The organism is Pseudomonas sp., assembly GCF_040514055.1.
Classification (GTDB): Bacteria; Pseudomonadota; Gammaproteobacteria; order Pseudomonadales; family Pseudomonadaceae; genus Aquipseudomonas.
In genome coordinates, this window is record NZ_JBEVDL010000059.1 from 1 (window position 1) to 55,180 (window position 55,180).

The following is a 55,180-nucleotide window of genomic DNA, read 5'->3' on the forward strand; positions in this document are numbered from 1 at the left end:
CTCCACTTCTGCAAGATTTAAAGCATGATCGAAGCTATTTGCTTCGAAAAGCACCACTCTTTCTTCTATGCGGTCTGTGACGCCGTCCGCCTTCATATACCAGCGGAAAAGCCCTTTGACTGAATACCACTCCTTGGCCATTTGCGGTACCTAACGTTTGGTTAAGGGGCGGGTTTTAGCCCGTCCCAATGAACGGAGCTAACGGTTTAACCACTGGTTAGGTTGCACCGAAAACTCTCGTTTTCTAACAAACAGCCAGACCCAGACCGCCAGAAACAAAGGTATTGCGGCCATCATTGTGCGCAGGGAGTACCCTTGAGCTAAAAGGTCGCGCATGCCTGACGGCGCTGCCGGATGCACTATAAACCAAGCCAGTTGAACAAAGAACGCAATGGCAATAAGAGTGGGCCCACTGAGCAACAAAAGACGCTGGGTGTGAGTGGCGTTATAGCGGAGCACAGTGACGCCGAACAACATATATAGCGCCCCTAGCCCGGCCATTTTTAAAATAATCGAACGAATTTGTGGGACGTCAAAAAACGCGTGGACTAGTTCGTGCGCTCCGACATACCTAAGCATCACAAAGAGAATACCAAAGTACATCATAGACCAAACTAACATAGCAGCAGCTAATAAATACTTACGTATCTTGCATGAACTTCCATTGCAACCTAACGCCTGAATTAAGCCGCGCCGAAGGCGTCGGCTTGAATGATTAGTTAGGCGGCGGACCGCCTGAAGTGGTGGAGCCCGGCGCTTTCCACAAGAGGAGCCAGCGCGTCGACTGCCGCCTGGTCTTTGTACCACAAGATGTACGTAAAATCCCAATCTTCCGCCAGGACGCAGCCCAGCGCAGGAATGACCAACCGAACAAACTGAGAGGCATCTTTTGCCATAGAAGCGTCAAATGACTGCGTGATCTCATCTGGGTTAGAGATCAGTGTGACTTGGCTCCGCTCAGGATCGGCACGCAGAACGTCGTAGCGCTCTACGACCAGTTTCAGTAGGGCGTTAAAGCGCTGCCACTGGGGCTCTGCCACCTGATCAAGCTCGTGGATGTGTCCGGGACCGAGCCAACCCTCCCAAAGGGAAATGAACTCTGGTTGGAACTCTGGCCGAACTTCCCAGCCCTGAAAGTATTGGTCGAACATGGCGTATCCAGTAGCCGCCTAACGTTTGGTTAAGGGGCGGGCTTTAGCCCGTCCCGAGTCAGCGTAGCGAGAGATTTTAGCCGTTTGTTAGGCCGCCGCCGCAAGTTTTTTGAGAGAGCTGTTCTGTCGTAACATGCTTGCCCGTACGATCAGAGATTCTAAGCTCAACATTAACACTTTCTTCAAGAAAAACAGAAAACGCTGGAGAGGTACAAAATTTTTCTTTTAGTGGGGATATTAACTGGGAACTAACGAACTCAGAGGTTTCAGCAGATGTATCAAGCGCAAGTAATTTATATGAAAAAATTAGCTGTAAATCTGAGTTAATACTTGTTTTTTCTGTCATTATTCCAGGGATAAGCTCAGCTGGTAGTTGGTCATTTATTTGTGCTGAAACTTTCTGCAGCCATTCTTCTTTATGAGCTTTTTTTCTTTCGGACAAAAAAGCGCTAACCCCTGCAGCGAGCACAACTGACAAAAAGATTAAGCGACCATATTTAGATTTCATGAAGTCCCCATTTGCCTAAAGTTTGGTTAAGAGGCCGGCTTCAGCCGGTCCCGAGTGAGCGAAGCGAGCGGCTTGAACCAATTGTTATGAGTGATTTAGGGTGAATATGAACCAAATGGGCCATAAACCACCCCTCCAGATTCCATATGTTTCTCAAATTTAGTTTGGGTAGGTAGATTTCCAACATGGTCCCGCCACTGCTCATTTATATGGGCTGTCCAATCAGAAATCGGCATTTCATGTATGGGTTGAAGAAGTTCTTCTGGATGTAAACCGTCATTAGCCAATTTTTCCAAAGCTTTCTCGGTCGCTTCCAGATAGCTTGCGCCCGACGTATAGCAACTTACATATGCTCCGCCAAAATCAGGGGGCATAATCGATTTCTCAAGAGCCTTCACATGGAAGGGCATAATAAATATTTTCTCTTGAGCTCTGTTCTTGCTGAATAATTTCCTAAACATGCTGGCGTCCGGCTCTATGACTCATAATGATTAGCCGGTCCCAGTGAGCGAAGCGAACGATTTAAGCGCATTGTTAGGTACCGGCACTGTGGGATTTTGGATAGGCAGCGGGCTTTGATCCGGACGCCGCTAATGCATAGACGTCATATGCACCACAGCGCGAATGCTACGTTAACGGCATGGCGCCCGCCCGCAATCAGCTCAAGGCATTTTTGACAATAACACATATCTTTGTAGTTTTCGAGATTAGTGATCGACGACTGGCAAACAGTGCAGACTTTATCTTGCCAGTCAGTGACGTAGTTGTTTAATGATGGAGTCGCAGCAAGCTCGGCAATCTGCAAATGTAACAAATCAATTGCTTCCAATTTGCCTTGTCTCTTACCCCATCCTGCAATACAAATTTGACGCATCTTCGAGGTTGCTTCGTGCGCGCGAGGAAGAAGCAATTTTTTTGCGGCAGTATCTACGAGTGTCATGCGTTTTGCTATCGACAAAATTGCATCGTCTTGGCCTGAGATAGCAAATGTGTATTTCGTCTCTGGATGGTTCAGATCAAGCATGGCTCTACCGCCTAACGTTTGGTTAAGGGGCGAGCTTTAGCCCGTCCCAGTGAGCGAAGGGAACGGTTTGAACCAGCAGTTGTTAGGTGCCGACCACGTGTCTGGCCCAAAGCCACTCAAATTCATGGTGACTAATTTCTATACCCTGAAATTGCGCATCTGAATTTATCTCTTTTAGGTGTGGCACGGCCATTAAACCTAAATCAGTGCCGGGAGTTGATTCAGTGATCGAGGCGTAACCAACCTCACCATTACGGAAAACTCCATCTTACGTGTCTCAAATCGCTGAGCATCAAGCTCCGATACCAAACGTACTGGCTCAGATTCTGACTCGTGCTTCCAAGCTACATTGATGTATTCCATGACACCAAACGCCTGAATTAAGCCGACCCGCGAAGCGGGTTCGGCTTGAATGAATTGTTAGGCCTCTGCGACCAGAATCCTGTCAGCAACTGACTCCGACGCGAGGATGTTACTGCCAATTGGTAAAGACTCTTTGGGCAGCTCCCGGAACGTGATAAGTAGTTTGAATCCGCCTGGGCTGAAATGGCTCAGGAAAAAATCCGCCTGTGCTTGAAATGGAGCGGAGTCGGGAGGCTCGACCGTAACCATGTCGGTGAAGTTTGCAAATCGGGGTGGGATTGGGATGTCAGGTACAACGACAAGTCCCTGGCCGGTTACCTGAAATGCGTCTTGAACCTGCAAGAAATGTTTCATAGCTGAGGCCTAACGCCGAGTTCAGCGGCAGTTTTTAAGTTGTGGTTTTATGGAATACTTTTGCGCAGCAAAACCATAAAATTGCGACTTAAAAACTGTCCGATGCAACGACTTGTTAGCAATTTTATTCCCGCCAAGAAACTGGGATAGTTCGGATTTCATTTTTGTTCCAGACTGTAACGATACCGGAGACAGTAGTGCCGCTACTGCTCTTAGAAATATTTAAAGAGGTTACATGGGCCTTGTAGCCAGAGCCAGCCTCTTTAAGTGCAATAGCAGAAGCTTTACCTGCCGATTCACCACTCATGAGAACATGAATACATACAGCGAGCAACATAACAAGCAAAATACCACAGCCAATGGCAAATTTAATGCTTCTTATTTTTCCACCTTCTGTTTTTATTGCTTGTAAAACTTCATCCCTGCCCAACTCATGTACCAGCCAATATAAAACAGCTGATACAAAAAGCATAAAGACACAAGCAACAAAAATCTTACCAGGATTCAATTCTACTTGCGTAATTGTTAAATTAACTGGCTGGAAAAATGGGAAAACCACCAAAAGAGTTGCAAAGCCACCTAGAAGAAATGCAGCAAACCACCTAACGAAAGATGCAGCTTTTAGACTGCCTTTAAAAAGAAACATACCAGCGATAACTGAAAATATATTAAAGCTTGAGGAATAAGAAATTTTATTTGCAATACAATAAATCATGTATGCAATATCTAGTGCGCCGATAATTACTAGAATAATGCCAACGCGCTTTAAAATTTTGGGATGCATCGGACTTCCTTCTGATTTGCTAACGTCTGGTTAAGGGGCCGGCTTTTGTCGGTCCCGAACGAGCAAAGCGAGTGACTTGAACCACTAGTTAGGTATGTAGCCACTCTGTACATATGACGCCTCCGCTGTTCACTACCAAAAATTGCGCAGCTTCGCGGACAAGTGAAGCAGAAGTAGAGCAAATTATGAGTACCAATGGGCTTTCTGACACTAGATCTATGTCGAGACGCTCGCGATTTGTGGGGCGAATTATAATCGTAAGCTCCGTCCACTGATTGTCGTTAGCGTGGCTACTATTACCATCAGAATCAAAATCCGCTTCTCCCCAAATATGGTTAGCTACAGATGAAAATGGCGGTCGTGGACCGGGCTCTACAAGGTACAGCGAAAATATTTCTTCCATATACCTAACGATTAAGCTAAGGGGCCGGCTTCGCCGGTCCCAGCGAACGGAGTGAGCGCTTTGAGCGCATTGTTATGTGCACTAGCAGCACTGCATTTCCGAAAATTTTTTTATAGTAACTCATACATACGAATACGTAAATCATCCCGGAGTCTCCAAACTCAAAATAATTATTGAAGCCGTCTATTTGAGCATAGAACGTCATGGGCTTGCCGCAGCACTCGGGCTCGAACGGGTCTTGTATCCAGTCTGGTTCACCACCATATTTTGTGCTGCCCCAGAATTTCTCGTTTGGCTCAAAGCCTAAGACATGCTTTGCTTCTGCGGTTTCAGCTCGAGGGATGAGCTTATTTCTGGAATTTTTTCATGCACTTCCTTTGCACATAACGCCTGAGTTAAGGCGACCCGCGTAGCAGGTTCGGCTTGAATGAATTGTTAGGCCTCGCAGCAGCAAGCACTAAAGGCCCCGGAACGAACCACTGCACACTCCACATGGGCAAGAGTACACCCATGCACTTGTCGGGTTGCCTCTGGACTCGACGGAGATGACATGACCACAGGTTGGACAGGTTGCCGTAACCGGCTTGCCCTCGTTGGACTGACCAAGCGCAATCAAGACCGGCCCAGCTTGCAATGGAAGTCTGGACAGATCGATGCCCGCAACATACTTGCTTGTGTCGTCAGTCAATCAAGAGGCCTAACGTTTGGTTAAGGGGCCGGCTGTAGCCGGTCCCGAGTGAGCGAAGCAAGCGGCTTGAACCGTTTACTAGGCCGGCCGACGATCCTATAGATGCAGGGTCATGAAGGCCCACCAGATAGCGAAAAACTGAACAAGTACAGCGCCGCATGAATATATGGAACACAGGAGCAGCCTTGCCAATATGTGTGCATCTATGACTCTGGCGAGTGCAATATTACCAGCAATAATTGAAATAAATGCAGGTATGATGTTTAGATAAAATGCGAGTTGGCTCGCATCCGACTTGGGCATTGGGGAGAGATTTTTCAAAATAAAAACTGAGGCAATTGCACAGAGGATTGATACCCACGCTGGGGCTGTTATTGAAATTGTTTTTCTTAGGGCCGTCGAGCCGAATTTTTGCTGATTCATTTTTGGCCTAACGTTTGGTAAGGGACCGGCTTTAGCCCGTCCCAGTGAGCGAAGCGAACAACTTGAGCGGTTTGTTAGGCGATTAACCACAGCCTCGCCGAGTTTAAAATCTCTTGCATTCTCTTTTTTGAATATTGAGGCGATCACTTCAACCCAGTGCCCTTTCTCATTAACGTGATGGCAGTTGGCTCCGTACAGGGAGGCAAGCAGCGGCTTATCGGTCAAAAAGCCTTCAGACGTGAGTTGAGCAAATGTATCAGCCAGCCCATCCTTGGTGCATTCCATGTGAAACTCTTCAGGCAACCCGTCAAGACAGCAATAAAGCCTTAGGCAGAGCTGAGCAGCTTCGTTATACCGAAGCCCCTCAGGAAACCCCTTTCGTATATATGTTTGCAGATCCATTATTCGCCTAACAGTGATTAGACGGAATTCCGTCCTATTGAATAACCGTGAATTCTATATAATTCAGCCTAAAACTTCGGCCCATTTTGCATAAAACGCCAATAAACTCATATTCTTACCCGCGCCGCTGACTTTCCAGCCCCTATTCGCTTGACTTCCGTTTTTTTCTCTACCATTACAACTGTGCGTATAACCAGCATGGAGATCGACATTGACTGCCCACTTCCCAAGCCTCGGCTACGCGAGCAGTTCCGTGCGGTGATGCGTTTGCACCACTACAGCATACGGACGGAGAAGTCCTACTGGTACTGGATTCGCTACGTTATCCGCTTCCATCAGTTGCGCCATCCCCTCGAGTTGGGTACGGATGAGGTCAAGACCTTTCTTAGCTGGCTGGCGGTGGAGCGGCAGGTCGCGGCGGCTACGCAGAACCTGGCCTTGAATGCCCTGGTCTTTCTGTATAGATAGCGGGGTGCTGGAAAACCCTTTGGGCGATATCGGTGAGTCGGTCAAGACCAATCGGCCCCGGCGTATTTCTACGGTGTTCACCCATGCCGAAGCCACCGAGATCAAAGCCCCAGGCCAGAGCGCTTTAAGCACAGCGGATGGGGCTACAGCGGAGGCCCCAACGGGGAGCAAAAGGGGGGCAGATGCCTAAAAAGCAGCGTAACTCGTCGAAACGGCGCTTCTAATTCATTGTTTTATATGGTGCCGTTGAGAGGAATCGAACCTCCGACCTACTGATTACGAATCAGTTGCTCTACCGACTGAGCTACAACGGCGGATCAGCGACCCACGCCAAAAAAACGGGCAGGCCCTGTATCTCAGCCAAGGCCGCGCGCCTTGTCAACTCTGGGCCGCCGCGACCGAAGTTTTTTACCTCATACCAGGGTGATACGGTCGTCGGCGATGACGATCAGTCCCTGCTTGTACAGAGCGCCTATGGCTTTCTTGAAGTTGCCCTTGCTGACGCCAAACAGCGCGCTGATGGCCTCGGGGGCGCTCTTGTCGCTGATCATCAATACGCCCTGCTTGTCCCGCAGCAGGCCGAGGATCTTGTCGTGCAAGGCGTCGCTGGCCTGGGCGCCGACAGGCTGCAGCGACAGGCTGATCTTGCCATCGCGGCGCACTTCCTTGATATACCCCTGCTCGCGCATGCCTACCCGCACAAACTTGAACACCTCGTTCTTATGGATCAAGCCCCAGTGCTGGTTGTTGATAATGGCCTTGAAACCCATCTCGGTCGGCTCCGCCACCAGCAACTCGACCGCTTGCCCGGCCTGGTAGGCGCTGGGGCTGTTGTCCAGGTAGCGGTCCAGGCGTGCGGTGGCGGTGATGCGCCGGGTGTGCTTGTCCAGGTAAACATGCACCACCACATATTCGCCGGCCTGCAGCGGACGTTTTTCCTCGGAGTAAGGCAGCAACAAATCCTTGGACAACCCCCAGTCGAGGAAAATACCGATGCTGTTGATTTCCAGCACTTTTAAACTGGCGAACTCACCGACCTGGACTTTCGGTTTTTCGGTGGTGGCGATCAACTTATCGTCGCTGTCCAGGTAGACGAACACGTTCAGCCAATCGTCCACCTCACTGGGTGTATCTTTCGGGATATAACGATTGGGCAGCAATATTTCGCCGTCCGCGCCGCCATCCAGGTAAAGACCGAAGTTGGTGTGTTTTACCACTTGCAAACAATTCAAACGTCCAATAAGTGCCATGCTCAACCACCTTAAATGCCTGTGGGCATTCTACCTGAAATGGCCCGCCATCGGCCGTTGCTACTCGCCCCCACCGCCAAAGGACCAGCCAGCAACCCGTGCAGCACGTCGCGCCTGGATGCGCCAGGCCCATGGGCTTGGCGCCAGGCCGCCAGCGCTGCCGGTCAGTCCCTGCTCGCGAAGGCTTCTGACCAGCGGAAAGCGAGGGCTGGTACGCCGGGATAGAGAGCCCGCGGCAAAACTTTCAGGCCAAGAAACAGAAATCCTGGGTCAGGTGCCTGGCTTATGCTAATAAGCACAAGCCAATACTGGATATTTTGTGTACAATGCCTGGCCATATAGCAAATTTAGAATAGGTTTATGGCCGTCATGCGCGTAAAAGCATCAGCAATGAAGAAAAAGCCGGCGCCCGCCGTTGAAACGCACAGCTCCATTGATGAGCAGGTTGCGGCTTTTCTTAAATCCGGCGGTGAAATTCAGGAAATCCCCAAGGGCGTCAGCGGCCAAGTGTTCGGGACGTCCAAGCAAATCACCATCGGCAAGAAGTAATTAGTCACTCGCGTCATGTTGCGCTTTGATCGCCCCGAGCAAAGCGCCAGGGCCTGCACCCAAGCCTGCCCCCTCCTCTGAATTCGCTCGCGCTTAAGGTCGATCCTGGGCTTAACTGCAGCTGACCCTGTCGACGATGGGCCGCGAGCATATCGCTGCCGTTGCTGCCTCGCCAATCCGCCCCTCCTTCTTCCAGAGAGCACCGTTATGAGCAAAGGCATGGATTCGAAAAAAGCCGCGAAGAAAAAGCCGGCCAAGACCGCAGCTGAAAAAAAAGCCGATAAAAAAACCAAGAAAGCTGACGGCAGCGTGTTCGGCCACTGACCGACTGCGGCGACTGTCGGGTTCGACAGTCGCCTAAGTAGCGGGTCGCCGCAAGACGACCCTGGCCTGGATGGCGTCCGGCAGAACCTCGCCAGCGACCCTCGCCGGCATGCTCCACCCAGCATCCCGTTATCCCCCCGCACCCACCACTGGCCAATAAATCCCAGGCCACGAAATACCCTGTCTCATACTTTATTTTGCGCTTTGGGCAACAGCCTATGGCGGCTAGCAGAATGTTGTTTCAGAATCATGTCAAGGAAGCCGCCAGCAACGATTTCCGACCGTTCGATCCAACCTTGCGTCGCCGCCTCTCAGGAGTTCCCGTGCGCCCTTCCAGCCTTCGGCTGCAGCACCCCAGTGGTTCACTGGCTTCCCTCGTTTTAATTTTTTTGTTGATCCCCATGGCAGGCCGTTTTTGGCTCGGCTGGTCCGCGGGATTTGGCTATCTGTCCGACCTAGGCGTGGGCACGCTGTTGGTGCTGCTGTTACACAACCGTCCCCTCTGGCTGGTGCTGCCGGTCATGCTGGTCTGGTGCGTCTTTACCCTGAGCAATGCGGAATTGATCGGCGCCGTGGGTCGGATGCCCGAGGCCAGCGATCTCAAATACCTGACCGACCCCCAATTCCTCAGTCATTCAACCCAGGGCAGTGGCCTGACCAACAGCGGGTTGGCCCTGGCACTGGCAGCCGGGGTGTTGGCTTATCTGATCGGCGGACGCCGGGTACCCGAACCCCGGCGGCTGAAGCTCTCAGGCTACTGGATGGCGCTGCCCGCCGCCTTGCTGGTGGGGCATGCGGTCAACCAATACGCTTACCCGAGCGAAGACGATCAGTGGAAACAGTTTAACCTGACCCACAAGTTACTGGCGGAGGGCTTTAATGCCGGTCAGTTGCGCCTTGAGGACTGGCTCGACGGTGATACCCCCGAGGTAGCACCGGATATTGCGGGCCTGACCCAGCTGGACCTGAACGGCACCCGTTTACTGGCGGGCAGCGGCAAGGCGCGTAACGTGCTGATCATTACCCTGGAGGGAATTCCGGGTGCCTACCTGGCGCCCAACCGCGCAGCCATCGGCAGCAGTTACCAGGAAGACCTGATGCCACGCCTCGGCCAATGGGCCAATCGGGCCATGAACACCCCCGACTACGTGCTGCACAGCCATCAGACCATCCGTGGCCTGTACGCGATGCTGTGTGGCGACTACGACAAATTCGACAGCGGCACGCCCAAGGGCGTCGAGCTGCTCAACAACCAGGTCCGTAACCTCGAATGCCTGCCCGCCCAAATGAAGCGGCACGGCTTCAGCACGCACTTTCTGCAAGGTGCCGGGCTGCGCTTTATGGCCAAGGACAAGATCATGCCGCACATGGGGTTCGACAAGACCCTGGGGCGTGACTGGTTCAAGAACAAGCCCTATCTGGAATTCCCCTGGGGCATGGACGACAAGGCCTACTTCGAAGGTGCGCTGAGCTACGTCAAGCAGTTGCGCCAAAAGAAACAGCCCTGGATGCTCACCCTGTTGACGGTCGGCACCCACCAGCCCTATTCCGCGCCCCAGGAGTACCTGGACAAGTACCCTACCGCCAAGGGAGCGGCGGTCGGTTACCTGGACGACGCCGTGGCGGACTTTCTTGCCGGCCTGGAAAAGCAGGGTGTACTTAAGGACACCCTGGTGATCGTCACGTCCGACGAATCCCACGGTATCGAGAAGGTTCGACTGGCCTCGGCGTGGGGGTTCAACCTGGTGCTGGCACCCGAGCAGGCGCAACTGCCGGCGCTCAAGCGCGGCACCTACGGCCATCTGGACCTGAGCGCCTCGGTGCTGGATTACTTCGACCTGCCCGTGTCGACCAGCCTGTCGGGACGCTCGCTGTTTCGCGACTACAGCACCGGCCGCGAGATGCTCTCCTACACCAACGGCCTGCTGCGCCAGCACGACGGTAAAAGCGAATTTATCGAGTGCGATTTCCAGCAGGTGTGTCGGCGTTATGCCAGCGAAGGCTTTATTGCCAACAGCGCGCGCTACCTGGGACGCTTCAGCGGCAAACAGGCGCGGTTGATCGCGCAACGGGCTGCGCTGCTGGACCAGTCGCTGCTGGGCGGCCAACTTGGCCAGCAGTACCAGTTCGCGACCAAGGAACGGATCAAGCTCAAGGAGCACAACAGCGACGATTGGGCGGACAACCTGATCGGCGCCCAGTACCTGGAGCTGCCCAAGGGCACCCGCACCACCGTCACGCTGAAAATTCGTGCGGTGCGCATGGACAAGAACGGCGCGAAAATGCTGCTCAAGACCAAGGAGTTCGACCGGGACGTCGCAGTGGCCATTCCAGACCTGCCACTGCTTAAAACCGGCAAACCCTTGACCCTGAGTTTTACCTTCGACAATCCCGCCACCCGTAAAGCGTTCTCCTTCCACCTGCTGGGTGAAGGCCGTGGCGCCATCGAAATCACCGACTTCAGTGTGATTACCGAACCTATGGAGCCGGAGTTGCTGGCCGCCCAGCAGGACGAGGAAGAACTACCGCCACTTCCCCATTGACCAGGCCAACCCGTAGCAAGGCGCCGTCCTCCTCGTCCGTCAGTATGTAGAGGTAACCATCCGGGCCCTGGCGGACATCCCGGAAACGTACGTGCAGCGCCTTAAGCAGGCGCTCCTCGTGCACCACCCGGTCGCCCTCTAGTTCCAAGCGAATCAACGCCTGCTGGGCCAATGCCCCGATAAACAGGTTTTGCCGCCAGGCCGGAAAACGCTCGCCATTGTAGAACGCCATACCGCTAATAGCCGGGGACTGCGCCCAGACATGCAAGGGCGCTTCGGTGCCAGGCACCTTCTCGCCCTGGGCTTCGGGAATCGGCAGCAGCGAATAATTGATGCCGTGGGTCGCCAACGGCCAACCGTAGTTGCGCCCGGCCAACGGCCGGTTGATCTCATCACCGCCCCGCGGACCGTGCTCATGGATCCACAGTTCGCCCGTCCAGGGATTCAGGGCAGCGCCCTGGGGATTGCGATGACCATAGGACCAGATTTCCGGCCGCGCCCCGGCTCGTCCGACAAAGGGGTTATCGGCGGGCACCCGCCCGTCCGGATCGAGACGCACCACCTTGCCCTGCAGTTTGTCGAGGTCCTGGGCGGTGCTGCGCTGGTTGTTTTCGCCCAAGGTGACAAACAGCTTACCGGCGCCATCGAACACCAGCCGCGAGCCGAAATGCATACCGTTCGACAGCTTCGGCAACTGCCGAAAGATCACGTCGAAGCACTCCAGCCGGCGGTTGTCCGGCGACAGCCGGGCCCGGCCCACCGCGGTTCCAGCCAGCCCATCTTCACCGGCCTCGGCATAGGACAGGTATAAAAGACGGTCCTGGGCGAATGCTGGCGACAGCGCGATATCCAGCAGCCCGCCTTGCCCCTCCCGGTAGACCTCGGGCACGCCCGCCAATGGCGGCGATAGCCGGCCCTGGGCATCGAGCAAGCGCAATCGCCCCGGCCGCTCGGTGATCAGCATGCCGCCCTCGGGCAGAAACGCCAGGCTCCAGGGGTGCTCCAACCCCTTGATCAGGGTGTCCAGGGTCAAGGTACCGAGCTCGCTGGAGTACTCGGCTGCGGTGAGCAGCCCGGGGGCGAGCAATAGCGTCAGCAGCACGCCACGTTTTAACGTCGACATCATCTCCTCCCAGTAAAGTTGCCGGGCGTTGTTGCACACCCTGGATGCAGCGTTGGACGCCTGGATGTTGGCCTGGCATTCGACCCGGGGGTCATGGGATAGATCCGCAGCGACGGCGCCTTGCCGGGCCGCTGAATGTTTGAGCCGCTGCCCCCCCACCCGAGGGCTTGCCACGCCCTAAGGCTGCGGCAGTAACTCGCCAACGGCGTAGCGGCGCTCGATCGCCTCGTACTCGCCGCTGCGGCGAATCTTCGCCAGCCCGCGGTTGAACAGGTCACGCTGGATCTGGAAGCGAAAGCCCAGGCGATAGGGCGTCGGTTCGAAGATTGCAAAGCGGCTGAGGGGTTGATGAATATCGACCTGCTTGTCCACCTCGCGGTTGAAGTAATCGATGATCCGCGCGTCACCGACTATCACCTCGATACGGCCGGTGTAGAGCAGGCGATTACGCGCGATCTGCTGCGCCTCCTCGCGGTAGCGCGGATTGGCTTCGGCCATATGTTGAAAGCGCGGCCCCAGCAAAAAACGCGCACGCTGAAAGGCGCTGACCGAATGCCCCGCAAGGTCCTCGATGCTGTCGATCCGGTACTGCCGCGAAGCGAGCGCCACGGCCACGTTGTGGTAGTGGAGATAGACGTCCGAATAATACGCGGCGACGCCACTCTGCTCGTTGGTGGTGGCGATGCAGTCAATGTCGGCTCGGCGCAGCATCAGGTGCAGACGTTCCATGGGGGCGTAATAGGCTTCCACCTCGAATCCGCCGCTGCGCATCGCGGCGACCACGATATCGTACTCCAGACCACGCGCTTCGCCTTCGAACAAATAGGGCGGCTTGTGGGTACCGAAACCAACACGCAGTGGTTCGGCAACCAGCCCTGTCGCCACCCCCCACAAGACCAGTACGGCTACCCAGTAATGCATGTGCTTCCCTTATGCCCCTTGGGGAAATAGGTTTGCCAGCGGCTTCACCGAGGGTGGATGAGGCGTTGCAAACCCCTTGCAGCATAGCCGTCCAAAGCTGGGCGACGCAGCAGCAACATGCAAAAGGCGGGAATAAGGCAGTTCCAGCGAGACGAGGCGAACCGGGGTAGCCCCGATTCCCAGGGGAAAGGTTGCCGCTGGACGCGGCAACCGACGGGGCTTACTGAATGTCTTCCGGCTTGACCATGATCCAGTTTTTGTCGGCCGTGACCTTCAGGCCGTTCTTGGCCTGACCTTCGGCGTTTTTCTTGATCATGTCGTTGATCTGCACCAGGTATTTAGGCTTGCGATCGATCCACAGGTGGATACCGCCCTTCTCCACGTCGGTGGAGTGAAACAGCATGTAACCGTCACTGCTCGGGGTATCGCCAGCGACCAGCACGGGTTTTTTCCACTGATCGATATAGGTGAGGATGGCCGCTTGTTTACCCGCCATCCAGGTGGCCGGGGTCCACAGGTACGGAGTCAGTTCCAGGCCGAGGTTGGCCTTTTCGTCGTACGTGCCAGCGGTGATCTGCTTACGCGCGGTGGTCAGGGCACCGCTGGTGCGGTCCTTGAGCAAGGTGGTCACGCCAATGACGTTCTGCGGTTTGACGTTGTAACCGTACTTGGGGTCGGAGGCGACCATGCGCACCAGCTCTTCGTGCGCGGCGGTCATGACATAGACCTCAATACCGTTCTCGGTGAGCTTGTTCATCAACTCCTTCTGCCCGGAGAAAATCTTCGGTGGGTTGATCTCGATGGTCTTGACCGTGTCTCCTTCATAGTAAGTGCTGGGTACGGGTTTACCGTAGGCCATCAACTGGTCCACATACCCTTTGAGCTCCTGCAGGGTGAAACCGGAAAACACTTGGGCGACCCAGGGGTAGCAGACCATGTCGTCGAGTTCACAGAGCCGGTAGTAATAGCTGTTGAGGCTTTCCTTGTGGCCGGCCACGTCCTTGAAGGGCATCAATTTGAGGGAAGGGTCGAGCTTCTCGCGAGTGAGCACCCCCTTCATTTCCATAAACGGCAGCAGGGACTCTTCGAGGTCATACCGGTAACTGGTGTTGTCCATGTCGAAGACGGCATAGTTGCCCTTGTTGGCATTGGCCTTGATCATGGCATTCAACTGCTTGGCGGCCGGCTCTGGCCAGTGGCTCAGCTCGGTGGCGGCAGACGCCTGGCTGGCGGCACCGGTCAGCAGCAACGCGGCCAATAGTGTTGGTACAAACTTCATGCGAATCCCTCCCCACTCGTAAACGAAAAGAAGCTGCTGTGCGCAGCTTCCGTAGGGAAGCTAACAAAAGCGTGATGCAACGCATAGTGTGTAAACGACACTCATTAGCCCATCAACGCCACTTGGTATAGACCAGTCATACCACCCACCGAATGGCCGGGTGCGCCCTAGCCAAAGGTGCGCCACTTGCGCGGCTAACAGGCGGCCGTTTAAGGGCTGAAGAACTTTGCAGAGATAGCCTCTTGCAGCTTGGTGAGCAAGCACTGGGAATGGCCTCGCACCCGCGACAGCCTGCGGGTTACACCCGCACTACCGGAGCGCCATCGCTGCATATGCACCTAGGCGGGTATGAGCAGTTGCGTAGGGTGGGTTAGCGGCGCAGCACATACAGCGACCGGCCCCTGAGTGGGGAATCGCGCCGCGTAACCCACGCTGATGGGAGGCAGTGGAGACGGCCATCCCTGGCTACCTGCATGCGCGGTATGGCGTCCTGAAGGAGCACCGGGCGTTTTCGTGGCCATACGCGGTCGACTGCGACAGCCTACGCTTGCCTGGGCTAGAGCAAGACAGCGCGCGATGCCACCTCGTCGAATACCTCGGGTACCAGCGCCGCCTCACCTTTCTGGTCAAGCAACTCACGGGGGTGTTCGTCGCCCGGAAAACTGCTGTCGATCATGCTCAGCAATTGCAGGCCACGGTCGGTCAGGACGAAGTTCTCGCCATTGCCGCCCTCTTCCTCGGGCCGTGGGGCGATAAAGCCAGCGGTCAGCAGTTGCGACTCGTAATCGGCCGCCAGCGCCTTAAGGTGGTCCAGGCTGCCGATCTGCTCGCCGGCACGCTCCAACTCCTGCGCCAGCTCCTCCGCGTAGGCACGAGGGGCGAACGACTTGTCGGCGCTGTTTTGTACTTCATGCAACAGACGTTCGATAAGGTCCCAGTTGTAAGTCATGGCATAGTCTCCGTCAGCCTTCGCTCGGCGCATTCATTGATGGTCGGGTCTGGGTCGCAAAGCAGTGCGAACGGCAACCGGCTTTTAGCACCCACCCACAGTTCCGACCTGTCCTCGCCCCGGAAGGTTCGCCGCTTGATGCTTCCCTAATCCAAGCTGAACCCGCCGCGACACCCAGGGTCAGAGCAGCGTCCATCACAAGGTGCCTGTTTTCATGCGTCCATCTTCCTTCGGGCTGCTGGCCGGCCTGTTGTCCTGCGGTGCGGTGGCGCTGGCCGATCCGCTGCCGCGGCTGGTGCAGTTGCAACGCTGCGGCGATCTGCTGGACGACCGCCTGTCGACCTATTGCTTGCAGGCCCAGGGCCTGGATAAGGGTGCACTGAAAGTGCTGATCGACGGCCAGGTCCTGCCCAATGCCAACGTCGAACGCGACGGCCAGCAGTTGACGCTACGCCTGCCCGCCAGCGTGCACCGCAGCGCACCGGTCTGGCTGGAACAACAAGGCCAGACCAGCAATCCGGTCTGGCTGTCCCTGCGGCGTAGCCAGGTGGTCGCCGCCACGCCTGCGCAAACTGCGAAGAACATGGACGGCCTGACCACCTACGTGGACCTGGTCAGCCTGATCATCGAAGAAGATGCCGATGGCCTGCAGGTCGCCCGCCAGTTGGCCGAGAAGTACCAGGCCCAGGTGGTCGGCCGCATCGCGCCGCTGAACACCTACCAACTGCGGCTGCCCGCCAAGACGCTGATCGAGCGTGACGCACTGGTCCTGCGCCTGGGCAGCGAGGTCAGCGTGGATGCCGTGGTCATCGAAGAGTCCGCCGCCGAGGAACAGGAACAGGGCGACGCGCCAGTGACCACGGCCAAAGCCGCCACACCCAGCCCGGACGCCGATGAATGGGCGGCCAATCGCTTTCTCGATGCGGTCAATTACTACCAGCGGCGGATCCCGGCGAAAAACGCGCCGGTGCCCACCACGCCGATCCGTATCGGCGTGATCGAGCGCGACGTGGATTTCGACGCCGCGGACTTTCAGGACTACCTGGGCGCCGCCCCACGCGCCGACGGCCGCCCCCGTACACGCCTGTATGCCCGTGATGCCGCGCGCCCCGACGGCCATGGCTCGACGGTGGCCGGCATCCTCGCGGCACGCTGGGACCAGGGTGGCAACACCGGTTTCCTGCGCGGCCTGGACGGCGCCGGCCCTGGATTCGAAGTGATAGTCGAGCGCAATTCCGATGCCGGCATCACCGCCAATATCGCCGCATCGGTCAACCTGGTGGAAGACGGCGTGCGGGTATTGAACTGGAGCTGGGGCATCCACCGCGTCGGGACGAAGAACATTCAGGGGGATGAAGTCGACTCCCTGGTTCGCTCGGGCCTGGCCATGAGTGGTTACGAAGAGTTGCTCGAGGAGTTTTTCCTCTGGTTGCGCCGTGAGCACCCGGATGTGCTGGTGATCAATTCGGCCGGTAACGGTGCTTCGTTCTCCGGGGCCGACGAGTACCGCCTGCCCTCATCCTTTATCACCGATCAGCTGCTGGTGGTCGGCGGCCATCAACGCAGCGAACGCCGCGACGTGGCGGTCGACGACCCGGCCTTCGCGGTCAAGCGCAGCAGCTCCAACGTCGACATCCGGGTCGACATCACCGCCGCGGCCTGCGCCAGCGCGTCCACCGGTAGGGCCGGCGAGCAAGGCGAGGTGCACTGCGGGACCTCCTACGCCACGCCCATGGTCACCGGCCTGGTCGCGGCACTGATGTCGATCAACCCCGAATTGCACCCCGACCAGGTGCGCATGCTGCTGCGCCGTAGCGCCATGACCATCGGCGAGGAGTTCGACTTCGAACCCACCGATGCCGAAGACCTGACCGCGCCCATCCTGCCCTCGGAGCGCAATTTCGACATGGCCGACCAGGATGTCGGCCGCTCCGCCCGCCTGGACATGCAAAAGGCCCTGGACCTGGCGGTCAAGAGCCGCGACCGGGTGCGCTAGCCGCGCCGGGCGCCAGCCCGGCTGAACTTAAGCCCGCGCGTGGCAATCAACCGGTGCACATTCTCCGGGAGATTGACCATGCACCTGCCCCGCCCCCTGATCGCCTCCTGCATCAGCCTGTCGCTGCTCAGCCCACTGTCCGCCTGGGCCTGCACCACTGAAGAGGCCACCGCCAAGGCCGAACAGGTGGCGCAAAAAATTGCCGAGATCACCCAGCGCGACCCCGACCGCGCCGCCCGCCTGCGCGAAGAGCTCAAGGCAGTCAAACCCGAGACGTCCTCGGCGCAGTTGAAGGATGAATGCCTGGCCTACGATCAACGCCTGCGCGAGCTCGAGGAGGCAGGCGAGGAAGTGCAGGCGCAGAGCGACGACCATTGAGGCAAACCGGGCCTTATCACCAGGATCGATAAGTGAGGATGCGTCGCGTCGCAGCCGAGGCGGGCTAGACTCTGGGACTGTCGTTGACCCACCCGCCCTTTTGGAGAACACCATGCTCAAAGCCCAGTACCAGACCCGCGGCCCCGTGCCCCAGGACGTCATTGAAGCGGTAGCGCTGCAACTGCCCGAGCCCGCCGCGGATGAGGTGCGGGTCAAGGTGCTGGCCGCGCCGATCAACCCGTCGGACGTGCTGACACTCACCGGCGAATACGGCATGCTGCCGCCGCTGCCGGCCATTGGCGGCAATGAGGGCGTGGGCCGGGTCGAGCAACTGGGCGCCGAGGTCAAAGGCCTCAAGAGCGGCCAACTGGTGTTGCTGCCCGTGGGCTGCGGCACCTGGGTCAGCGCGTTGAACGCACCGGCCAACAAGCTGATTCCGCTGCCCGAGGCCGACCCCCAGCAACTGGCCATGCTGACGGTCAATCCACCGACCGCTTCCCTGCTGCTCAGTGAGTTCGTTGCCCTCCAGGCGGGCGACTGGGTGATCCAGAACGCCGCCAACTCCGGCGTCGGCAGCTACCTGATCCAACTGGCCAAACTGCGCGGCTTCAAGACCCTGAACGTGGTGCGCCGTGAATCGGCGGTCGCGGGCGTGCAAGCCGAAGGCGGCGACGTGGTGCTGGTGGATGGCCCGGACCTGGCCAAGCGCGTGCGCGAGGTCACTGGCGGTTCAGCGGTGCGCCTGGGCATCGACGCCGTCGGCGGCCAGGCCACCGATCACCTGGCCGCCTGCCTCGCCGACGGCGGCGTGCTGGTCAACTACGGCATGATGAGTCGCCAGCCCTGCCAGGTATCGCCGTCCTCCTTCGTCTTTCGCGACGTGACCCTGCGCGGCTTTTGGTTGGCCAAATGGTTCCGCCTGGCGACGCCGGCGCAGCAGATGAAGGTGTTCGGCGAACTCACCCAACTGATCGCCAGCGGCCAGCTGAAAACCAAGGTCGCCGCCACCTATGACCTTAGCCAGATCAAGCAGGCGATCGCCGCGGCCGCCAGCGGTGAACGGGATGGCAAGATCCTGATCGTGCCCTAGGGGCACTCTGGCAGACGCTGTAGGAGCGGCCCATGGCCGCAAATCCGCGCCTGCCCGGCAGGCCTTACCCCCTGGCCAGGTAAAATCCCCAACCCGCGACATGCAGCAGCACGATGGCCCAGAAGCGCCGCTGGTAAGCAGCTTTACGGTTCTTGTGGCGGATCAGCCGCTGCGCCAGCAAGCCCCCCGGCCAGCCGCCCAGCAGTTCGTAGAGGTGCAGGCGGCGCTCGGGGATGCGCGCACGCCCCTGGAGCGCCGCGCGCTTGTCCCACCAGAAGGCCAGGAAACAGAGCAGGCTCATCACCAAGTACAGCAGCCCGAGCACGAGCAGGCCCGTTTGGCCGGTTAGCGGCAACACCCGAGCAGCACCTTACTCCGCCGCTGGCGCCGTCGGCACCTTGCGCTTGAGTGGTGCCAGGCCGTCGCGGCTGACCAGCGACGGCGACTCGCTCTTCGGGCGATTGGCGGTCTTGCGCTTGGTGGGGGTCTTGGCCGTGGCTTTCTTGTCGGTTTTCTTGTCGGTCTTTTTCTTCTTGACCCCCACCGCCTTGCCCGATGCCTTGACCTTCTTCGGCCCTTGGTAGGTGCCTTTGACTTCCTTGATCGTGCGGCGCTCGAAGCTCTGCTTGAGGTAGCGCTCGATGCTCGACATCAGGTTCCAGTCGCCATGGCAGATCAGGGAGATGGCCAGGCCTTCACCCCCGGCGCGGCCGGTACGGCCAATGCGGTGCACGTAGTCATCGCCGCTGCGCGGCATGTCGAAGTTGATCACCAGGTCCAGGCCATCCACGTCCAGACCCCGGGCGGCGACGTCGGTGGCGACCAGGATCTTCACCCCGCCCTGCTTGAGGCGATCGATGGCCAGCTTGCGGTCCTTCTGGTCCTTGTCGCCGTGCAGCACGAAGACCTTGTATTCCTGGGCCACCAGACGTCCATAGAGACGGTCGGCCTGCACCCGGGTATTGGTGAAGATGATCGCCTTCTGGTAGGTCTCGTTGGCCAGCAGCCAGTGCACCAGCTGCTCCTTGTGCACGTTGTGATCGGCGGTGATGATCTGCTGGCGGGTGCCGGCGTTCAATTCGCTGACGCTGTTGACCTGCAAGTGCAGCGGGTCACGCAGCACCGAGGCGACCATGTCGCGCAGGCCCGAGCCGCCACTGGTGGCCGAGAACAGCAAGGTCTGGCGGGCGGGTGCGGTGCAGAGTTTGGCCAGGCGCTGCACGTCTTCGGCAAAACCCATGTCGAGCATGCGGTCTGCCTCGTCGAGCACCAGCACCTCGACTTCGTCGAGCTTCAGGTTGCCGGCGTTGGCGTGTTCGATCAGGCGCCCCGGAGTACCGATCAGGATATCCACCCGCCGTAGCATCGCCGCCTGCACCTTGAAGTCCTCGCCGCCGGTGATCAGCCCGCCCTTGAGAAAGGTGAACTGGGAAAACAGCTCGACCTGTTTCAGGGTCTGCTGGGCCAGTTCACGGGTCGGCAGCAGAATCACCGCGCGCAGGCTCATGCGCGGCTTGGAATCGCCCATCAGGCGATTGAGCATCGGCAGGACAAAGGCGGCGGTCTTGCCGCTGCCGGTCTGTGCCGTCACCCGCAGGTCACGCCCCTCCAGCGCCGGGGGAAGGGCTATTGTCTGGACCGGGGTCGGTTCGACGAATTTCAGCTCGGCCACGGCTTTAAGCAGGCGTTCGTGCAGGGCGAATTGGGAAAACAAGGGCATAACCTCGACAAAAAATGACAAATATCTGGAACTCAGCCCTATAGCGTAACGGTTGTGCGGCCGGAACACTCGCAGTCCGTGCATTTTAGTCAGCAGCCGGTCCCGCTCCGCTGCGTTAAACTGGCCGTCGTTTAACACTGGAAACCCCCGCAATGAACGCCTTGATCGATCACCTGGGCCCCAGCTTCGACGCGCTGCCCGCCCTGCTGCAGTGCGCCCACCGGGGTACCACGCGGCTGCACGGAAAGGTACGGGTACAACGTGGCCGTGGCCTGGCTTATCTGCTCGGCAAGGTACTGGGCATGCCCGCGGCCGGACCGACGGTCGCCCTCAGCGTACTGGGCGAGCATGACGCAGAGGGCATGCGCTGGCAGCGTGACTTCGACGGTCGCCAACTGGTGAGCCACTTTCGTCGCCACGGTGATTTCCTGCTGGAACGCATGGGCCCGGTGCAGCTGTATATGCGCCTGGGCGTGGAACAGGCGCGTCTGGTCTATCACCTGGACCATGCCGTCGTCTGGGGTGTGCCGATGCCCAGGGCCCTGGCGCCACGGTTGATCGCGTTCGAAGCTGAAGACCAGGGCCGTTACCTGTTCCAGGTCGAGGTGCGCCTGCCTCTGCTGGGCCTGCTGGTCGCCTACAGCGGGCATCTGCAGTTGCAAGCGCCAACGCCAGGACTGTGAAACGCAACCTGGCGGCGAACTTGCCCGGCATTGCCCGCTCCAACCCTCATGTCCCAGGGGAACGCCGATGAAACCCACCTTGATCTATTACGTCGCCGCCAGCCTGGACGGCTATATCGCTCGCCCGGATGGTCGGGTCGACTGGCTGGAAGCCCTCGAAGACAGCGGCGAGGACCATGGCTACAACGGTTTCTACGACGGCATCGACGGCCTGTTGATGGGGCGCGGTACCTACGAAGCGGTGCGGATGCTGGGCGAATGGCCCTACCGGGGCAAACCCTGCCAGGTGCTCAGTCGCACGGCACTAAAACCTGCCACCCGTGACGTCAGCATCAGCCACTGCAGCCCCGCCGAGGCGCTGGCCGCCCTGGGCGCCGCCGGTTGCCGTCGGGTTTGGCTGGTGGGCGGCGGCTCGCTGGCCGCCACCTGCCTGGCGGCCAGCCTGCTCGACGAGTTGGTGGTCAGCCAGGTGCCGTACCTACTCGGGGCGGGCATTCCGCTGTTTTCCGGGGCGCTGGAACGCCGCCTGAAACTGCACGAACAGCGCAGTTTCGCCACCGGAGTGGTGCAGTTGCATTACCACGTGCCGCCGGAGGCCGAGGACTTGCCCGGTCAATGATCCACCGGCTCGATGCGCCTGGCCTGGCGATGCAACAGGCGCCCGCTGTCCCAACCGGTCAGCAGCACCGCCAACCAGATCGGCGCGTAGGTCCAGAGTTGCGCCGGCGCAAAGGTTTCGCCGAGCAGCAGCACTGCCACCCCAAACAACAACACCGGTTCGACGTAGCTGAGAATGCCAAACACCCCCAGTGGCAGCAGCCGGCTGGACGCCATCATCGCGGCGAAGGCCAGCGTACCGAGCAAGCCCAGGCCGGGCAGCAGCCACCACAGCTGCGGCGCCAGAACAAACACCTGGTCGGGGCCATAGTGCAGGATCAACCAGATGGCCAGCGGCGCCAGCAGCAGCATCTCCAGAAAGAACCCGGATAATGCATCCAGGCCCATCCAGCGGCGCAACATAAAGTACGGCGGATACCCCAGCGCGGTGGCCAGGGTCAACCAGGAAAAAGCCTGGGTCAGCCACAGCTCATGGGCCACGCCGAGCAGCGCGCAGGCCACGGCGATTCGCTGCAGCGGCCGCAGGCGCTCGCCATAGAACAGCCGGCCACAAAGCACCATCACCAAGGGCAGCAGGAAATACCCCAGCGAGACCTCGAGCATGCGCCCGACCAGCGGGGCCCAGAGAAACAGTCCCCATTGCACCCCGATCAACAGCGCCGCCACCGGCAGCGCCGCCACCAGCCGGGGCTCGTGGCGCAAGCGGCGCAAGGCCGCCCACAGCACTCCCCCTTGCCGCCCCAGCGCCACCAGCAACAGCACCATGGGAATCGACCAAAGCACGCGCTGGGCGAACACCTGCACGCCATCGAGCGGCGCCAGCAGCCCGACATAACCCGGCACCAGGGCAAACAGCAGCGAGGCGATCAAGGAGAGGCCGACGCCCCGTCCGGACAGGTTCAGGGTTACCACCGTTGACTCCAGCAAGCGATTGCGCAAAACCGGGAGACACCCCCCGACACTGGCGTCGACCTTACCCTATCCGCCGCTTTTGCACAGGACGCCGGCGGCCGGGGGGATGCCGAGGTCGCTACCAGGCGCTCGCGTTTTCATCCCGGTCGGCGGGGGCAGCCAGGCGGCAAACCCGCTCGGGCGTTATCAGGCGACCTGTTCCAGTTGCGCGCGGGCCTTGGCCAGGCCTTTTTCCATAAATTCAGCGCCCATGTTCAGCCCTTCGGCGTGAATGAACTCGACCTCATGGATGCCGACGAACGCCAGCGCCTGGCGCAGGTAGGGTTCTTGGTGGTCCAGGCCGCTGCCACCGTACACGCCACCGCGGGCCGTCAGCACGTAGGCGCGCTTGCCCACCAGCAGACCCTGGGGGCCGGTCTCGGTGTACTTGAACGTCAGCCCGGCACGCAGCACATGGTCCAGCCAGGCCTTCAGGGTGCTGGGAATTGCGAAGTTGTACATGGGTGCCGCCAGCACCAGCACATCGGCGGCCAGCAGTTCGTCGGTCAACCGATTGGAACGGGCCAGCGCCGCCTGCTCGGCCTCGCTTTGTTGTTCAGCGGGACTCATCCAGCCGCCCAGCAAGTTCGCATCCAGGTGCGGCACGGGGTCCAGCGCCAGGTCGCGAACGGTAAAACGGTCTTCAGGGTGGGCGGCGCGCCACTGCGCGATAAATTGCGCCGTGAGGTCGCGGGATACCGAATGCTGTTGGCGGGCGCTGCTTTCGATCACCAGGATATTGGACATGGGGCGGCTCCTTGCGGGGTAGACGAAATGTGATGGGAGCCAGAGTAAGACTGGAGCGATCGATTAAAAAGCGTAAATAATCGCTATAAACAATCAATAAAGTTGATTTATAAAAAGCGTGGCACTAGGCTGAAAGCCTGGCCCCTGCAGGGCTGCTTGCGCGCCGCAGGGGCTGGCCTGCGAAATGGGCGCGCACCCACCTACGTCGCGCTCACCACGGGCCCCGCCCAGGTTGGTCGTGGTGCGCGTTAGCCCTACTGCGGCGTGTGCGGAGCGCAGGTCAGGGTGATACGCAGTTTGATGATATTGCGGTTGAATTTGACCGACAGGTTGTTGGTCTGACCCGCGTCGAGTATCACCTTGCGCGTACGCGGCGCCTCGGGGCCGTTGCGAAACACCGCGCTGCAGCTGGCCGCCGCCTGCCCCAGGTTGGTCAGCGTCAGCCCGCCCAAGTCGTTGTCGATATCCTGGGTGGCATAGGAAATCTCGGCGCCATTGAGCTGCTTTTCCACTTCGATCGGGTAGGCGGCGAACCCCTCGAAGGGCACCAGGAGCAACAAGGCGCACGTCAGGTGGCGGGTTAGGTTGTTTTTATTCATTGCGCGGTCTCCACCGGTGGACCGCCAGCTTAGGACAAGAGGAGGCGATGATGAAAGCGCCCCGCGTTACCCTGGATCAATGGCGCACCCTGCAAGCCGTGGTCGATCAGGGCGGATTCGCCCAAGCCGCCGAAGTGCTGCACCGTTCGCAATCGTCGGTCAGTTACACCGTGGCGCGCATGCAGGACCAGCTGGGCGTGCCCCTGTTGCGCATCGACGGACGCCGGGCGGTGTTGACCGATGCCGGCAGCGTGCTGCTGCGCCGTTCACGGCAGCTGGTCAGCCAGGCCAGCCAGCTCGAAGACCTGGCCCACCATATGGAACAGGGCTGGGAGGCGGAGGTACGGCTGGTGGTGGACGCCGCCTACCCGAACGCCAAGCTGGTGCGCGCCCTCAGTGCCTTTATGCCGCAAAGCCGCGGCTGCCGCGTGCGGCTGCGCGAGGAGGTGTTGTCGGGAGTCGAAGAGGTACTCAAGGAGGGCGTCACCGACCTGGCCATCAGCGCATTGAACATCACCGGTTATCTGGCCTCCGAGCTCAACCCAGTGGAGTTCGTCGCGGTGGCGCACCCGGAACATTCGCTGCACCGCCTGCAGCGGCCGATCAATTTCCAGGACCTGGAAACCCAGATGCAGGTGGTCACCCGTGACTCGGGCCGGCTGCAGCCGCGCGACAGCGGCTGGCTGGGCGCCGAACAACGCTGGACCGTCGGCAGCCTGCCCACCGCCGCGACCTTCGTCAGTAGCGGCCTGGGCTTCGCCTGGCTGCCGCGTCACCTGATCGCCCGGGAACTGCGCGAAGGCCTGCTCAAGGCCCTGCCCCTGGACCAGGGTGGCACCCGCAACCCGGTGTTCTACCTGTACTCGAACAAGGACAAACCCCTGGGGCCGGCGACTCAGATCCTCGTCGAACTGATCAAGGGCTTCGATGGCGCGCCCCTGGATGCGCCGTTTGCCGCGCCGGCCGGTGCCGCGCCGGCCACCGCGGCCGGGGCTGCCCACGAAGGACCGGTTTAACGGCCGGCCTCGCTCAAGTCGGGGTCCCTGGGGCCGATACACAGGCGGGTCGTGGCAAAACAGCCCCGCCACGCCCCTGTACTGCACTAGAGTGCAGATGTGGTCAAGGGATTGCCGCTTTCCCCGGGCAGGGGCTTCACCGAACGCCCAGTATCCCGCAGTACCCTTGATCGGAGCAGTAGCATGGCCATGATTCCCGTCCGTCTCTCCCAGCGCCTGACCCTCGGCAGCCTGCTGCTGTTGCTGCTGACCGCCCTCGCGGTGTTCGCCGTCATGGCCCTGCGTGGCCAACCGCGAGTGGTGGCCGCCAGTTCGGAGCTGATCGAACAGAGCGGCAGTGCCATTGTCCGGCAATTGGCCCTGCAACTGGCCGGCATTGAGGGAGTGACCGCCAGCCTGGCGCACCTGGCCGAGGTGCTGCCGCGTGAAGAGCCGTTGTACCTGACCAGCTTGCCCAATGTCATCGATCACCAGGGCGACGCCGCCATCGCCGGTGGCGGTGTCTGGCCCGAGCCCAACGCCTTTGCCGACGGCGTGCAGCGCCGCAGTTTTTTCTGGGCCCGCGGTGGCGACGGCCGCCTGGCCTACTCCGACGACTACAACAAGGCCGAGGGTCCCGGCTACCATAACGACGCCTGGTACAGCGGCGCGCGCAGCAGCAAGGCCGGTGCCTGCCTGTGGTCCGAGGCCTACCAGGACAGCGTGACCGGCGTGCCCATGGTGACCTGCAGCGTGCCCTATCAGCTCACGGGCCGTTTCGCCGGCGTCGCTACCCTGGACTTGCGCCTGGACGACCTGGCGAAATTTCTCGAGCAGCAAGGTGGTATCACCGGTGGCTATGCCTTCGCCCTCGACCAGGCCGGCCATGTGCTGCATTTTCCGGGCACCGGGCTGACGGGCGCCGGGCAGGCGTCCGGTGGCGGCATGCTCACCCTCAAGGACCTGGCCCGTGACAAACCCTGGTTGCAACCGGTGCTCGAGAGCCTGAATGGCCGCCAGGACGGGGTACGCACCGTCGCCCTGGAAGAAGACGGCCAGCTCAAGCAAGCCAGCCGGGTCAGCCTGTTCAGCATGCCCGACACCGGCTGGGTGATCGGCCTGGTGACCCCCCAGGAACGCGTGACCGGCCTGGCCCGGGCGCTGACCTGGGAAATTCTGCTGTTCCTGCTGCCGGTGCTGGCCTTGCTGTTGTTTTTCGCCTGGCTGGCCGGGCGCAGGCTGCTCGCCCAGTTGGAGGAAACCACCGGACAGATCGACGCGCTGGGCGATGGCCGGACCGGCCACAGCGGCGTGGAACTGAAAGTCGGGCGCGCCGACGAAATCGGCGCACTGCGCGGCGCGGTCAACCGTTATGCCGGGCAATTGCGCAGCATGCTGCAAAACATCGCCACCGAGGCTCAACGCCTGCAAACCGAGGCCGCGCACCTGGCCAGCCTCAGCAGCACCCTGGCCGAGCGCGCCGAGCAACAGCGCCAGGAAAATACCCAGTTGGCCGCTGCCATTACCGAGATGTCTTCCAGCGCCCAGGAGGTGGCCAGCAACACCAACGACTGCGCCCATACCGCGCAAAATTCCCTGACCGTGGTGCGTGAAGGCCAGGTCAAGGTCGCCGCCAATAGCCAGGCAATCCAGGCGCTGTCCGCCGAGATGGCTGGCGCGGCCATGGTCATCAGCCGCCTGGAGAAGGACAGTCAGCAGGTCGGCGCCGTGCTGGACGTGATCAAGGCGATTTCCGAGCAAACTAATCTGCTGGCCCTCAACGCCGCCATCGAGGCGGCACGGGCCGGCGAACAGGGTCGTGGCTTCGCCGTGGTGGCCGACGAGGTGCGCACCCTGGCCGGCAAGACCCAGTCCTCGGCCAACGAAATCAGTGGCATGATCAACGCCCTGCAGCAGGCTTCGCGCCAGGCGGTACAAGCCATGCAGGCCGGCGAGGCGCGCACCGAACACGCCGTGGGCGAAGCGGAGGGCGCCGCTGCGGCGCTGTCCAGCACCGTCACCAGCTTCGATGACATCTCCCAGCGCGCCCAGCAAATCGCGGTGGCCGCCCAGGAACAAAGTCACGTAACCCAGGAAATCAACGAACTGGCAGTACGCATCCACACCATCAGCGAGGATAATGCCCGGGATGCCCAAGCCCTGAATCAGGTCAGCGAGGCCATGCAAGCCTTGTCCGGCCGCCTGGCGACGCTGAGTCAAGGTCAGCTTTGAGCCACACGGAGGTCCCATGCCCTATTTCGATCAAGATGGTTGCCAGCTGCATTACGAGGAGTACGGCCAGGGTGCTCCGGTGCTACTGCTGCACGGGCTGGGCTCCAGCACCCTGGATTGGGAATACCAGACCCCGGTACTGATCCCGCACTATCGGGTGATCGCACTGGACCTGCGCGGGCACGGCCGCTCGGACAAACCGGACGAGGCCTACAGCATCGCCGGCTTCGCCGAGGATGTGGTCGCCCTGATCGAGCACCTGGCGCTCGGCCCGGTGCACCTGATCGGCATTTCCATGGGCGGCATGGTCGGCTTCCAATTGGCGGTACAGAACGTCGACCTGCTCGCCAGCCTGACCATCATCAACAGCGGCCCCGAGGTCAAGGTCCGGGGGCCGCGGGATGTGGTCGAATTGGCGAAACGCTGGGCACTGTCGCGCCTGCTCAGCCTGGAGACCATCGCCAAGGGGTTGGGCAGACGCCTGTTCCCCAAACCCAGCCAGGTGGAACTGCGCCTGAAGATCGAGCGGCGCTGGCCACGCAACGACAAACGCGCCTACCTGGCCAGCCTCGACGCGATCATCGGCTGGGGCGTGCGGGAACACCTGGCGCAGATCACCTGTCCTACCTTGGTGGTGACCGGGGACCGTGACTACACCCCGGTGGCGCGCAAGGAAGCCTATGTGCGTGAGCTGCCCAACGCCCGCCTGGCAGTGCTCGACGACTCCGGGCATGCCAGCCCCATGGACCAACCCGAACGTTTTAACCAACTGCTGCTGGACTTCCTCGAGGAGGTCGAGCGTAGCCATCCCCCCGCAACTACCAAACCCAAACGAAACAGGACTCCCAAGACATGCTGAAAAAACTTGCCCTCGCCGCCTGCTCCCTGCTGCTGGCCAGTAGCCTGATGGCTGCCGACAACCCCCATGTGCTGCTCAACACCAGCCTGGGCGAGGTGGAAATCGAGCTGGACGCCGGCAAGGCGCCGATCAGCGTGAAAAACTTCCTGGGCTACGTCGACAGTGGCTACTACGACGGCACCGTGTTCCACCGGGTAATCCCTGATTTCATGATCCAGGGCGGCGGGTTCACCCCGGACATGGCGCAAAAAGCCACCCAGGCTCCGATCAAGAACGAGGCCGATAATGGCCTGAAAAACGCCCGTGGCACCCTGGCCATGGCCCGCACCGGCCAGGTCGACTCGGCCACCAGCCAGTTCTTTATCAACCACGCCGATAACGCCTTCCTCGACCACGGCTCGCGCGACTTTGGCTATGCCGTGTTCGGCAAGGTCGTGCGCGGCATGGACGTGGTCGACAAGATCGCCCAGGTGCGCACCGCCACCGTTTCGGGTAACCAGAACGTGCCGACCACCCCGGTGCTGATCGTCAGCGCCAAACGCCTGTAACCCGACCGCACCATCCGCGGCACAAGGAAGTGCCGCCCCGCCGTATGATTGGAGAGCCCGTAGCGGGCAGCGCGTGTGATGTTCTATCGCCATTTTGAACGACTGATCGATGTGTTTCGCAGCAGTCCCAGCGAAGCGCCGCCGAACCGTGTGGGCGCCTTTTACCTGCATTTCCTGCGGCAGGTCTGGCCCGCCTTTGCCGCCCTGCTGCTGGTCGGCCTGGTGGTGGCGCTGATCGAGGTGGCCTTGTTCCGCTTTCTCGGGCGCCTGGTCGACCTGGCCCAGGGCAGCCCCCCTGTCGATTTCTTCCAGCGCCATGGCCTTGAGCTGGCCTGGATGGCGGCCGTCGCCTTGGTTCTGCGCCCGCTGTTCGTCGGCCTGCATGACCTGCTGGTACACCAGGCGATCAACCCCAGCCTGACCAATCTGATCCGTTGGCAAAACCACAATTACGTCCTCCAGCACAGCCTGGGCTTCTTCCAGAATGACTTCGCCGGACGCATTGCCAACCGCATCATGCAAACCGGCAACGCCCTGCGCGACTCCGCGGTGCAAGCGGTCGACGCGCTCTGGCATGTGCTGATCTACGCGCTCAGCGCCCTGGTGCTGTTCGCCGAGGCCGACTGGCGCCTGGTCGTGCCCCTGCTGCTGTGGATAGTCGGGTACCTCGGCGCCCTGCGCTTTTTCGTGCCGCGGATCAAACGCCGCTCGGTGATCGCGTCCGAGGCGCGCTCCCAGCTGATGGGGCGCATCGTCGACGGCTACACCAATATCGCCACCCTCAAGCTGTTCGCCCACACCCGCTTCGAGCAGGGTTACGCCCGTGAGGCGCTCAGCGAACAAACGCGCAAGGTCCAGTTGACCAACCGCATGGTCACCAGCATGGACGTGGCCATCACCGCCATGAATGGCGCCCTGATCGTCGCCACCACCGGCCTGTCCCTCTGGCTGTGGAGCCAGGGCGCGCTGTCGCTCGGCGCCATAGCCCTGGCCACCGGCCTGGTGATCCGCATCGTCAATATGTCGGGCTGGATCATGTGGGTGGTCAGCGGCATTTTCGAGAATATCGGCACCGTCCAGGACGGCATGCAGACCATCGCCCAGCCGCGTACGGTGCAGGACCAGGCGCAGGCGCCGGCCCTGCTGGTCGAGCGTGGCGGCGTGCACTTCGAAGCGGTGCACTTCCACTACGGCAAGCCTGAGGGCGTCATCGCCGGGCTGGAGCTGCGTATCGAGCCGGGCGAAAAGATCGGCCTGATTGGACCTTCCGGTGCCGGCAAGTCGACCCTGGTAAACCTGCTGCTGCGTCTGTACGACCTGCAGAGCGGACGCATCCTGGTCGACGGCCAGGACATCGCCCGCGTCGCCCAGGACAGCCTGCGCGCGCAGATCGGCATGGTCACCCAGGACACCTCGTTGCTGCACCGTTCGGTGCGCGACAACCTGCTGTACGGCAAACCCGACGCCAGCGACGAGGAGCTGTGGGCCGCCGTGCGCAAGGCCCGCGCCGACGCCTTTATTCCCCAGTTGATCGATAGCCAGGGCCGCAGCGGGTTCGACGCCCATGTCGGCGAGCGTGGGGTCAAACTGTCCGGTGGCCAGCGCCAGCGCATCGCCATTGCCCGGGTCCTGCTGAAGAATGCGCCGATCCTGATCCTCGACGAGGCCACCTCGGCGCTGGACTCGGAAGTCGAGGCGGTGATCCAGGAGAGCCTGGACACCCTGATGCAGGACAAGACCGTGATCGCCATCGCCCACCGCCTGTCGACCATCGCCCGCATGGACCGCTTGGTGGTGCTCGACCAAGGACGGGTGGTGGAGACCGGCAGCCACGCCGAACTGCTGCGCCACGGCGGCCTGTATGCGCGGCTATGGCAGCGCCAGACCGGCGGGTTTGTCGGGGTGGAGTGAATACCACGCCCCCGCATGGCTGCTGTCTTGCCCGCGAAGCCTGGCGATATGTCGCGACCATGGGCCGCTCCTGCAAGCGCCTGGCCCGCGGTCCCAACACCCTGGGCGCCAACCCAGCCCGCGATTGCGCGCACAGACCCTTTGCCCGCGAATGCCCGCGAACCTCTCAGCCCTGGCGGTACGGCAATGCGGTCCTGGCCTGTTCGGCGTAGGCGCGGATGCCCGGGCCCTCTTCGGCGAGAAAATCCGCCACCGCAGCGCGCAGCCCGGCATGGCAGAGGTAATGCCAGGAACGGGTGATGACCGGCTCGAAGCCGCGAATCAGTTTGTGCTCGCCCTGGGCACCGGCATCGAAACGTTGCAGGCCCTGACTGAGGGCATAGTCCATGCCCTGGTAGAAGCAGGTTTCGAAATGCAGGCGATCAAACTCACCCAGGCTGCCCCAGTAACGCCCATACAGGCTGTCGCCGCCCACCAGGCTAAAAGCCATCGCCACCGGTCGCGCGCCCTGCAACGCCAGGACCAGGCGGATCGACTCCGGCATGCGCTCGGCCAACAGGCTGAAGAAACGGCGGCTCAGGTACGGTTGCTGGCCACGCACGCGGTAGGTGTTGGCGTAACAGGCATAGACGAAGTCCCACTCGGCTTCGCTGACCTGGTGGCCCTCGCGCCAGTCGAAGGCAATGCCCTGCCCCGCCACCTGATCCCGCTCCTTGCGCAGTTGCTTGCGTTTGCGCGAGGCCAGGCTGTCGAGGAAATCCTGGAAGTCCCGGTAGCCGCGGTTGTGCCAATGGAACTGGCAACCCAGGCGCTCCAGCCACCCCTCGCGGCCGCGTAACAGGGCGTCCGCCGACGCCTCGGTAAAGTTGATATGCAGGCTGGACAGGCCCTCTTCCTCGAGGCCCTGGGCCAGCGCGCTGAGCAACTCGCCGGCGGCCTCGGGCGAACCCAGCAGGCGGGCGCCGCTGACCGGGCTGAATGGCACGCCGACCAGCAACTTGGGGTAATAGCGGATGCCGGCCCGTTCGCAGGCCTGCGCCCAGCCATGGTCGAATACGTATTCACCATAGGAATGCGCCTTGCGGTAGGCCGGCACGGCGGCCAGCACCTGTCCCTGGGCATCGGTCAACAGGCGGTGGGCCGGCGTCCAGCCGGTTCCCGGGCCGAGGCTGGCGCTGTCTTCCAGTGAGCGCAGGAAGGCATGCCGGAGAAAAGGCTGTTCGGCCGGAACCAGGGCGTCCCAGGCAGCGGCGTCCAAATCGGCGAGATGGTGCAGGGTCAGAATAGGCATGGGCGCAGTCTGGCCTGTCGCGCCGGCGAAAAAAAGCCCCGCAGGCTGCGGGGCTTGAACGGATGGCCGTCTGCGCGCGGCGCCAGGCCGCGCGACGGCGTTCCACACCGGTTCAGCTGAGGCCCCAGCCCAACCGACTGGGGGCACCGCGTATCCGGTCTTCTGCGTTGGTCAGGGGTTTAGAACACGTACTGCGCACGCACCACGAAGCCATCGCCGCTGTCGTCGCCGACCTGGTTGGTGACTTTGTCGGTGGTTGCCTTGACATAGACGCCGCTGATTTTCACCGCCTCGTTGGCGTACCAGTTCACACCCAGGTTATGCACCTGCGCCGAAGAGTCGCCCAGTTCGCGGGTAGCGGTTTCCTTGACGATATTGTCGTCCTCGACGTCCAGGCTGTCGTAGCGGTAGAACAGCTCCCAGGCGCCGATCTGCTTGTTCGCCGGCTTGATGGCGTCGAATTTGCCCAGTTTGTAACCCCGCGCCTCGCCGGTCAGGGTGTAGGCCACCTGGGCATAGAAGGCGTCGCCTTCGATGTCCTGGAATTCGTCGCTGTCGGCCTGCAGCTCGCGCATCAGGTACTCGCCCTGCACCGACAACGGGCCCATGGCCCAGGCCGCTTCCAGGCCCATGGCGGTGTCCTGGTCGTAGGAACCCGAGACGTTGTTGTTGGCGCCGCCCAGCACGGGGCGGTTGCCGTTCGGACCGGCATCGTTGCCGCCCGCGGTTTCCACACCCCGCATGCCCAGGCGACTGCGGAATCGCGAATCAACCACGCTGTCGGAAACGTCACGGGCCGCCAGGTTCAGCCCGAAATGCAGGACGTTGCCGGCCTCGTGCAGTGGCGCGAACACGCCACGGAAATTGACCTGCTTATTGGCATCGCCGTCATCGTTGTTGTTGTCCTTGCTGTACAGGCCGCCGGACAGGTACACCGAGCTGCCCAGGGTGGAGGACAGTTGAACGCCCAGGCCATTTTGATGGCCGTTGGCCCAGTCGATCAGGTCGTAGCCGGCGTTACGTTCCTGGGCGGTCACCCACTTGGAACTGGTGGCTTTTTCCAGGCCGAACTCCGGATCGAATCGACCGACCTTGATCGAGACGGGGGCAAAGCCGTTGTAGGCAATCGAGGCTTCGTCGAAGTAACCGTCCTCGGAGCTGCCGGCGTTGTGCGAGAAGTCATAGGAAATGGCGTACGCCCAGTCGGTGTAGGCGACACCGGAGATTTCCAGGAAGGCACGACGGAAGTACGCCGCATCGGCGGTATCGCCGTTGTCGGTATAGATGCCGTCGAAACGGCTGTAGTCCGCCTGCAGGCGTCCGCCGATCTTGAAGCCAAAGGCCTTGTCGGCTGTTGCCACTTCCAGGCCGCCCTTGGTCTTGACCACGATGTCGGCCCCGTCGGTGGTGACGGTACCGGCCACGGCCTGGGCGGAGATGGCCAACGCCAGAGTGCTGGCGGCAAAAGTAGCGCCCAGGAAAGACTGCTTGCGGATCATGGAAATTCCCCTTTGAGATTAAGCGTCTAAAACACGCCGGACAGCGGCCCGTTTGTGTTGGGGGGAATCTTGGCGAGGCCGTGTGTCAGCCCCGTTTCCGTTATATAAACATTCTGTTACAGCGGAACTTTTTAGTCGTAATGCTTATAAGCAACAACCTCGTGCGGGCAAGGCTCGGGCCGCATTGCGCAGCCCGGCGTCATCAGACCTGCCTGCGCAACCAGTAATCCAGGCTCAACCAGCGCCCGGCGCCACCGAAGAACAGCGCGACCAGCATCACCAGGTAGGTGGCGGCGAATTCGATACCGTTGTTCAGCACGACGAACTTACCGCTGCCGGTCAGCCACGGGTAATCGCCATGGACCTTGAGCAGCTCCCGGGCCCGCGCCAGCTTGTCCACCGCGGCCAGCACCCGTTCGTTGGCGAAAGGCGCGGAGGCGTCGGCAATGGCCTGCCAGCCGTAGGGCCAATGCACGCTGAAGATCGCCACCAGCATGGTCACCATCAACGGCAGGCTGACCCAACGCACGCCCAGCCCGACCAGCAGCAACAGCGCCCCGCCGCTTTCGGTGAGCGCCGCCGCCCACGCCAGCAGTGTGGGAAACGGCAGGCCAAGCCCCCAGTCCGGGTTACCGAACCAGGCGATCGTCGCCGGCATGTCCGCCAGCTTGTGGCTGCCGGCCATCCAGAAAATCGGCACCAGGTACAGGCGCAACAGCAAGGGCGCGAGAAAGTCCAGGCGGCGACTAGCGTCCAGGCCAGCCTGAAGACGGTTGATAAGCAGTGGCATGATAAGCTCCGTTCAGAGAAGGATGTCGTGGCGCTGCCAGTCCAGCAGCAGCCCACGGGCGTGTTCGACGTAAGCCGCATCGGCGCTCAGGTCACTCGCCTCGGCCAGCCGATGCAGGGCCGCCAACGCGTCGGGATCGGTGCCCGTCTGCAGGCGCACGGCCAACTGACAGGCGAAGGGCGCCAGTTGCATAAAGCGCACCCGCTGCCCGCGATCGCGCCAGACCAGCAGGCAGGTGGGCGCCAGTGGCACCTCCCGCGGCTGGTACTGCGCACCGATCATCTGGACCGGCCAGGCGTAGCTGAGCGGCCAGGCCAGCGGCGACCACTGCATCGGACTGCGCAGTGGATCAGCGGGCGATCCGGACGCCGGCAGCTCGGTCTCGGCCACGTCCAATGCCAGCTCCACCCACTCGTAATGGGCCAACTCCAGCAGAAAAGGCGGATCGCCCGGCGCCGTGCCGCTCCCCTGCTGCAACCAGCACACGAAGGCCTGACCGACTTCGAGAAAATACGGCGTGTGACAGCGCGCGTCCCGCAGGAACGCCCGCACCAGGCGCCGCCAACGTGCCGGCTTGAGCACCCGTCGCACCACCGGAAAGCCGCTGGCCAGCAGACCCTCCAAGTTGTTGAAGAACAGCGACTCGTACAACGCCATGCGCGAGGCATCGATCCCCGGCAACCGCGGGGCGCCCTGCGCATCGCGAATGCGTCCGGCGAACGCCTGTTGCAGCTCGGCCGGGCTCATACGCGGCACCCGCCAGCGCTGCCCGCCGCCTGCTGCAGGTCGCGGATATGGCCAACCTCGGCGTACAGCTCGCCAATCGGTGGAAAGTTGAAATCCCGCTCCAGCAAGGTCGGCCGCACGCCATGCAGCGCGTAGGCCTGCTTCAGCAGCGACCAGACCGGGGCGCAGACCGGCGCGCCGTGGCTGTCGATTTTCAGGCCTGGGGCCTGGTCGTGGTGGCCGGCCAGGTGCAGGTAGGCGATCCGTGCACTGGGCAATGCCGCCAGGTAAGCCCGGGGATCGAAGCCGAAGTTGACGCTGTTGACCAGCAGGTTATTGATATCCAGAAGCAGCCGGCAATCGGCGCTCTCCAGTACTGCCTTGAGAAAGGTCAGCTCGTCCAGTTCGCCGGGCAGCCGGGCGTAGGCCGAGATGTTCTCGAGGATCAGCGGCCGCTCCAGCACCTCCTGCACGGTGCGGATACGTGCCGCGACATGGCCCACCGTGGCATCGCAGAAGGGCAAGGGCATCAGATCATAGAGGTGGCCGTCATCGGCGCAGGCCGCCAGGTGCTCGCTGTAGACCGCGACCCCGTGCTGGTCGAGGAAACCCTTGATGGCCTTCAGCAACGCGAAGTCCAAGGGTGCATGCCCGCCCAGGTTTAGCGACAAGCCATGGCAGCATAACGGCAGGCGCTCACTGAGCTCGCGCAACTGTCGACCCAGGCGGCCACCCACGCCAATCCAGTTTTCCGGGGCCACTTCGATAAAATCCAGCGCGTCGGTCGCGTCCGCTTGCAGCGCGGCCAGCAGGCCACGGCGCAATCCCAGGCCCGCCCCGCGCAGCGTGGCGACGGCCTCGCGGGGCTTGGCTGCAGAGCTGCTCATCAGCGCCTCAACCCTGCTCGGCGCCACATTTCCCCTCTCCGCACTTGCCCTCGGTGGCGGCCTTGCTCCCCCCTTCGACGGCGGTCTTTTTTTCTCCTTCGCCGCCGCAGGTGCCTTCGCTGTCAGCCTTGGCCGCACCCTCAGCGCCGCACTTGCCTTCGCCACAGGCGCCTTCATGATTTTTTTCATGGGCCGCCAGGCTGTAACCGCTGGCCAGCTCCTGGGCGGCGAACGGATTTTGCCCGGCGTGAAGAGTAAGGGACGTGACGCTCAACAGGGCCATGCCCAGGGTGGCGACCATTTTCATGGGGGGTGCTCCAGTGATGGTTCTGGGCACCGGTCGGCACCCTCGCCACACTAGACGGAGCAATTCAACAGCCGTTACACCGACGGGCTATTTTTTCTGCGAGAGGGGGTGGGCGGGTGGCCTGTCGGTGAATGGCCAACGCCGGCCACCGACTGGTGGAGCAGCACGTGCACTGGTTTAGGGCCTGTTGACACTAGCGCGAATGCAGGCGCCGCTGTTCGGCCAGGCGCGCCGCCAGGCTGTCGATGTCCGGCCCGTGGCTTTCCAGCCCGGAGCTATCGGGCAGCTGGCGCAGGGTCGCCTGAACCAGGCGCATCTGGCGAATGAATCGCCGGCAATTGCGGCACAGGCCCAGGTGGGCGCGCACGGCCAGACGGCCACGGAAACTCAACTGGCCATCGAGAAAATCACTGGAGCGGGCCACCAACTCTTTACAACTCAGCATTGTCCCGTCTCCTCGAAATGCTCTAGGGTGGCAAATACCTTCAACCGCGCGCGGTGCAGTAACACCCGAACATTGGAGAGCGAGACGTCCAGAAGATTACAGATATCGTCCAGCTCCAGGCCCTGACGCTCGCGCAGCATCAGCACGCTGCCCTGCAACTGCGAAAGGCTGTTCAAGGTCTTGTCCAGGCACTCGCGCAGTTCCTGCTCGCTCAGCAGTGCCTCCGGCGAATCCTGATGCCAGGCATGGGGCGCAAGCAACCAATGGCCATCCTCGGCGAAGCGACCGTCGTCGATACTGCCGTGGGGCCCTGGCAGGTCGTCCATCAACACTTCCCGGCGGTTCTGCTTGAGCCGGGTCTTGGCGGTATTGGCGGTGATGGTCAGCAACCAGGTCTTGAGGCTGGCGCGGGCCTGGAACCCCTCCAGGTTACGCACCACCGACAACCAGGCATCCTGCACCACCTCGTCGGCATTGCGGCTGCCGACGATGGCATAGGCCACCGCCCGCATGGCGCCCTGGTAGGTGCTCACCAGCTGACGAAATGCCTGTTGGTCGCCCGCCAGCAGGCGTGGCAACAGTTCGACGTCGTCAAGCATCAGCGTTTGCGCAGGATCACGCTGCCAATGGAATAGCCGGCGCCAAAGGAACTCAACACGCCCAACGCGCCGCTGGCCAAATCGTCCTGGTGCTTGTGCAGGGCGATCACCGAGCCGGCGGAGCTGGTGTTGCCATAGGTGTCGAGAATCACCGGCGCTTCATGGGGTGCGGCCTCGCGGCCCAGCAGTTTCTTGGCGATCAGCAGGTTCATGCTGAGGTTGGCCTGGTGCAACCAGAATCGCTGGATATCGCCGACGTTCAGCTGGTGCTGCGCCAGATGGGAAGCGATCAGTTCGGCGACCATGGGGCAGACGTCGCGAAACACCTTGCGGCCTTCCTGGACGAACAGTTTATCCGGGGCGCCGATGCCGTCTTCCGCCGCGCGGTTTAGAAAGCCGAAGTTGTTGCGGATATTGTTGGAGAACTGGGTCAGCAACTTGGTGCCGACGATCTCGAATTGCACTGCCGAAGTGGCCAGGTCGGCGCGCTCCACCAACACGGCGGTGGCGGCGTCACCGAAAATGAAATGGCTGTCGCGGTCGCGGAAATTCAAGTGTCCGGTGCAGATTTCCGGGCTGACCACCAGGATCGCCCGCGCCAGCCCCAGTTGCACGCTGTTGGTGGCGGCCTGGATGCCAAAGGTGGCCGAGGAACAGGCGACGTTCATGTCATAGCCGAACCCCTGGATGCCCAACGCGGCCTGTACCTCGATGGCGATCGCCGGGTAGGCACGCTGCAGATTGGAGCAGGCGACTATCACTCCGTCCACATCCGCCGCGCTCTTGCCGGCACGGGCCAGCGCCTGTTCGGCCGCCGCGACGCCCATCTGGCAGAGGATCGACCACTCGTCGTTGGCGCGCTCGGGGATTCGCGGGGCCATGCGCGCGGGGTCGAGGATGCCGTCCTTGTCCATGACAAAACGGCTTTTGATGCCGGAAGCCTTTTCGATAAATGCCGCGTTGGATTCAGTCAGGGCGGCGACTTCACCCCGTTCGATAGCGGCCGCGTATTCGGCGTTGAACTGGCGGACGTAGGCGTTGAACGATTCCACCAGCTCGTCGTTGGAGATGCTGTTCACCGGGGTATAGAGGCCGGTTCCACTGATGACGACGTTATGCACGCGAGTTCCTCGAGTCGGGGCCGCTGCCAGAGCGGATTTGATAGGCAGTGATGCGCAGGCCAACTGCACAACCTGCGACAAAATAAGGGCATCCGTGCTAGCCAGCAGGCGCAACTGCGCCCGCGGTGCGCGTCCAGCCGCGACTCACGCGCGGGTACGCCACGGGGGAGCTCGCTGAACGACAGGCTGCCGCATCATGGCAGTCAGCCGGTATTGTCGCGTCGAAGGCGAAGTGTGCCACAGCCTGCGATAACCTGCCCTACCCGACAAGCGCCAGCTACGGCGAGAAGGTGACAACGGCCTCGCAAACCTCGACCTTCGACAGCATGATGATTGGATGCGCGAGCCGCAGACCGAGACACAGGCAAAGTTGGAGATGAATTGTCAGACAAAAACCGTTAAAAGACGCTATCTGCCGGCGTACCCGGCATACCCTGACCACCACCTGTAGCGCCGCGCCAGAGACCCGTGGATGACCCTGCGCTACCACCAGTCGGTGCGTCCCAATCGGAGTTCGCATGTCCCTGTCGCTGCTCAGCCGTTACGCTTTTTTTGCCTGTTGCCTGCTGCTGACCCTGCTTAGCCTGGCCTTTCTCCAGCAGCCCGGGGTGTGGCTGCTGAGCCTGATCGGTGGCCTGTTGAGCCTGGTCGGCATCGTCGACCTGCTGCAGACGCGCCAGGCGGTGCGGCGCAACTACCCGATCCTGGGCAATATCCGCTATCTGGTCGAAAGCATTCGCCCGGAAATCCGCCAGTACTTGCTGGAGGCCGACGGCGAACAACTGCCGTTTTCCCGCTCCCAGCGCTCGCTGGTCTATGCGCGGGCCAAGAACCAGGGGGCGGACAAGGCCTTCGGCACCCTGCTGGACGTCTACCAGACCGGTTTCGAGTTTATCGGGCACTCCATGCGTCCGGCCGCGCTTCAGGACCCTGACAGTTTCCGGGTGACCATCGGCGGCAGCCAGTGCACGCAGCCGTATTCGGCGTCGCTCTTCAACATTTCCGCCATGAGTTTCGGCTCCCTGAGCGCCAACGCCATTCGCGCGCTGAACAAGGGCGCCAAGCTGGGTAACTTCGCCCATGACACGGGCGAGGGCAGTATCAGCCCCTACCATCTGGAGCACGGTGGCGACCTGACCTGGGAGCTGGGCAGCGGTTATTTCGGCTGCCGCACCGCCGCCGGCCTGTTCGACCCCGAACGCTTTGCCGCCCAGGCCCGCCTGCCCCAGGTGCGGATGATCGAGATCAAGCTGAGCCAGGGCGCCAAGCCCGGCCACGGCGGCATCCTGCCCAGCCACAAGGTGACCCGTGAAATCGCCACCACGCGCGGCGTACCCATGGGCCAGGATTGCGTCTCGCCGTCCCGCCACAGCGCCTTCGATAGCCCAACCGGGCTGCTGCACTTCATTGCCCAACTGCGCGAACTGTCGGGCGGCAAGCCGGTCGGCTTCAAGTTCTGCCTGGGTCACCCTTGGGAATTCATGGGGATCGCCAAGGCCATGCTGGAAACCGGCATCCTGCCGGACTTTATCGTGGTCGATGGCAAGGAAGGCGGCACCGGCGCCTCGCCGGTGGAGTTCAGCGACCATATCGGCGTACCGATGCGCGAAGGCCTGCTGTTCGTGCACAACACCCTGGTCGGCCTGAACCTGCGCGAACAGATCAAGCTCGGTGCCAGCGGCAAGATCGTCAGCGCCTTCGACATCGCCAGCGTACTGGCCATCGGCGCCGACTGGGCCAACGCCGCCCGCGGCTTTATGTTCGCCATCGGTTGCATCCAGAGCCAGAGCTGCCACACCAACAAATGCCCCACCGGCGTCGCCACCCAGGACCCGCTGCGACAGCGCGCCCTGGTGGTCGAGGACAAGGCCCAGCGGGTCTACAACTTCCAGCGCAATACCCTCAAGGCATTGGCCGAGATGCTGGCGGCGGCGGGCCTTGCCCACCCCGCCCAGCTGGATGCGCGTCACCTGGTGCGGCGCACCTCCGCCACCGAGATCAAGTTGTTCTCCCAGCAACACGTGTTTCTCGCGCCAGGCGTGTTGCTCAGCGGCAAGGTCGACAGCGAGTTCTACGAACGCATGTGGAAGATGGCCAGGGCCGACAGTTTCGACGCGGCGCCGGCCTGAGTGCCGAACTGAGTTAAACCGCCCCTTTAACCGCTAAAAAACCTATGCGACCAAGGTCACGCTTGCGCTCGGAGGCTCTACTCCGCTAGTTTCGCCGCCCTCGCGACGCGCCCTGCGCGTTGCCCTGCGTCCACCCCCCCACAGTGCATTCGGCCCTGCGGGCCGGGCGGGCGCCGCCTCTTCTCCAGGACCCGCCATGAAACCGGTTGACCGCGTCATGCAAAGTTATGGCCGCTGCTGCGCCAGCAACGGCTTTTTCGATACTTTTTACCGCTACTTCCTTGCCAGTTCGCCGCTTGTGCGCGACACCTTCGTCAATACCGACATGCCCGCGCAGAAACGCCTGTTGCGCCAGGGTATCCTCAACCTGGTGATGTTCGCCCGCGGCATGCCGGACACCAAATTGCGCGCCCTGGGCGAGACGCACTCGCGCCATGGCTTCAATATTCGTCCCGAATTGTACGACCTGTGGCTCGATGCCCTGCTGCTGACCATCGATGAGCATGACCCAGCGGTGGACGCCGACACCCGCAGTGCCTGGCGCAAGGTGCTGACCCTGGGCATCGAGGTGATCAAGTCCCATTACTGATCTTGACGGCGCGCAACGGGCGTGCAAAAACAGTCCCTTCGGGGCCGCTCCGCAGGCCTCACAGTGGTTATCCCACAGGGGCTAGGACATGGCGCTGCACAGCTGGCTGCTTTACCTCACCGCCGTGCTCGGCCTGTCGCTGACACCCGGCCCCAATGCGCTGCTGGTGCTGAGCCACGGCGCACTCTACGGCGCGCGCAAAAGCTGCTGGACCATCGCCGGTGGCGCCTTGGGTTTTATCCTGCTGATCGGGCTTTCGATGCTCGGCATCGGCACGCTGCTGCAGGCGTCGGCGGAACTGCTGACGGTGCTCAAGTTACTCGGCGCGGCTTACCTGATCTGGCTGGGCATTCAGCTGTGGCGGGGGCCGCCGCTGCAGCTGACGCCCGTGCAGCCTGGCCAGGCCTTGTCGGGTCCGGCGCTGCTGCGCCAGGGCCTCTGGTCCGCCCTGTCCAACCCCAAGGTGATTCTGTTCTTCGGCGCCTTTCTGTCGCAGTTCCTCGACCCCGAGCGTGACCTCTGGCTGCAGTTTGCGGTAATGGCCTTGACCTTCACCCTGGTGGAAGCATTGGTGGAATACCTGCTGGCGCGCCTGGCCCACCGTATTCGCCCCTGGCTGGCCCGCAGTGGCAAGGGTTTCAACCGTGTCTGCGGCAGTCTGTTCGCGCTGATGGGCGCGGCCTTGCCCATGACCCGCTGAAGCGGCTCTGTAGGGCATACAGCTTGTGATACGGCCCTGACACCACAGCGACTGGGGTGCAGCTACGGGACTCGAATGGAAGTCTAAATTTACAAAACCGCGCGGCGCTCGGTGCGCCGCGCGACAGGCCGTGACAGATCAGTCGAACCAGCTGGCGATCCAGGCCCAGAGGTTGGTAAAGAATGCCTGGATATTGGCCCAGGCCTCACTCAGCCAGGTGGAGATGGATTCCCAGGCCTGGGTCAGAAACTCGGAAATCCGCTCGAACAAGGCGCTGAAAAAGTCAGAAATGCATCCCATCTGGTATGCCACGGCGCCCTGGATGCCGGGTTCTTTTTCGCCCAGGGCAATGGCCTCATCGTAGAGCTTATCGAGATCGCGGCTGGCCTCGCTTTTCGCCGCATCGCGTTGCTGCTCCAAGGTTTTTTTGAATGCATCGACCGCCGCCGGGCCGTTGCCAGCTTTTCTGTACCCCTCCAGCGCACCGACGATGCCGTTTTTGATCGTGGCGCTCTCATCCTGGGCCAGGGATTGAGCCAGCAATTTCAATTTGGCCAGCCCCTCGCCTTTGGCGCCCTTGGCGGCCTTGGCGGCGGCCCCCAGATAGGTTTGCAGCTTGGCCGTGGAGGGCACAAACGCCTGCGGGCGCGCCTGCCCCAACGCACTTTTGTGGTACTCGCGCATTTCATTCATGACAGTGGTGAAGTCGCTCATGATCGAATCCTTTCGGGTGACAAGGAAACCTTGTCGGGGTGGTTGTTGGAAGAGCGCCCGTTGGGCCTCTCGACTGCGTCAGGGCATCGAATCCACTCACGCCAACACCTGGTTGCTGGATTCATGGCTGCCTTATGAACCGCACGACCCATCCCTAAACTCGATACATACGCCTCGTTTACCATCGGCCCAATGGCAGGCCGACCCGGCAAGGGTTTGAACACGGAAGCGGTCAGGTTCGAAAAGGCGCTGCCAGCGCACCTGCTGGACAGGCAGCACGTCGAAGCCTAGCCCTGGCGCAGGTATAGCAGGATTCAGGGGCGTTTCAAGCGCGCGAGGCGACCCCGACCGGCCACTGCACCACGCCACGTGGGCGCCGCGGTCGGCAAGCGGGCGTCCAGGCGGATCGACGGGCGCCTTGCGGCGGAAAAACCCTCTACAGTCATCCTGACCTTCACGTTGTCGCGAGCCGCCATGCCCAAGGGCCTTGTACTGTCGCTGGTTTGCCTGCTGCCACTGGCTTTCACGGCGCTGCCCTGCGCGGCGGCGCAGGAAGTGACGGCCTGGACCTACCACCAGATGCCGCCCTTGCTGGTGGACCTCGACAACCGTCAGGGGCTGTCCTTCGATCTGCTCGAATTGCTCAATGACCATCCAGACAACCGCCAGCGCTACCACTTCAGCTTGCTCTACCTGCCGCGCAAACGCCTGGACATGACCCTGGTCGGTCCTTCAAGCGGATTGGTGCTCTGGGCCAGCCCGGATTTTTTTCCCGACACCCCTGCCCCGCTCTACCACTGGCTGCCGAGCCTGCTGACCGATCAACAGGATTTCCTGTCGCGGGTGGACAGGCCCTTCGACTACCAGGGGCCGGACTCCTTGCGCGGACATACCCTGGGCGGGGTGCTCGGTCACCGCTACCAGGGCCTCCAGACCGTTATCGAGAATGGCGCGGTGCAACGCGAGGACGTGGCGCTCGACCAGCAAAACCTGGAGAAGCTTCTGTCCCGACGCCTGGACCTGATCCTGATTCCCCATTCGACGGTGCTCTTCTACAACCGCCAACAGGATTTGAGCGGACGCCTGTATTTTTCGCCTGCACCCCTGAACCGGTTCAATCGTCAGATGCTGCTCAAGTACCCCGCAGACCCCGAGCTGGGCGACTTTCTCGAGAAGGCGATCAGAGCCTTGCCGCAGGACCCCAAGTGGCTGGCCCTGCTGAAGCACTATGGGCTCGATTGATAGCCCGCCATTGGTCTGCTCGCCGCCGCTTTCGGTGCGGCCCGTACCCTCAGAGAAACATTCCGCCGGAGGCCTCGATACGCTGCCCGGTGATCCAGCGGCCACCGTCGGTCAGCAACATCGCCACAGCCGCACTGATATCCTCCGGTAGGCCGGCGCGTCCCAGGGCCGTATTGGCGGCGACAAAGGCATTGAGCTCGGCATTGTCACGCACTGCGCCGCCGCCAAAGTCGGTTTCGATGGCGCCCGGGGCCAGCACATTGGCGGTGATCCCACGCGGGCCCAGTTCCTTGGCCAGGTAACGGGTCCAGACCTCGACAGCCCCCTTCATCGTCGCGTAAGCGGCGTAACCCGGCAGGCTGAAGCGCGCCAGCCCGCTGGAGACATTGACGATGCGGCCCTGGTCGGCGAGCAACGGCAACAGCGCCTGGGTGAGGAAAAAAGGTCCCTTCAGTTGAACGTTCATCAGCAGGTCGAACTGTGCCTCGCGGGTTTCGGCGAAGGCGGCGCGGACACCGATGCCGGCGTTGTTGATCAGAAAATCCAGCCCCTCGCGGCCGAAGGTCTGCTTCAGGCCTTGGCTCAGCTGCGCGGCGAAGGCGGCAAAGGTGCTGCTGTCGCCGACATCCAGGGCCAGCATCAGGGCCCGCCCACCGCCCTGTTCGATGGTCTCGGCCACTCGCTGCGCCTCGTCGGCGCGGCTGTGGTAGGTGCCGATGATATCGATGCCCTGGGCCGACAGGTGCAAGGCCATTTGTTTACCCAAGCCGCGGCTGGCGCCGGTGATCAGTGCGATTTTACGGTTCATGCTGGAGCTCCGGATGTCATGAGGAAGGTCCACAGGCTATTGTTCACATGAAAATGGATAAAGCCGCCATTTTCAGAAACACTGATCGTTTAACCCGAACAATCCAGGAAAGGTCCCCCGGTGAACAAACTGGAGCTGTTGCGCACATTCGCCCGTGTCTGCGAACTGTCGAGTTTTACTCAGGCGGCCGGTAGCCTGGGCTTGCCCCGTTCCAGTGCCTCCGAGCAGGTGCAGACGCTGGAAGCGCTGCTGGGCGCACGCCTGCTGCACCGGACCACACGCAAAGTGCAGCCGACGCAGGACGGCCTGGTGCTGTATGACCGTTGCAAGGAACTGCTGGTGCAGATGGACGAACTGGAGGGACTGTTCCGCCAGGACGGTCGCGCGTTGGTCGGTCGCCTGCGTGTCGACATGACCACCAGCCTGGCCCGGCGCGTAGTGGCGCCGCGCCTGGGCGAATTTCTCGACCGGCATCCGGCCCTGGAGATCGAGATCAGCAGCAGCGACCGGCGCGTCGACCTGGTTCGCGAGGGCTTCGACTGCGTGGTCAGGATCGGTGAACTGCGCGACGCCAACCTGGTGGCGCGCCCCCTCGGTCAGTTTGTTCAGGTCAATGTCGCCAGCCCGGCTTACCTGGAGCGCTATGGCACCCCGTCGACCCTTGACGACCTCGCCGCGCACCGGCTGGTGCACTATGTGTCGGTGCTGGGCAACCGCTCGGCCGGCTTCGAGTACCAACTCGACGGTAAGACGCAGTACCTGCCGATGGCCGGCAATGTCACGGTCAACAATATCGATGCCTACCAAGGCGCCTGCCTGGGCGGGCTGGGCATCATCCAGGCACCCCGGGCCGGCGTCCACGAATTGCTGGCCAGCGGCCAACTACGCAGCCTGATGGCCAACTTCGTTCCGGCGCCCCTGCCGGTCAACCTGCTCTACGCCCATCGACGCCACCTGCCGCAGCGCGTGCGGGCCTTTATGCAGTGGCTGGAGGAGCTGATCGCCGAGGAATTGCTGGCCTAGGGTTTTGCGAAGGTTCGCCGTGCTCCGAAGAACGCCAATATGCCCGAAATCGGCACTAACAAGAGCGTAAGGATACCGCCACCCAGGCGGCAAACGATGTCGGGAAGGACAAATTCCTGGCCACAGACCGTGCTGGAAATGGCGCCCAGGTGCTCCGATGCGAGGATAAGCGTGGCGTACGAAACCAGCAGGCCGATGGCGATGCAGGCAATGAGCTTCATACCAGAGTCCTATGGGCAATATTTGCAGGCCAACACACTACTTTATCGCATCGCCAAATGGCGATGCGAAAGGCATATACGTCATCGACTCTGGGACCGGGCACTCAGGCCTCGACACTGCTCCACTGCTTGTTCAGGCGTTTATCCGACACCGCCAGCTTGGTGCCCAACTGCTGGGCATAAAGCGAAACGCGGTACTCCTCGAGCATCCAGCGATACGCCTGCAGCTGCGGGTCGCGCTTGCCTTCCTGGGCGTGTTTGCTCAGGCGGGCCTGGTACTGCGCCCACAAGTCGGCCAATTCAGCGCTCCAGACCCGATCCTTCTGCAACTGGGCACTCAGTTTGTCGAAGCGCTGCTCGATGGCCTTGAGGTAGCGCGGCAGCTCCTTCAGCCATTCGCCGGGCGTCTCGCGCACGAACCCCGGGTAGACCAGGTTGCCCAGCTGCGCCTTGATATCGTTGAGCGCCACGGCCTGGGCCAGGTCGATCTTGCCCTTGAAGCGCTTTTGCAGGCCGTGCCAGAGCTTGAGGATGTCCAGGGTCAGGCGCGCCAGGCGTTCGGCATGCTCACTCCAGGCGCCGCGTTTCTTCGCCGCCAGGGCCGCCAGCGCCTCGCCATCGCGTGGCAACGGCGACTCGCCCTCAAGGATGCAGCTGTCCAGGCTGGCCAACAGGATATCTTCGACCAGCGCCTCGACCCGCCCCAGCTCGCGGTGCAGCAGGCCCAACTCGGTCAGTCCCGGCAGCTTGCCGCGCAGGAACTTGGCCGGCTCGGCCAATTGCTGCAGCAGCAGGCGCTGCAGGGCGCGGCGGTGCTGGTACTCGGCTTCGACCAGGGTCGGGAAACGCCCCTCCTTGACCGTGCCGCCCTCTTCCACCAACGCGGGATAGACCGTCATCGACAGCCCGGCAATCTTCTGCTGGGTCTTTTCCGCCACCTGAGCAAATGCCTTGGCCTCCACCGGGCGTTGGTTCTGCTCGGTGCGCGGCAGCGCCAGGGCATGCTGGCTGGCCTCGGCGAAACGCCCGGTCAGCTCGGCCAGGTCACGGCCCTCGCCAAGAAACGCACCCTGACCATCGACCACTTCCAGGTTCATCCTCAGGTGCGCCTCGAGCTGTTGCTCGGCCTCGCTCCAGGCGGCCTCCTCGACCCGTGCGCCAGTCATGCGCAGCAGCTCGCGACCCAGGGCCGTGGTCAAGCCCCCCTCGGCGAACGGGATACGTTGCAGGGCGGCCTTGACGAAGTCCGGCACCGGCACGAAGTTCTTGCGCAAGGCCTTGGGTAGGTTGCGCACCAGGGCCACACATTTGCCCTCCAGCACCCCCGGCACCAGCCACTGCAGGCGCTCGGCCGGCAACTGCGGCAACAACGGCGCCGGCACCCGCAGGGTCACACCGTCACGGGGGTGGTTGGGCTCGAAGTGGTAGCTCAAGGGCAGGGTCAATTCGCCCAGTTGCAGGGTGTCCGGATACTGCTGGGCGGTGACCTCCTGGGCATCGCGGGCCAGCACGTCCTCCTCGCGCATGATCAACACTTGTGGGTTCTTCTGGCTCTCGATGCGGTACCAGCTGTCGAAGGTCGCAGTCTGATGGATCTCCGCCGGCACCCGCGCCTCGTAGAAGGCGTACAGGGTTTCCTCGTCGGCGAGGATATCGCGCCGGCGGGCCTTGGCCTCCAGCTCGTCGAGTTGCTCGAGCAGCCGCGCATTGGCACTCAGGCACCTGGCCTTGGACTGGATCTCGCCGCGGACCAGGCCCTCGCGGATAAACAATTCCCGCGACGCCACCGGGTCGATGGGACCGTAATGCACCGGACGCCGGCCGATGACGATCAGGCCATACAGGGTGACCTGTTCGTAGGCCACCACCTGCCCGCGTTTTTTCTCCCAGTGCGGCTCGAAATGGTTCTTCTTGACCAGGTGCCCGGCCAACGGCTCGATCCAGTCGGGCTCGATCTTGGCCACCTGGCGGGCATAGAGTTTGGTGGTCTCCACCAGTTCGGCGGCCATCAACCACTGCGGGCGTTTCTTGCCCAGGCCCGAGGACGGGTGGATCCAGAAGCGCCGTTGGCGCGCGCCCAGGTAGTCGCCGTCCTCGGTCTTTTGCCCGACCTGGCTGAGCAGGCCGCTAAGGATCGCCTTGTGCAGTTTGGGGAAGTCCGCCGGCTCGGTATTGACGGTCAGCTGCAGTTCGCGGCAGATCAGGCTCAACTGGCGATGGGAGTCCCGCCACTCGCGCAGCCGCAAGTAGTTCAGGAAGTTCTTCCGGCACCAGCTGCGCAGCGGGTTGGCGCCCAGCGCCAGGCGCTGTTCCTCGAAGCCGCGCCAGAGGTTGACCAGGGCGGCGAAGTCGGTGTCGCCGTCCTTCCACTGGGCATGGGCCTGGTCCGCCGCCTGCTGGCGCTCCGGTGGACGCTCGCGCACATCCTGCACCGACAGCGCGCTGGCGACGATCAGCATTTCCTGCAAGCTGCCCTGCTTGGCCGCCTCCAGCAACATGCGGCCCAACCGCGGGTCCACCGGCAGGCGCGCCAGCTGGCGGCCCATGGGGGTCAGCTGGTTCTCGCGGTTGACTGCCGAGAGTTCCTGCAGCAGGTTGAAACCGTCGCTGATGGCCTTGCCGTCCGGCGGCTCGATAAAGGGGAAATCCTCGATCTGGCCCAGGCGCAGGTGCAGCATCTGCAGGATCACCGCCGCCAGGTTGGTGCGCAGGATCTCCGGGTCGGTGAAAGCTGGCCGGCCGTTGAAATCCTCTTCGCTGTACAGGCGCACGCACAGGCCTGGCTCGACCCGCCCGCAACGGCCCTTGCGCTGGTTGGCGCTGGCCTGGGACACCGCCTCGATCGGCAGGCGCTGGACCTTGGCGCGGTAGCTGTAGCGGCTGATGCGCGCCGTGCCGCTGTCGATCACGTAGCGGATCCCGGGCACGGTCAGGGACGTCTCGGCGACGTTGGTCGCCAGCACGACCCGACGCCCCGGGTGGGACTGGAAAATCCGCTGCTGCTCGGCCGGCGACAGCCGCGCGTACAGCGGCAGGATCTCGGTGTGCTTGAGTTGCGCGCGGCGCAGCATCTCGGCCGCATCGCGAATCTCGCGCTCGCCCGGCAAGAACACCAGCACGTCGCCCGGGCTTTTGCCCTCGCTGCGCTCCATGGCCGCCAGTTCGTCGAGGGTGGCGAGAATCGCCTGGTCCACCGACAGGTCGTCCTCGACCCGATTGCCCTCCTCGTCCTGCTCGCTGGTCAGCGGCCGGTACCAGGTGTCCACCGGAAAGGTGCGGCCGGACACCTCGATGATCGGCGCATCGTTGAAGTGCTCGGAAAAGCGCTGCAGGTCGATGGTGGCCGAGGTGATGATCAGCTTGAGGTCCGGTCGCCGGGTCAGCAGGGTCTTGAGAAAACCCAACAGAAAGTCGATGTTCAGGCTGCGCTCGTGAGCCTCGTCGACGATGATCGTGTCGTATTTTTCCAGGTAACGGTCGTGCTGGGTCTCGGCCAGCAGGATGCCGTCGGTCATCAGCTTGATCAGGGTGTTGCCCGCGCTCTTGTCCTCGAAGCGCACCTGGTAACCGACCAGTTCGCCCAGGGGCGTGCCGAGCTCTTCGGCGACCCGGGTGGCCACGCTGCGCGCGGCGATCCGTCGCGGCTGTGTATGGCCGATCAGGCCGAACTGACCGCGCCCCAGCTCCAGGCAGATCTTCGGCAACTGGGTGGTCTTGCCCGAACCGGTCTCGCCGGCGATCACCACCACCTGGTGCGCGGCGATGGCCGCCTTGATCTCGTCGCGTTTGGCGGCGATCGGCAGACGGTCGTCATAGCGGATCGACGGCACGCTGGCCCGCCGGGCCAGCACCTGGTCGCAGGAGGCCTGCACCCGCGCGGCCCATTGCGCCAGCTTGGCCTCGTCCGGAGTCTCCTTGCGCAGCTCGTGCAGTTGCCGGCGCAGGCGATGGCGCTCGGCAAGCATGGCCTGGTCGAGGTGCTTCAGCAGTTGGTCAATCTCGGGCATCGCGTCGGTCATCAGGCAGCCGTCGGGCCCGCCAGCGCGCGCCCCTCAAAAATGAAGGCCGCGATTGTCGCAGATTTAGACCCGCCAACACGATAGAACCGCGCGTGACGTAGGGCGGCCTCGGCGGGTTGTTCAGCGACAGCCCGCCACCTGGCGGTCTGCAGACGGATCGGCACCCGTTCGCCAGACGCTGGCCCAGCGCCCTGGGGTGTTATCCTGCGGGGCTGGACCATCGCCTGGTAGAACGACCATGAGTTTCGTGACGTCCCGAACCATCCTCTTCGGCGATTGCGACCCGGCGGGCATCGTCTACACCCCGCGCATCGCCTACTTCGTCATCGAGGCGATCCATGAATTTCTCACCCACCGCCTGGGCGCGCCCGGACTGCGCAGCGTCTTTGCGATGGGCGTGCTGCCGCCCGCCCGGGCGCTGTCCATCGAATTTTTGGGAACCATGAGTTGGGACGACCTGATACAGGTCAGCGTATGCAGCGAAGAGCCGCAAACCAGCTCCTTCAGCTTTACCGTCGAGGGTCGCGACGCCCGTGGCGAGCTCGCCTTTCGCGCCGCCATGACCCAGGTGTGCATCGATCCGCAGAGCAAACGCCCGGTGCCACTGCCGTCCGCACTTCGCCAAGCATTGACCAATCACCAAGCGTAGGGTGGCCTCGGCGGGTTGTTCAGCGACATCCCGCCACTTGGCCGGCCTAGGCCCCGAACCGTTCCCTACCCGCAAATGAAAAACCCCGCCGAAGCGGGGTTTTGTCCTGGCCAGCGCGGCTTATTTCTTGCCCAGCTTTTTCAGCTCTTCATCACGCAATTCGCGGCGCAGGATCTTGCCGACGTTGGTCATCGGCAGCCCCTCGCGGAACTCCACGGAACGCGGCACCTTGTAGCCGGTGACGTTGGCGCGCATATGCTCCATCACCTGTTCCTTGGTCAGGGTCACACCCGGCTTGGCGACCACGAACATCTTGATCGCCTCGCCGGATTTCTCGTCCGGAATGCCCACCGCAGCGCACTGCAACACACCCGGCAGGGTGGCCAGCACGTCTTCCAGTTCGTTCGGGTAGACGTTGAATCCGGAGACCAGGATCATGTCCTTCTTGCGGTCGACGATGCGCATGTAACCGTCTTCCTGGATCACCGCGATGTCACCGGTCTTCAGCCAGCCCTCGGCATCGATCATCTCGTCGGTGGCTTCCTGGCGCTGCCAGTAGCCCTTCATCACCTGCGGCCCTTTTACGCACAGCTCGCCGATGGCGCCGATCGGCAGGTCGTTGCCCTCGTCGTCGATCACCTTGCACTGGGTCGACGGCAAGGGAATGCCGATGGTGCCGATCTGGATACCACTCAAGGGGTTGACCGACACCACCGGGCTGGTCTCAGTCATGCCATAACCTTCGCAGATCGGGCAGCCGGTCACTGCTTTCCAGCGCTCGGCGGCGGCCAGTTGCAGGGCCATGCCACCGGACAAGGTCAGTTTCAGCGCGGAGAAATCCAGCTTGCGGAAATCCTCGTTGTTGCACAGCGCGACGAACAGCGTGTTGAGCCCGACAAAACCGGTGAACCGGTACTTGGCCAGGTCCTTGACCATGCCCGGCAGGTCGCGCGGGTTGCTGATCAGCACGTTGTGGTTGCCGATCAGCATCATCGCCATGCAGTGAAAGGTGAAAGCGTAGATGTGGTACAGCGGCAGCGGGGTGATCAGGGTCTCGCAGCCTTCGTCCAGGTTCGCGCCCATCAAGCCCTTGCACTGGAACATGTTGGCGATCAGGTTGCGGTGGGTCAGCATCGCGCCCTTGGCCACCCCGGTGGTGCCGCCGGTGTACTGCAGCACGGCCACGTCGCCGCTGTCCGGGCTGGCTTCCCGTACCGCCTGGCCACGGCCCTTGGCCAGGGCATCGTTGAGCTTGATGGCCTGCGGCAGGTGATAGGCCGGCACCATCTTCTTCACGTACTTGACCACGCTGTTGATCAGCAGCCGCTTGAGCGGCGGCAGCAGGTCGGCGACTTCGGTGACGAACACATGCTTGATGCCGGTCTTGGGCACCACGGTTTCGGCCAGGTGGGCCATATTGGCCAGGCAGACCAGGGCCTTGGCTCCGGAGTCGTTGAACTGGTGTTCCATTTCCCGCGCGGTGTACAGCGGGTTGGTGTTGACGATCACCAGGCCGGCACGCAAGGCGCCGAAGACCACCACCGGGTACTGCAGGACGTTGGGCAGCTGCACCGCGATCCGGTCGCCCGGCTGAAGGTCGGTGTGTTGCTGCAGGTAGGCGGCGAACGCCCCCGACAGTTCGTACAGTTCACCGTAGGTGAGTGTCTTGCCCAGGTTGCTGAAAGCCGGCTTGTTGGCGAAGCGTTGGCAGGACTGGTTCAGTACCGCCTGAATATTCGGGTACTGGTCGGGATCGATCTCGGATGAGACCCCGACAGGGTACTTGTCCTTCCAAAAATTTTCGGTCATGGAAGCCCTCTCCTAAGCAACAGCTGATCGTCACCGCGCGCAATGGCGGTTGTTTTTTGTGGTTATCGACTTTTTATGCCGCCAGACAGACAAAAAAGCGGGCCGAGAGTAGCAGCTTTGCCTAGGAGCGACCAGCACCAAACCTGGCCTGCACGGTCATGAAAATGACCAGAAGACCGACTCCTGGTCACTTTCGGAATAGACGCCCCGCACCGGCAAAAGGCACAGGGTCGGGCCAGGGCCTATGGACATTTAGCATCGCGGGGTGCGTTACCGCGCAGAAGGTGCCCAGACCAGGCGCGGCCGTGCGGGGAGTGTGGACAGGCCCTCAGGCGATATCGCGCAATTCGCGGCGCAATATCTTGCCCACCGGGGTCATGGGCAGCGACTCGCGGAACACGATGTGCTTGGGCACCTTGTAGCCGGTGAAGTTTTCCTTGCAATAGGCCTTGATTTCCTCGGCAGTCAGGCCCGCTTCGCGCGGCACGATAAACAGCTTTACCGCTTCGCCCGAGCGTTCGTCCGGCACGCCGATCACGGCGCAACTGGCGACCTTGGGATGGGCCATGACCACGTCTTCGATCTCGTTGGGGTAGACGTTGAAGCCCGAGACGATGATCAGGTCCTTCTTGCGGTCGACGATCCGCACGAAACCGTCCGGGTCGATAATGGCCACGTCGCCGGTCTTGAACCAACCCTCGGCGTCCAGCACCTCGGCCGTGGCTTCCGGCCGCTGCCAGTAGCCCTTCATCACCTGCGGGCCCTGGATGCACAGCTCGCCGCGCTCGCCCAGGGGCTGCTCGACGCCGTCGTCATCGATCACCTTAAACAGTGTGTTGGGCACCGGGATGCCCACCGTGCCCAGGCGCATCAGGTCGCCATAGGGGTTGGTGCTGGCCACTGGCGAGGTCTCGGTCAAGCCATAGCCTTCGACCACCGCGCAGCCGGTGATGCGCTGCCAGCGTTCGGCCGTGGCCTTGACCAGGGCGGTGCCGCCGGAGTTGGTGACCTTGAGGTTGGAGAAGTCCAGGTTCTTGAACTCAGGATGATCCATCAGCGCGACGAACAGGGTGTTGAGCCCCAGCAACCCGGAAAAGCGCCACTTGCCCAGTTCCTTGATAAACCCGCCGATGTCCCGCGGGTTGGTGATCAACACGTTGTGGTTGCCGTTGACCATCATGCACATGCAGTTCGCGGTGAAGGCATAGATATGGTAAAGCGGCAGGGGCGCGATCATCACTTCCTGCCCTTCCTTCATCAGCGGCTGGCCATCGGGCCGCGGCTGTTTGAGGCAGGCATCGACCTGCTGCATGTTGGCGACCAGGTTGCCATGGGTCAGCATTGCGCCCTTGGCCACCCCGGTGGTACCGCCGGTGTACTGCAGCACCGCGATGTCGTCGAGGGTCAGTTTGACCGGTTTCAGGCCATTGCCCTGGCCCTGAGCGAGCACCTGCTTGAAGGGCACCGCCTGGGGCAAGTGATAGTCGGGGACCATTTTCTTGACGTGCTTGACCACGCTATTGATCAGCCAACCCTTGAGGCTCGGCAGCAGGTCGCCCATGCGCGCCTCGATCAGCACCTCGATGTCGGTATCGGGGAGCACATCCTGGACCAGCTTGCCGAACAGGTTCAGGTAGACCAGGCCACGGACCCCGGCGTCCTTGAATTGGTGGCGCATTTCCCGCGAGGTGTACAGCGGGTTGGTATTGACCACGATCAGCCCGGCGCGCATGGCGCCAAACACGGCGATCGGGTATTGCAGGATATTGGGCATCTGCACGGCGATGCGGTCGCCGGGCTTGAGGTCGGTGTGCTTTTGCAGGTAGCCGGCAAAGGCCGCGGAATGCCGATCCAGCTCGGCATAACTCAGGGTAATCCCCAGGTTGCTGAACGCAGGGCGATCGGCGAATTTCTTGCAGGAGCGCTCGAAGACCTCGACCACCGACTTGTAGGCCCCTACATCCACGGTATTGGGCACGCCGGCCGGGCGTTTATCGCTCCAGAAATCAGGTTGCATTATTATTGTCCCCTTGCCCTGAAAAGATCTGGCCCGCATGCGCGGGGCTCACGGGAACTTAACAGCTCTGGGCGTCCAGGCAAATACTCGACAGCGCGTCATTTGCGCTGTGAATCTCCAATCACCCGCCAAGGCTGGGAAAAGTCCGCGGCCTGGCTCTACAATGCGCCGAGCCCCCGCGGGGCGTCGGCTCCGCCGAGACGCCGCACAGGGTGCAGGCCCGCCATATACCCCGCCCAAAGTTCGGATCGACCGCGGACGGCCAGAAGCACGACAAGGCAACCCGCCACTGCACAAGGACCCGCCATGCGCCACGACGCTTTCTGGCTCACCGCCAGCGATGCCGCCTCCCTCTACGTCAACCACTGGTTCGGCGAGCAGCCACCCAAGGCCGTGGTGATGATCGCCCATGGCATGGCCGAGCACAGCGCACGCTATGCCCGCCTGGCCCAGGCGCTGGTGGACGCCGGGTACGCGGTGTACGCCCTGGACCAGCGCGGGCATGGCCATACGGCGCAACGGGGGGTGCTGGGGCACTTCGCCGACCAGGACGGCTGGCGCAAGGTGGTCAATGACCTGGCCAGCCTCAATCACCATATCCGCCAGCAGCACCCGGATGCGCCGATCTTCCTGTTCAGCCACAGCATGGGCAGCTATATCGGCCAGGCCTACCTGATGCAGCACAGCTGCAGCCTGCAGGGCGCGGTCCTTTCTGGCTCGAATTACCAGCCCACGGCGCTCTATCGCATTGCCATGCTGGTC

General features: G+C 61.9%; 53 protein-coding genes, 1 tRNA gene and 2 pseudogenes (1 of these 56 cut by a window edge). 21 read left to right on the plus strand and 35 right to left on the minus strand.

Annotated features, from left to right (window positions below; all coding sequences use genetic code 11):
* Nucleotides 1–198: 198 nt before the first annotated feature.
* The 9 genes and pseudogenes from ABWY06_RS13510 to ABWY06_RS13550 all read right to left on the minus strand — a co-directional run bounded on the left by ABWY06_RS13510 (nt 199) and on the right by ABWY06_RS13550 (nt 5,983).
* The gene (locus ABWY06_RS13510) at nt 199–606 is read right to left on the minus strand and encodes a hypothetical protein (RefSeq protein WP_353926076.1); all 408 of its coding nucleotides are present in this window, start codon (nt 604–606) and stop codon (nt 199–201) included.
* 113 nt (nt 607–719) lie between these two features.
* On the minus strand, nt 720–1,151 hold the full coding sequence (locus tag ABWY06_RS13515) for a hypothetical protein (RefSeq protein ID WP_353926077.1): 432 nt from the start codon (nt 1,149–1,151) through the stop codon (nt 720–722).
* 76 nt (nt 1,152–1,227) lie between these two features.
* Nucleotides 1,228–1,659 carry a hypothetical protein gene (locus tag ABWY06_RS13520; RefSeq protein WP_353926078.1) on the minus strand — a complete coding sequence of 144 codons (432 nt, stop codon included), beginning with the start codon at nt 1,657–1,659 and terminating at the stop codon, nt 1,228–1,230.
* A gap of 95 nt (nt 1,660–1,754) precedes the next feature.
* The gene (locus ABWY06_RS13525; protein WP_353926079.1) at nt 1,755–2,120 is read right to left on the minus strand and encodes a hypothetical protein; all 366 of its coding nucleotides are present in this window, start codon (nt 2,118–2,120) and stop codon (nt 1,755–1,757) included.
* A gap of 143 nt (nt 2,121–2,263) precedes the next feature.
* Nucleotides 2,264–2,683, minus strand: a complete 420-nt coding sequence (locus ABWY06_RS13530) for a hypothetical protein (RefSeq protein WP_353926080.1) — start codon at nt 2,681–2,683, stop codon at nt 2,264–2,266.
* 82 nt (nt 2,684–2,765) lie between these two features.
* A pseudogene (locus ABWY06_RS13535) lies at nt 2,766–3,046 on the minus strand (DUF6881 domain-containing protein).
* A gap of 57 nt (nt 3,047–3,103) precedes the next feature.
* The gene (locus tag ABWY06_RS13540) at nt 3,104–3,400 is read right to left on the minus strand and encodes a hypothetical protein (RefSeq protein ID WP_353926081.1); all 297 of its coding nucleotides are present in this window, start codon (nt 3,398–3,400) and stop codon (nt 3,104–3,106) included.
* Nucleotides 3,401–3,524: 124 nt separating this feature from the next.
* Entirely contained in the window at nt 3,525–4,184 is a 660-nt protein-coding gene (locus ABWY06_RS13545) for a hypothetical protein (protein WP_353926082.1), read from the minus strand.
* 1,187 nt (nt 4,185–5,371) lie between these two features.
* Entirely contained in the window at nt 5,372–5,983 is a 612-nt protein-coding gene (locus tag ABWY06_RS13550; RefSeq protein WP_353926083.1) for a hypothetical protein, read from the minus strand.
* Between the two features lie 315 nt (nt 5,984–6,298).
* Here ABWY06_RS13550 and ABWY06_RS13555 point away from each other — a divergent pair, with 315 nt between their 5' ends.
* On the plus strand, nt 6,299–6,568 hold the full coding sequence (locus ABWY06_RS13555) for a phage integrase N-terminal SAM-like domain-containing protein (RefSeq protein WP_353926084.1): 270 nt from the start codon (nt 6,299–6,301) through the stop codon (nt 6,566–6,568).
* A gap of 238 nt (nt 6,569–6,806) precedes the next feature.
* On the opposite strand, the gene ABWY06_RS13560 is transcribed toward ABWY06_RS13555, so the two are convergent.
* Together ABWY06_RS13560 and ABWY06_RS13565 are read right to left on the minus strand one after the other, a co-directional pair.
* Nucleotides 6,807–6,882: transfer RNA gene (locus ABWY06_RS13560), tRNA-Thr, on the minus strand.
* A 99-nt stretch (nt 6,883–6,981) separates the two neighbouring features.
* Entirely contained in the window at nt 6,982–7,818 is an 837-nt protein-coding gene (locus ABWY06_RS13565; RefSeq protein ID WP_353926085.1) for a CvfB family protein, read from the minus strand.
* A 360-nt stretch (nt 7,819–8,178) separates the two neighbouring features.
* Here ABWY06_RS13565 and ABWY06_RS13570 point away from each other — a divergent pair, with 360 nt between their 5' ends.
* Together ABWY06_RS13570 and ABWY06_RS13575 are read left to right on the plus strand one after the other, a co-directional pair.
* Nucleotides 8,179–8,367, plus strand: coding sequence for a PFL_1563 family small protein (locus ABWY06_RS13570; protein WP_353926086.1), 189 nt, complete (start codon nt 8,179–8,181; stop codon nt 8,365–8,367).
* Nucleotides 8,368–9,014: 647 nt separating this feature from the next.
* Nucleotides 9,015–11,234, plus strand: coding sequence for an LTA synthase family protein (locus ABWY06_RS13575; protein WP_502948199.1), 2,220 nt, complete (start codon nt 9,015–9,017; stop codon nt 11,232–11,234).
* Here ABWY06_RS13575 and ABWY06_RS13580 read toward each other — a convergent pair.
* The 4 genes from ABWY06_RS13580 to ABWY06_RS13595 form a co-directional block, all read right to left on the minus strand.
* Nucleotides 11,170–12,357, minus strand: a complete 1,188-nt coding sequence (locus tag ABWY06_RS13580) for a PQQ-dependent sugar dehydrogenase (protein ID WP_353926088.1) — start codon at nt 12,355–12,357, stop codon at nt 11,170–11,172. The genes ABWY06_RS13575 and ABWY06_RS13580 overlap by 65 nt on opposite strands.
* A 177-nt stretch (nt 12,358–12,534) precedes the next feature.
* Entirely contained in the window at nt 12,535–13,278 is a 744-nt protein-coding gene (locus ABWY06_RS13585) for a substrate-binding periplasmic protein (RefSeq protein ID WP_353926089.1), read from the minus strand.
* Between the two features lie 220 nt (nt 13,279–13,498).
* Nucleotides 13,499–14,557 carry an HAD family hydrolase gene (locus ABWY06_RS13590; protein ID WP_353926090.1) on the minus strand — a complete coding sequence of 353 codons (1,059 nt, stop codon included), beginning with the start codon at nt 14,555–14,557 and terminating at the stop codon, nt 13,499–13,501.
* A gap of 556 nt (nt 14,558–15,113) precedes the next feature.
* Nucleotides 15,114–15,506 (minus strand): transcriptional regulator, encoded by a 393-nt coding sequence (locus ABWY06_RS13595; RefSeq protein ID WP_353926091.1) that lies wholly within the window; start codon nt 15,504–15,506, stop codon nt 15,114–15,116.
* 214 nt (nt 15,507–15,720) lie between these two features.
* On the opposite strand from ABWY06_RS13595, the gene ABWY06_RS13600 reads away from it, so the two are divergent.
* The 3 genes from ABWY06_RS13600 to ABWY06_RS13610 all read left to right on the plus strand — a co-directional run bounded on the left by ABWY06_RS13600 (nt 15,721) and on the right by ABWY06_RS13610 (nt 18,970).
* Nucleotides 15,721–17,502: a S8/S53 family peptidase gene (locus tag ABWY06_RS13600; RefSeq protein ID WP_353926092.1), complete on the plus strand. Its 1,782-nt coding sequence runs from the start codon at nt 15,721–15,723 to the stop codon at nt 17,500–17,502.
* A 78-nt stretch (nt 17,503–17,580) separates the two neighbouring features.
* Nucleotides 17,581–17,880: a hypothetical protein gene (locus ABWY06_RS13605; RefSeq protein ID WP_353926093.1), complete on the plus strand. Its 300-nt coding sequence runs from the start codon at nt 17,581–17,583 to the stop codon at nt 17,878–17,880.
* A gap of 112 nt (nt 17,881–17,992) precedes the next feature.
* A complete protein-coding gene (locus ABWY06_RS13610) occupies nt 17,993–18,970 on the plus strand; it encodes a zinc-dependent alcohol dehydrogenase family protein (protein WP_353926094.1) in 978 nt (325 codons plus the stop codon).
* Nucleotides 18,971–19,034: 64 nt separating this feature from the next.
* Here ABWY06_RS13610 and ABWY06_RS13615 read toward each other — a convergent pair whose 3' ends face one another.
* Nucleotides 19,035–19,328 (minus strand): DUF1294 domain-containing protein, encoded by a 294-nt coding sequence (locus ABWY06_RS13615; RefSeq protein WP_353926095.1) that lies wholly within the window; start codon nt 19,326–19,328, stop codon nt 19,035–19,037.
* Nucleotides 19,329–19,340: 12 nt separating this feature from the next.
* Nucleotides 19,341–20,684 carry a DEAD/DEAH box helicase gene (locus tag ABWY06_RS13620; protein WP_353926172.1) on the minus strand — a complete coding sequence of 448 codons (1,344 nt, stop codon included), beginning with the start codon at nt 20,682–20,684 and terminating at the stop codon, nt 19,341–19,343.
* A gap of 158 nt (nt 20,685–20,842) precedes the next feature.
* Between ABWY06_RS13620 and ABWY06_RS13625 the strand changes: the two genes are divergently transcribed.
* The gene (locus tag ABWY06_RS13625; protein WP_353926096.1) at nt 20,843–21,373 is read left to right on the plus strand and encodes a DUF4166 domain-containing protein; all 531 of its coding nucleotides are present in this window, start codon (nt 20,843–20,845) and stop codon (nt 21,371–21,373) included.
* Nucleotides 21,374–21,440: 67 nt separating this feature from the next.
* A complete protein-coding gene (locus ABWY06_RS13630; RefSeq protein ID WP_353926097.1) occupies nt 21,441–21,992 on the plus strand; it encodes a dihydrofolate reductase family protein in 552 nt (183 codons plus the stop codon).
* Here ABWY06_RS13630 and rarD read toward each other — a convergent pair.
* The 3 genes from rarD to ABWY06_RS13645 form a co-directional block, all read right to left on the minus strand.
* Nucleotides 21,986–22,894 (minus strand): EamA family transporter RarD, encoded by a 909-nt coding sequence (rarD, locus tag ABWY06_RS13635; protein WP_353926173.1) that lies wholly within the window; start codon nt 22,892–22,894, stop codon nt 21,986–21,988. The genes ABWY06_RS13630 and rarD overlap by 7 nt on opposite strands.
* Before the next feature lie 195 nt (nt 22,895–23,089).
* On the minus strand, nt 23,090–23,689 hold the full coding sequence (locus ABWY06_RS13640) for an FMN-dependent NADH-azoreductase (RefSeq protein ID WP_353926098.1): 600 nt from the start codon (nt 23,687–23,689) through the stop codon (nt 23,090–23,092).
* A 254-nt stretch (nt 23,690–23,943) separates the two neighbouring features.
* Nucleotides 23,944–24,288: a 3-phosphoglycerate kinase gene (locus tag ABWY06_RS13645; protein ID WP_353926099.1), complete on the minus strand. Its 345-nt coding sequence runs from the start codon at nt 24,286–24,288 to the stop codon at nt 23,944–23,946.
* A 50-nt stretch (nt 24,289–24,338) separates the two neighbouring features.
* Here ABWY06_RS13645 and ABWY06_RS13650 point away from each other — a divergent pair, with 50 nt between their 5' ends.
* The 6 genes and pseudogenes from ABWY06_RS13650 (at nt 24,339) to ABWY06_RS13670 (ending at nt 30,833) form a co-directional block, all read left to right on the plus strand.
* Nucleotides 24,339–25,304 (plus strand): LysR family transcriptional regulator, encoded by a 966-nt coding sequence (locus tag ABWY06_RS13650; protein WP_353926100.1) that lies wholly within the window; start codon nt 24,339–24,341, stop codon nt 25,302–25,304.
* A 273-nt stretch (nt 25,305–25,577) separates the two neighbouring features.
* Nucleotides 25,578–26,093: pseudogene (locus tag ABWY06_RS25925) on the plus strand (cache domain-containing protein); the annotation flags it as partial.
* A 135-nt stretch (nt 26,094–26,228) separates the two neighbouring features.
* Entirely contained in the window at nt 26,229–27,515 is a 1,287-nt protein-coding gene (locus tag ABWY06_RS25930; protein ID WP_502948200.1) for a methyl-accepting chemotaxis protein, read from the plus strand.
* 16 nt (nt 27,516–27,531) lie between these two features.
* Nucleotides 27,532–28,374, plus strand: coding sequence for an alpha/beta fold hydrolase (locus ABWY06_RS13660; protein WP_353926102.1), 843 nt, complete (start codon nt 27,532–27,534; stop codon nt 28,372–28,374).
* Nucleotides 28,368–28,922 (plus strand): peptidylprolyl isomerase, encoded by a 555-nt coding sequence (locus tag ABWY06_RS13665; protein WP_353926103.1) that lies wholly within the window; start codon nt 28,368–28,370, stop codon nt 28,920–28,922. The genes ABWY06_RS13660 and ABWY06_RS13665 overlap by 7 nt, the downstream gene beginning before the upstream one ends.
* 78 nt (nt 28,923–29,000) lie before the next feature.
* A complete protein-coding gene (locus ABWY06_RS13670; RefSeq protein WP_353926104.1) occupies nt 29,001–30,833 on the plus strand; it encodes an ABC transporter ATP-binding protein in 1,833 nt (610 codons plus the stop codon).
* 166 nt (nt 30,834–30,999) lie between these two features.
* Here the strand turns inward: ABWY06_RS13670 and ABWY06_RS13675 are convergent, their stop codons facing one another.
* The 9 genes from ABWY06_RS13675 to ABWY06_RS13715 all read right to left on the minus strand — a co-directional run bounded on the left by ABWY06_RS13675 (nt 31,000) and on the right by ABWY06_RS13715 (nt 38,498).
* Nucleotides 31,000–32,124, minus strand: a complete 1,125-nt coding sequence (locus ABWY06_RS13675) for a GNAT family N-acetyltransferase (protein WP_353926105.1) — start codon at nt 32,122–32,124, stop codon at nt 31,000–31,002.
* 179 nt (nt 32,125–32,303) lie between these two features.
* A complete protein-coding gene (locus ABWY06_RS13680; RefSeq protein WP_353926106.1) occupies nt 32,304–33,623 on the minus strand; it encodes an OprO/OprP family phosphate-selective porin in 1,320 nt (439 codons plus the stop codon).
* 202 nt (nt 33,624–33,825) lie between these two features.
* A complete protein-coding gene (locus ABWY06_RS13685) occupies nt 33,826–34,413 on the minus strand; it encodes an HvfX family Cu-binding RiPP maturation protein (protein ID WP_353926107.1) in 588 nt (195 codons plus the stop codon).
* Nucleotides 34,414–34,425: 12 nt separating this feature from the next.
* Nucleotides 34,426–35,160, minus strand: coding sequence for an HvfC family RiPP maturation protein (locus ABWY06_RS13690; protein WP_353926108.1), 735 nt, complete (start codon nt 35,158–35,160; stop codon nt 34,426–34,428).
* Entirely contained in the window at nt 35,157–36,026 is an 870-nt protein-coding gene (locus tag ABWY06_RS13695; RefSeq protein WP_353926109.1) for an HvfB family MNIO-type RiPP peptide maturase, read from the minus strand. The genes ABWY06_RS13690 and ABWY06_RS13695 overlap by 4 nt, the downstream gene beginning before the upstream one ends.
* A 7-nt stretch (nt 36,027–36,033) precedes the next feature.
* Nucleotides 36,034–36,333, minus strand: coding sequence for an HvfA family oxazolone/thioamide-modified RiPP metallophore (locus ABWY06_RS13700; protein ID WP_353926110.1), 300 nt, complete (start codon nt 36,331–36,333; stop codon nt 36,034–36,036).
* Between the two features lie 193 nt (nt 36,334–36,526).
* Nucleotides 36,527–36,778, minus strand: coding sequence for an anti-sigma factor family protein (locus ABWY06_RS13705; RefSeq protein WP_353926111.1), 252 nt, complete (start codon nt 36,776–36,778; stop codon nt 36,527–36,529).
* Entirely contained in the window at nt 36,772–37,377 is a 606-nt protein-coding gene (locus ABWY06_RS13710; protein ID WP_353926112.1) for an RNA polymerase sigma factor, read from the minus strand. The genes ABWY06_RS13705 and ABWY06_RS13710 overlap by 7 nt, the downstream gene beginning before the upstream one ends.
* A complete protein-coding gene (locus ABWY06_RS13715) occupies nt 37,377–38,498 on the minus strand; it encodes a beta-ketoacyl-ACP synthase III (RefSeq protein ID WP_353926113.1) in 1,122 nt (373 codons plus the stop codon). The genes ABWY06_RS13710 and ABWY06_RS13715 overlap by 1 nt, the downstream gene beginning before the upstream one ends.
* A gap of 518 nt (nt 38,499–39,016) precedes the next feature.
* Between ABWY06_RS13715 and ABWY06_RS13720 the strand changes: the two genes are divergently transcribed.
* The 3 genes from ABWY06_RS13720 (at nt 39,017) to ABWY06_RS13730 (ending at nt 41,916) form a co-directional block, all read left to right on the plus strand.
* Nucleotides 39,017–40,627, plus strand: a complete 1,611-nt coding sequence (locus ABWY06_RS13720; RefSeq protein ID WP_353926114.1) for an FMN-binding glutamate synthase family protein — start codon at nt 39,017–39,019, stop codon at nt 40,625–40,627.
* Nucleotides 40,628–40,823: 196 nt separating this feature from the next.
* A complete protein-coding gene (locus tag ABWY06_RS13725) occupies nt 40,824–41,216 on the plus strand; it encodes a globin (RefSeq protein WP_353926115.1) in 393 nt (130 codons plus the stop codon).
* 88 nt (nt 41,217–41,304) lie between these two features.
* Nucleotides 41,305–41,916: a LysE family translocator gene (locus ABWY06_RS13730; protein ID WP_353926116.1), complete on the plus strand. Its 612-nt coding sequence runs from the start codon at nt 41,305–41,307 to the stop codon at nt 41,914–41,916.
* Between the two features lie 138 nt (nt 41,917–42,054).
* Here the strand turns inward: ABWY06_RS13730 and ABWY06_RS13735 are convergent, their stop codons facing one another.
* Nucleotides 42,055–42,630 carry a hypothetical protein gene (locus tag ABWY06_RS13735; RefSeq protein ID WP_353926117.1) on the minus strand — a complete coding sequence of 192 codons (576 nt, stop codon included), beginning with the start codon at nt 42,628–42,630 and terminating at the stop codon, nt 42,055–42,057.
* A gap of 474 nt (nt 42,631–43,104) precedes the next feature.
* On the opposite strand from ABWY06_RS13735, the gene ABWY06_RS13740 reads away from it, so the two are divergent.
* Complete coding sequence (locus tag ABWY06_RS13740; protein ID WP_353926118.1) at nt 43,105–43,872, plus strand: transporter substrate-binding domain-containing protein; 768 nt, start codon at nt 43,105–43,107, stop codon at nt 43,870–43,872.
* A gap of 49 nt (nt 43,873–43,921) precedes the next feature.
* On the opposite strand, the gene ABWY06_RS13745 is transcribed toward ABWY06_RS13740, so the two are convergent.
* Nucleotides 43,922–44,680, minus strand: coding sequence for an SDR family NAD(P)-dependent oxidoreductase (locus ABWY06_RS13745; RefSeq protein WP_353926119.1), 759 nt, complete (start codon nt 44,678–44,680; stop codon nt 43,922–43,924).
* Nucleotides 44,681–44,800: 120 nt separating this feature from the next.
* Between ABWY06_RS13745 and ABWY06_RS13750 the strand changes: the two genes are divergently transcribed.
* Complete coding sequence (locus ABWY06_RS13750; protein WP_353926120.1) at nt 44,801–45,703, plus strand: LysR family transcriptional regulator; 903 nt, start codon at nt 44,801–44,803, stop codon at nt 45,701–45,703.
* On the opposite strand, the gene ABWY06_RS13755 is transcribed toward ABWY06_RS13750, so the two are convergent.
* Both ABWY06_RS13755 and hrpA read right to left on the minus strand, forming a co-directional pair.
* Nucleotides 45,700–45,924 carry a hypothetical protein gene (locus tag ABWY06_RS13755; protein ID WP_353926121.1) on the minus strand — a complete coding sequence of 75 codons (225 nt, stop codon included), beginning with the start codon at nt 45,922–45,924 and terminating at the stop codon, nt 45,700–45,702. The two genes, ABWY06_RS13750 and ABWY06_RS13755, sit on opposite strands and share 4 nt — an antisense overlap.
* 104 nt (nt 45,925–46,028) lie before the next feature.
* Nucleotides 46,029–49,943: an ATP-dependent RNA helicase HrpA gene (gene hrpA / locus ABWY06_RS13760; RefSeq protein WP_353926122.1), complete on the minus strand. Its 3,915-nt coding sequence runs from the start codon at nt 49,941–49,943 to the stop codon at nt 46,029–46,031.
* Between the two features lie 238 nt (nt 49,944–50,181).
* Between hrpA and ABWY06_RS13765 the strand changes: the two genes are divergently transcribed.
* A complete protein-coding gene (locus ABWY06_RS13765; protein WP_353926123.1) occupies nt 50,182–50,592 on the plus strand; it encodes an acyl-CoA thioesterase in 411 nt (136 codons plus the stop codon).
* A gap of 120 nt (nt 50,593–50,712) precedes the next feature.
* Here the strand turns inward: ABWY06_RS13765 and fadD1 are convergent, their stop codons facing one another.
* Both fadD1 and fadD2 read right to left on the minus strand, forming a co-directional pair.
* A complete protein-coding gene (fadD1, locus tag ABWY06_RS13770) occupies nt 50,713–52,401 on the minus strand; it encodes a long-chain-fatty-acid--CoA ligase FadD1 (protein WP_353926124.1) in 1,689 nt (562 codons plus the stop codon).
* Nucleotides 52,402–52,729: 328 nt separating this feature from the next.
* Nucleotides 52,730–54,418 carry a long-chain-fatty-acid--CoA ligase FadD2 gene (gene fadD2 / locus ABWY06_RS13775; protein ID WP_353926125.1) on the minus strand — a complete coding sequence of 563 codons (1,689 nt, stop codon included), beginning with the start codon at nt 54,416–54,418 and terminating at the stop codon, nt 52,730–52,732.
* Nucleotides 54,419–54,724: 306 nt separating this feature from the next.
* Here fadD2 and ABWY06_RS13780 point away from each other — a divergent pair, with 306 nt between their 5' ends.
* Nucleotides 54,725–55,180, plus strand: the 5' end (the start) of a protein-coding gene (locus ABWY06_RS13780) for an alpha/beta hydrolase (protein WP_353926126.1). It continues 504 nt past the right edge of the window; the window shows 456 of its 960 coding nt (coding positions 1–456); it begins with the start codon at nt 54,725–54,727; the stop codon falls past the right edge of the window.

Excerpts from the sequence above, each read along its gene's own strand:
- ABWY06_RS13510 (WP_353926076.1), bottom strand. The coding sequence starts at position 606 with ATGATGTACTTTGGTATTCTCTTTGTGATGCTTAGGTATGTCGGAGCG.
- ABWY06_RS13515 (WP_353926077.1), bottom strand. The coding sequence starts at position 1,151 with ATGTTCGACCAATACTTTCAGGGCTGGGAAGTTCGGCCAGAGTTCCAA.
- ABWY06_RS13520 (WP_353926078.1), bottom strand. The coding sequence starts at position 1,659 with ATGAAATCTAAATATGGTCGCTTAATCTTTTTGTCAGTTGTGCTCGCT.
- ABWY06_RS13525 (WP_353926079.1), bottom strand. The coding sequence starts at position 2,120 with ATGTTTAGGAAATTATTCAGCAAGAACAGAGCTCAAGAGAAAATATTT.
- ABWY06_RS13530 (WP_353926080.1), bottom strand. The coding sequence starts at position 2,683 with ATGCTTGATCTGAACCATCCAGAGACGAAATACACATTTGCTATCTCA.
- ABWY06_RS13540 (WP_353926081.1), bottom strand. The coding sequence starts at position 3,400 with ATGAAACATTTCTTGCAGGTTCAAGACGCATTTCAGGTAACCGGCCAG.
- ABWY06_RS13545 (WP_353926082.1), bottom strand. The coding sequence starts at position 4,184 with ATGCATCCCAAAATTTTAAAGCGCGTTGGCATTATTCTAGTAATTATC.
- ABWY06_RS13550 (WP_353926083.1), bottom strand. The coding sequence starts at position 5,983 with ATGGAATGCACCAAGGATGGGCTGGCTGATACATTTGCTCAACTCACG.
- ABWY06_RS13555 (WP_353926084.1), top strand. The coding sequence starts at position 6,299 with ATGGAGATCGACATTGACTGCCCACTTCCCAAGCCTCGGCTACGCGAG.
- ABWY06_RS13565 (WP_353926085.1), bottom strand. The coding sequence starts at position 7,818 with ATGGCACTTATTGGACGTTTGAATTGTTTGCAAGTGGTAAAACACACC.
- ABWY06_RS13570 (WP_353926086.1), top strand. The coding sequence starts at position 8,179 with ATGGCCGTCATGCGCGTAAAAGCATCAGCAATGAAGAAAAAGCCGGCG.
- ABWY06_RS13580 (WP_353926088.1), bottom strand. The coding sequence starts at position 12,357 with ATGTCGACGTTAAAACGTGGCGTGCTGCTGACGCTATTGCTCGCCCCC.
- ABWY06_RS13585 (WP_353926089.1), bottom strand. The coding sequence starts at position 13,278 with ATGCATTACTGGGTAGCCGTACTGGTCTTGTGGGGGGTGGCGACAGGG.
- ABWY06_RS13590 (WP_353926090.1), bottom strand. The coding sequence starts at position 14,557 with ATGAAGTTTGTACCAACACTATTGGCCGCGTTGCTGCTGACCGGTGCC.
- ABWY06_RS13595 (WP_353926091.1), bottom strand. The coding sequence starts at position 15,506 with ATGACTTACAACTGGGACCTTATCGAACGTCTGTTGCATGAAGTACAA.
- ABWY06_RS13600 (WP_353926092.1), top strand. The coding sequence starts at position 15,721 with ATGCGTCCATCTTCCTTCGGGCTGCTGGCCGGCCTGTTGTCCTGCGGT.
- ABWY06_RS13605 (WP_353926093.1), top strand. The coding sequence starts at position 17,581 with ATGCACCTGCCCCGCCCCCTGATCGCCTCCTGCATCAGCCTGTCGCTG.
- ABWY06_RS13610 (WP_353926094.1), top strand. The coding sequence starts at position 17,993 with ATGCTCAAAGCCCAGTACCAGACCCGCGGCCCCGTGCCCCAGGACGTC.
- ABWY06_RS13625 (WP_353926096.1), top strand. The coding sequence starts at position 20,843 with ATGAACGCCTTGATCGATCACCTGGGCCCCAGCTTCGACGCGCTGCCC.
- ABWY06_RS13630 (WP_353926097.1), top strand. The coding sequence starts at position 21,441 with ATGAAACCCACCTTGATCTATTACGTCGCCGCCAGCCTGGACGGCTAT.
- ABWY06_RS13640 (WP_353926098.1), bottom strand. The coding sequence starts at position 23,689 with ATGTCCAATATCCTGGTGATCGAAAGCAGCGCCCGCCAACAGCATTCG.
- ABWY06_RS13645 (WP_353926099.1), bottom strand. The coding sequence starts at position 24,288 with ATGAATAAAAACAACCTAACCCGCCACCTGACGTGCGCCTTGTTGCTC.
- ABWY06_RS13650 (WP_353926100.1), top strand. The coding sequence starts at position 24,339 with ATGAAAGCGCCCCGCGTTACCCTGGATCAATGGCGCACCCTGCAAGCC.
- ABWY06_RS25930 (WP_502948200.1), top strand. The coding sequence starts at position 26,229 with ATGCTCACCCTCAAGGACCTGGCCCGTGACAAACCCTGGTTGCAACCG.
- ABWY06_RS13660 (WP_353926102.1), top strand. The coding sequence starts at position 27,532 with ATGCCCTATTTCGATCAAGATGGTTGCCAGCTGCATTACGAGGAGTAC.
- ABWY06_RS13665 (WP_353926103.1), top strand. The coding sequence starts at position 28,368 with ATGCTGAAAAAACTTGCCCTCGCCGCCTGCTCCCTGCTGCTGGCCAGT.
- ABWY06_RS13670 (WP_353926104.1), top strand. The coding sequence starts at position 29,001 with ATGTTCTATCGCCATTTTGAACGACTGATCGATGTGTTTCGCAGCAGT.
- ABWY06_RS13675 (WP_353926105.1), bottom strand. The coding sequence starts at position 32,124 with ATGCCTATTCTGACCCTGCACCATCTCGCCGATTTGGACGCCGCTGCC.
- ABWY06_RS13680 (WP_353926106.1), bottom strand. The coding sequence starts at position 33,623 with ATGATCCGCAAGCAGTCTTTCCTGGGCGCTACTTTTGCCGCCAGCACT.
- ABWY06_RS13685 (WP_353926107.1), bottom strand. The coding sequence starts at position 34,413 with ATGCCACTGCTTATCAACCGTCTTCAGGCTGGCCTGGACGCTAGTCGC.
- ABWY06_RS13690 (WP_353926108.1), bottom strand. The coding sequence starts at position 35,160 with ATGAGCCCGGCCGAGCTGCAACAGGCGTTCGCCGGACGCATTCGCGAT.
- ABWY06_RS13695 (WP_353926109.1), bottom strand. The coding sequence starts at position 36,026 with ATGAGCAGCTCTGCAGCCAAGCCCCGCGAGGCCGTCGCCACGCTGCGC.
- ABWY06_RS13700 (WP_353926110.1), bottom strand. The coding sequence starts at position 36,333 with ATGAAAATGGTCGCCACCCTGGGCATGGCCCTGTTGAGCGTCACGTCC.
- ABWY06_RS13705 (WP_353926111.1), bottom strand. The coding sequence starts at position 36,778 with ATGCTGAGTTGTAAAGAGTTGGTGGCCCGCTCCAGTGATTTTCTCGAT.
- ABWY06_RS13710 (WP_353926112.1), bottom strand. The coding sequence starts at position 37,377 with ATGCTTGACGACGTCGAACTGTTGCCACGCCTGCTGGCGGGCGACCAA.
- ABWY06_RS13720 (WP_353926114.1), top strand. The coding sequence starts at position 39,017 with ATGTCCCTGTCGCTGCTCAGCCGTTACGCTTTTTTTGCCTGTTGCCTG.
- ABWY06_RS13725 (WP_353926115.1), top strand. The coding sequence starts at position 40,824 with ATGAAACCGGTTGACCGCGTCATGCAAAGTTATGGCCGCTGCTGCGCC.
- ABWY06_RS13730 (WP_353926116.1), top strand. The coding sequence starts at position 41,305 with ATGGCGCTGCACAGCTGGCTGCTTTACCTCACCGCCGTGCTCGGCCTG.
- ABWY06_RS13735 (WP_353926117.1), bottom strand. The coding sequence starts at position 42,630 with ATGAGCGACTTCACCACTGTCATGAATGAAATGCGCGAGTACCACAAA.
- ABWY06_RS13740 (WP_353926118.1), top strand. The coding sequence starts at position 43,105 with ATGCCCAAGGGCCTTGTACTGTCGCTGGTTTGCCTGCTGCCACTGGCT.
- ABWY06_RS13745 (WP_353926119.1), bottom strand. The coding sequence starts at position 44,680 with ATGAACCGTAAAATCGCACTGATCACCGGCGCCAGCCGCGGCTTGGGT.
- ABWY06_RS13755 (WP_353926121.1), bottom strand. The coding sequence starts at position 45,924 with ATGAAGCTCATTGCCTGCATCGCCATCGGCCTGCTGGTTTCGTACGCC.
- hrpA (WP_353926122.1), bottom strand. The coding sequence starts at position 49,943 with ATGACCGACGCGATGCCCGAGATTGACCAACTGCTGAAGCACCTCGAC.
- ABWY06_RS13765 (WP_353926123.1), top strand. The coding sequence starts at position 50,182 with ATGAGTTTCGTGACGTCCCGAACCATCCTCTTCGGCGATTGCGACCCG.
- fadD1 (WP_353926124.1), bottom strand. The coding sequence starts at position 52,401 with ATGACCGAAAATTTTTGGAAGGACAAGTACCCTGTCGGGGTCTCATCC.
- fadD2 (WP_353926125.1), bottom strand. The coding sequence starts at position 54,418 with ATGCAACCTGATTTCTGGAGCGATAAACGCCCGGCCGGCGTGCCCAAT.